Raw genomic sequence first — 57,671 nt, 5'->3', positions numbered from 1 at the left:
CAGCGTGCGGAACGGCGGCGACAGGTCGGACCGCCCGGCCGGTGGGCTGAAGGACCAGGGACGCAGGCCGGACAGGGCGAGCCCGAGGATGTCGAACAACGAGTAGGCGAGCTGGAAACCGCAGGCCGCGTCGACGTAGCGGGGGCGCTGACGCCGGAGCAGATCGCGGGCGGCGCCGACGAACCGTCGGACCGGCGGCATGTGCCGGTAGAACGGATTGAGCCGGTAGACGACACCGTGGCGGCGGGCGGCCCGGAGACAGTTGGCCAGCTCGTCGTGGTGCAGCGGGTGCTCCTGGAGGACGTGCACCCCGCGCGCCATGAGCCGGCCGGCGAGCTCGGTGCCGGGGCCGCCCAGCAGCCCGCCACGGATCACCACGCAGGCGATGCGGATGTCGTCGGGCAGTTCCTCCGGGTCGTGGTAGAGCGGCACGCCGTACCGCGCGGCGCACGCGCGGGACCGTTCGCTGCCTCGGGCCAGCACCCCGGCCAGCCGGATCGGCGCTTCGGTGGCCCGGAACGCCTCCAGGTAGACCTGCCCGAACCGGGTGCCGGCCACGACCACCGGGGTGCGACTGTCACCTGTCACAGCGTTCCCTCCCGTACGCGTAGCCCGCCAGTACTGTCGACCTCGACGATCCGGGTGACCGCTTCGGCGTGCCGCATCGCGGTCACTGTGGCGACCGGGTCGAGCAGGTCGGCGGCGTGATGGGTGCCCGGCGGGCCGCCCTCGTCGCGCAGCCGCGAGGCGCAGTGGGCGACCATCGCCCCGGTCAGCTCGCTCGCCCCCCGGCCCCACAGCGCCACCGCACGTGCCGATCCGTCGTCACCGCCGGCCTCGACCACGATCACCTGGTACGGGGAGCGGCCGAACAGGTCGAGCCGGGCGGCCCGGCGCAGCGCCTCGCTCGTCGGCTGGTCCGGTGACGCCGCCCCGCGCAGCAGGGCCGCCAGGTGGCCGTCGGCGTAGACCGAGTGCCATCGGACCTCGGTCAGCCCGGTGGCCGCCGCGATGCGGACGGCCTCGGTGCTGAGGAACGGCGTCGACAGTACGGGTTCGGGAAAGAACGGCACGCTGGCTGCGCGGCCGGTGGGTGCCGACGGCACCAGGTGACCGGCGTGCCAGACCGCGTGCACGGTGCCGAACTCGTCGGCCCGCAGGTAGTCGGCGGCACCGGCCGGGCTGAAGTGGTCCCGGCCGCCGACGTGGCCGGTCAGCCACCGGGCCGGCGTCGGCAGGGTTCCGATCAGGTAGCGCGGCAGGACGCCGCTGAGCCCGGGCATCATGCCGGCCGAGAGCACGGCGCACCGGTCCGAGCCGGCGGTCAGCGGCGCGACCAGGGCGGCCAGCCGGTCATCGCCGGCCGGGTCGACGTAGTGCGCCCCGACCGCGAGCGCGACCCGGGCGACCCGGTCGCCTACCACCCCCGACGGCCCGGCGCAGTTGGCGACCACAGCAGCGCCGGAACAGAAGTCGTGCAGGGCGGCCGGGTCCTCGACGTCGACACGCGTCACAGTTGTCGAGGTCTGCTTCTCGATCGGCCGGCGGGCTCCCAACCGCAACGCGCCGCCGCTGGCACCCAGGTGGCGGACGGTGGCGCGGCCGACGGCACCCGAGGCGCCGACGACGGCGATGACACCGCCGTCCCCGGTTGCGCGCCGCACGCCGATCACGCTCTCGTCCCGCTGTCGGGCAGGGCCGCCGCGAGGGTCTCCGGTGCGGCGGGAAGGTCGCGGCGGGGCGACGCCACCTCGACGACCTGCGCCGGATCGAGGCACAGGTCCGCCCAGAACTCGTCGGCGTCATCGTCGTCGACGGAGCGGACGAGGGTGACGTCACCGGCGTAGAGGGTGGGTCGGTGGGCGGCGAGGGCTGTGTAGAGCGCGGTGAAGGCGGACAGCTCGTCGGTCGACGGTGCTCGGCCGGTCTCCTCGGTGAACGCGGCCCGCATCTGCGCCGGACCCACAGCTCCACGGGCGGGTCGACCGCCGACGATGACCACCCGGTCGACGATGGTGCCGCCGTCGGCAAGTGCTCGGCCGATCTCCAGGGCGAGCAGCGCGGCGTACCCGTAGCCGACCAGCCGCACCGTTCCCGGGCCGACGGCGGCGATCGCTCGGGCCTGCTCGGCGGCGAGTCGGTCCAGGCCGAAGCCGGCGTCGAGGGCGCGTACGGTGGTCGCGTCCACCCCCTGGACGTACGCCCCGTCGGCGGATGCCGCGAAGGTCCGCCACAACTCCAGGGAGCCGGCGCAGTCGTGCACAACTGTCAGCGTCGGACCGTCGTCCGCCCGGCCACGCAGCGGCACCACCGGGGAACCCTCGTCGGTCACCGGTTCTGACCCGGCCGCCGGGGTGACAGGTGCGGTCCGGCCGGCGGCGACCCACCGGGCCAGTTCCCGTACGGTCGGGCGTTCCAGCAACTCGCGCAGCAGTTCGTCGAAGTACAGGTCCCCGGCTTCCGGAATCTCGGCCTGGACCTGGCTGGCGATCCGGGCCGAGACGAGCGAGTCGCCACCGAGCGCGAACAGGTTGGCGGTCGGCTCGACAGTGGAGAGGCCGAGCGCGGCGGCCCAGATGGCGGCGAGTCGACGCTCCAGGTCACTTGCGGACGTGGCGGTGGTCGATCCTGTGGCGTCAGCCGCCGGGCCCTGGACGGCGGGCCCAGGCGCCAGCTGCCGCAGCGCCGCCCGGTCGACCTTGCCGTTGCCGGTCAGCGGCAGCGTGTCGAGCACCTGGAACGCGGCCGGCAGCAGGTAGGCCGGGAGCCGCTCGGCCAGGTGCGCGGTCAGCTCGTCAGGCGTGGCGGCGGCCCGGTGGTCCTTGAACCGGGCGGCGAACAGGCCCATCCCCAGCGTGCCGGCGGGTTCGTCGCCCTCGGGCAGGCTGACCCGGCTCGCGCCGCCGGCCCCGGCCAGCGCGCGGAGCCAGGACCCCGGGTCGAGGAAGGTACCGCCGGTGGCGGCGCGGGCGTCGGTGAAGTCGCCGGCTTCGTTGTCGGGCGAGAGCAGGAGTTCGAGCGAGGTCATGATCTGGTAGTGGTCGCGGGTCATCTCCAGCGCCACCAACCAGCCGCCGGGGACCAGCAGCTCAGCCAGGCTGCGCAGGGTGCTGTCGATGTCGGTGCACGCGTGCAGGACGTCACCGGCGACGACGAGGTCGAAGGTGTTGGGCGACAGTCCCTGGTCCCGCGCGGGTGAGTTGAGGTCGACTGTGGCCCAGCGCATCCCGGGGTGCCCGGCGAACCGTTCCCGGCTGTGCGCGAGGAAGAACGGGGACAGATCGGTGCACAGGTAGTCGACCTCGACGCCGTCGAGGGCGGCGAGAACCGCAGCAGTGGTGCCGCCCGCGCCGGCACCCACCTCCAGCACCCGCAGCGAGCCGGCCGGCCGGCCCGCCGCGATTCGACGTACGGCCCCGGCTGCGGCGGCGTTGGCCCAGCGATTGAACGGCGCGTCCTCGTAGAGCTTGCGGGAGATGTCGATCCGCCCTTCCGGGAAGAGCAGGTCGCGTGCTGCGGCATGGTCGAGGAGCAGGTCCGGCAGCCGGTCCAGGCTGGCCCGGAAGTAGCCGACCAGGCTTGCGTCGTCGGGGTGGGTGAACCTGTCGACCTCCTGCCAGGCCCGGTCCGCGTCGGACTGGTCGACCGGCCGGACCAGCCGCAGGCCGGCGGCGGGCGCGAGGTAACCCTCGGTGGTGAGCGCCCGTAGCCAGCGGCGCACCAGGCGGCGTCGTGGGCCGGTTACCGCGGCGATCTCGTCGGGTGTGTGCACCGCGTCCTGGGCCCCGAACAGCCCGAGTCGGCGCAGGGCCAGCACCATGCCGGGCAGCGCGGCCCGGTCGAGCGCCGACGTGAACCGTCGGTACGCCCCGAGGTCCACGCCATCGAGCGCTTCGGCACCGGCGTGGCGGGCACTGTCGGCGACCGGACGGGCGACGGCGGTGCGCTCGGCCGGCGTGGGTTCCGGGTGGTGGGCGGGTTCGACGAAGGACACCAGCCGACGCCCGAGGGGTGGTTCGCCGACGGCGATCGTCACGGCCCGACCGACGGCGGGATGGGTGGCCAGAGCGGTGTCCACCTCGGCCGGCTCGATCCGGTAGCCCCGGATCTTGACCTGGTGGTCCTCGCGGCCGAGGAACTCGATGTCACCGTTCGGCAGGTACCGCCCCAGATCGCCGGTGCGGTAGAGCCGCTGCCCGGTCTCCGGATGGATCGGGAAACGCTCGGCGGTGCGGTCGGCGTCATCGAGATACCCGTCGGCCACGCCGAGACCGCCGATGAAGAGTTCACCCACCACGAGGTCGGGCCGGGGGCGCATGGCCTGGTCGAGCACGTACCAGGACTGGTTGGTCAACGGCTGCCCGTAGGGGATGCTCGGCCAGGCCGGGTCCACCTGGTCCACCGGGTGGAAGATCGACCAGATCGCGGCCTCGGTGGCCCCGCCGAGACTCACGACGCGGGCGGCGGGCAGGTGCCGGCGCACCGCGTCCGGGAGGGGCACCGGGATCCAGTCGCCGGAGAGCAGCACCAGTCGGAGGTTGTCGAGGCCGGGGGTCGGCGTCGCGGTCAGGTAGTCGACGAGCATCTGCATCTGGGCCGGGACCGAGTTCCAGATCGTCACACCGTGGGCGGCGGCCAGCGCGGCGAGGTGCGACGGATCGTTGCGCCGGTCGGTGGCCGGCACGATGAGGCAGCCACCGCGGCTGAGCGGACCGAACATGTCGTAGACCGACAGGTCGAAACCGAGCTGGGAGAGGCCGAGGACACGGTCGTCTGGCCCGACTCCGAAGCGGGCGTTGACGTCGGCGACGGTGTTGAGGGCGGCGCGATGGCTGATCATGACGCCTTTGGGTACTCCGGTCGAGCCAGAGGTGTGGATGACGTAGGCGAGTTCGTCGGGGCGGGTGGGTGGAATCTCAGGGGGCCGGGCGGCGGGAGCACAGGTGGCGACGACGATCGCGGTCGTCCCGGTCGGTCCGGCGGCGGACGCCGCGTCGGTGAGGACGATCCGGATGCCGGAGCGCGCGACGATCTCGGCCCGGCGCCGGGGCGGGTGGGCGGGGTCGACAGGTACGTACACCGCGCCGGCCAGCAGCGTTCCCAGCACCGCGACCACCTGGTGACAGCTGCGGCCGAGGGTGATCCCGACCAGTTCCCCCGGGCGGCAACCGGCGCCGAGAAGCGCGTTCGCGACGCCGTTGGCGTGCACCAGCAACTCGCCGTAGGTCATGGTGCGGGCGGCGTCGATCACCGCCGTCCGGTCGGGGTGCCGGATCGCCTGCGCGACGACGCCGTCGTGCAGCAGGCCGGCCGGCACCGGCCCGGCCGTGGCGTTGACGCCGGCCCGCCGCCGGGCCTGGGCGGCCGGCAGTCCGACCGGGTACGCGGCCGACCAGGCCGAACCGTCGACGAGTCGGGCCAGCAGGTCCTCGTAGGCGGCGAAGGCATCGTCGAGCAGGACGTCGGGAAGCACTCCCTCACGTGCGTCCCAGGTGGTCGACAGGCCACCGTCCCGCTCGATGTTCTGACAGTCGATCCAGACCTGCGGGGTCTGGCTGATGCCGTGGCCGAGGGTCGGCGCGTCCGGCGGAGAGGGGGTGTCCAGCCCGATCGCACTTGTGAACACGATGGGAAAGATGGCGGCACCGGCGCCGCTGCGACGGGTGATCTCACGCATCACCTCGACTCCGCTGAACGCGCGGTGGTCGATGTCCTGCCACAGCCGTAGCTGCGTCTCGCGGGCGCGGTCGGCGAAGGTGGCCCCGACGCCGTCCCGGGCCAGCAGCGAGACCGAGGTGAAGTCGCCGACGAGGGCCGGCACCTGCGGATGCAGCGGCAGCCGGTTGAGCAGCGTGACGTTGATCGTGAAGGCCGGACTCCGGCTCCACGCCGCGATGATCTCCTGGTACGCCGTGAGCACGGCGGTCGACGGGCTCACCCCGTGACGGCGGGCCTGGTCGCGTAGCCGCCGCCAGTTCTCCGGCGACACGACGGCGGCCCGGCGGCGGAACCGTGGCTCGGGTGGCGACGTGAGCACAGGCAGCGCCGGTGCCGGGGGCAGGTCGGGTAGCCGGTCGAGCCAGTAGCGGCGGGCCGTCTCGTGGTGCGCTTCCCGCCAGCGGCGTTCGGCGGCGAGATAGTCGCGGAACGTCAACTCCAGCGCGGGCAGTTCCGCCTCGGGTTCCAGGTAGAGCCGGTGCACCTCGTCGAGGATCACCTGCACGCTTACGAAGTCGGCGACCAGGAAATCGATCGAGGCATGTACGACGGTGGCCTCGTCGTGCAGGGTGAGGCGTACCTCCACGAGCGGCCACCGGGTCGGGTCGGCCACTCGGTGGTCCAGTTCGGCGCGGTTGCGCAGCACCGCGGCCTCGTACTCCTCGACCGGCCTGCCGCGCCTGTCGGATATCGCGACCGGCAGCGGTGGGGGGTCGGGCAGCACCCGCTGGGTGCCGGCCAAGTCGACGACGGCACGGAGCATGTCGTGCCGGCGGACGACCTCCTGCCAGGCCCGGACCATGCGCACCTCGTCGATCCGCCTGTACGTCAGCTCGCCGTAACCGTGGCAGGCCACCCCGCCGTACGCGAACGAACCGGTCCGGCCGAGCAGATAGGCCGACTGGACGTCGGTGACCGGGAACGGCTCGTGCCGGGCCTCCGGGTCGGCCACGACCTCGGGCGTACCCCGCTCAAGGTAGGCGATGATCTCCTTGCGTACCGCGCGTACCGCGTCGCGGGAACTGTCGTCGAGTACGCCCTGCGGCGCTCGGAACCGTAGCTGTCCGCCGTCGACCCAGAGCCGTACGCCCTGCTCGGCCAACGATTGCACCAGCCGCGCCGCCGTCGTGTTCACAGCACCCCCTCGTCCACCGGCCCACTGGTCAGCCTCAACTGCTGGTCCACGGCGGCCGCCATCTCCGCCAGCGTCGGTGCGGCCAGCACATCGCGTAGCGCCAGCTCGACGCCGTGCTCGCGGCGCAGCAACTCGACAAGCCGGGTGGCCAGCAGGCTGTCGCCACCGAGTTCGAGGAAGTTGTGGCGGCGGCCGATGTGCGAGGTGTCCAACAGTTGCCGCCACGCCGCAGCCAACAGGGTCTCCGCCGGTCCGTCGGGCGGCTCGCCATCGCCGGCCGGCTGATCGTCGAAGAGTCGCGCCACGCGCGCCCGGTCGACCTTGCCGTTCGCGGTCACCGGGAAGCGGTTCACCGCCACGATCCGCTCCGGGACCATGTACCCGGGCAGCCGCTCGGCGAGTTGCCGCCGGATGTCCTCGGGGTGCGGTTCGTGACCCGGCTCCGCCTGTACCGCCAGGACGAGCCGCCGGCCCCGCGCGGCCGGTACGGCGAGCGCCACCGCGCCGGTGACCGAGGGCTGCCGCACGGTCATCGCTTCGACCTCGCCCAGTTCGACCCGGTATCCACCGATCTTGACCTGCAGGTCGGTGCGGCCGAGCAGTTCCAGCGTGCCGTCCGGCCAGTACCGGCCCAGGTCGCCGGTGCGGTACCAGCGCCCATCGGGACCGTCCACGAAGGAGGCCGCGGTGAGGTCGGGTGCGTCGTGATAGCCGACCGCCAGGCCGACCCCACCGATGCGCAGCTCTCCGGCGACCCAGTCGGGACAGTCGAAACCACGCGGATCGACCACCCGGAAGCGTTGGTTGCGCAGCGGCCGACCGTACGGAATCGAACGCCAGCCTTCCTCGACGGTGTTGACCTCATGAAAGTTGGACCAGATCGCGGCCTCGGTGGCACCGCCGAGCGAGACGAACCGGGCCGCGGGCGCGGCGGCGGCGACGAACCGGTCCGGCAGATCCAGGGAGATCCAGTCGCCGGAGGCCAGGCCCAGCCGCAGGGTCCGCAGCGCGCCGGGATCGGCCGCGGTCAGCAGCATGTCGAGCAGTGCCGGCGCGGAGTTCCACACGGTCACGCCTCTGGCCGCGACAAGCGCCGCCCACTTCCGGGGCTCGTGCCGGTCCTCGTCGGCCACCAGCACGACAGTGCCGCCCGCGCCCAGGATGCCGAACAGGTCGTAGACCGACAGGTCGAAGTCGAGCGCGGACACCGCCAGCACCCGGTCGTCGGCATCGACCGCGAACCGCCTGTTGACGTCGGCGATCGTGTTCAACGCGGCCCGGTGGGTGATCTCGACACCCTTCGGCGTGCCGGTGGAGCCCGAGGTGAAGATGGTGTACGCAAGCGCGTCCGGGTCGACAGCCGCCGGAGCGGGCAGCGGGTCGACCGCCAGGTCGAGCGTGACCACAGGCACCACCTCGGTAGTGCCGGACAAACCGACGACCAGCCGGACACCGGCGGCCCGCAGGATCCGGTCGCGGCGATCGGCCGGCTGGTCGACACCGAGCGGGAGGTAGCTCGCCCCGGCGGCCAGCACCCCCAGCACGGCCACCACCTGCGCCGGTCCCCGGGGCAGGCTCACCGCTACCCGGTCACCGGTGGCCACCCCGGCATCGCGCAGTCGCCGCGCCGCCCGCAACGCCGAGTCGGCAAGCGCGCCGTAGCTCATGCCGCCGACGCCGGTACCCCAGGCCAGGGCCGGCGCGTGGGGGCGGCGGGCCGCCTGGTCGAGGAACCCGTCGAGCAGACCGCTGTCCGGCACCGGGCCTGCGGTGTCGTTCACCGCGTCGCGGACCCGGCGCTGCGCGGCCGGTACGAGGTCGGGCGCGGACTGCTCCCACGACGCGCCGGCAAGCCACTCCAGCAGCCGTCGGTAGGCGTCGAAGGCATCGTCGAGCAGGCCCGGCGGGAACAGCTCGTCGACGCCGTCCCAGGTCACCACGAGCCCACCGGCGCGTTCCATGACCTGGTTGTCGAGCCACACCTGCGGGGTCTGGGACAGGCCGTGCACCAGCTCGCCGAACGGGAACCGCAGACCGGTCAGCTCGTCCGCGACGCCGAGCGCGCTGGTGAAGACCACAGGCATTGTCGGACCGGCGTCGCGGTCCCGGCGTAGGCGCTCGCGCAGCACCCACAGGGCCGACACCGCGCCGTGCTCGACGCTCTCCCACATGGCCTGCTGCACCTGGCGGACGGTCGCCGTCCACGGCTGGCCGGGTGCGAGCCGGGCCGGTACGAGGGCCAGCGACGTGAAGTCGCCGAGTACCCGGTCGACGTGCGGGTGCACGTCCCGCCGGTTGAACATCGTGACGTTGAGGGTGAGGTCGGTGCTGGCCGACCACCGTCCGAGTACGTCCGCGTACGCGGCCAGCAGCACGCCGGCCGGGGTGACCCCCGCCTGCCGGGCCCGGTCCCGCAGGCCCTGCCACTGGCGGGGGGACAGCCGTGCCTCCCGCCGACGGAACCGGGGCCGTCGCACGGTGTTCGGATCGCGGGCCAGTGGCAGCGCCGGAGCCGGGGGCAGGTCGGCCATCCGCTCGTACCACCAGGTCTCGGCGGTGGCGCGCACCGTCGGGGGCGGGGCCGCCTGGACGACGTAGTCGCGGAACGTCACGTCGACGGGCGGAAGTTCGGCGGCCGGGTCGCGATAGAGCGTGGACAGTTCGGCGAAGAACCGCACGATGCTCAGCGCGTCCAGCACGATGTAGTCGAAGCTGAACCCGATGGCGGTCCGGTCGCCGCCGTAACACACCGCGCGGACCTCGAGCAGCGGCCACCGGTGTGGGTCGGGCACCCGCTCGGCGAGCGTGCCCCTCATCCGGGTGACGGCGTCGGCGTCGGCGTAGGTCACCGCGATCCGGAAGGTCGGCACCCGGGCCAGTACGCGCTGCCGCCCGTCCTCGTCGAAGATCGCGCGCAGCATGTCGTGTCGTTCGATGAGCCGACCGATTGCCGTTTCCAGCCGAGCGATGTCGACGCCGCTGCCGTCGAACTCCCAGTACCAGTGCGAGCCGACGCCGCCGAGCGCGAAGTCGTCGCGACGGCCCAGCCAGTAGGCCCGTTGCACGTCGGTGGCGGGGAACGGGTCGTACCGGTGCGCCGGATCGGGCACGATCGGCGTCGACGCGGACGGGCCCGCCGGCAGCTCGGACAGGCCGGCGGCGAAGTCCGCGAGCACCGGCGTGGCGTACAGCCGGCTCAGCTCGGCACCGGCGAAGCCGTCGGCGGCCAGCCGGGCCAGCATCCGGGTGGCAACCAGGCTGTCGCCGCCGATGGCGAAGAAGCTGTCGTCGCGGCCGACGACGTCGAGTCCGATCAACCCGGCCCACAGCTCCGCCAACCGCTGCTCCCGGGCGCCTACCGGGTCGCGGTGAACCGGGCGCGTCGGGGCGGCCGCGAGCAGGTCGGCGATCCGGCGGCGATCGACCTTGCCGTTGGCCGAGGAGGGGAGCGCGGCGAGCACCACGAACGACTGGGGTGCCATGGCTGCCGGCAGCCGGTCACGGACCCACTCGTGCAGCGCCTGCGGATCCACAGTCTCGGTACCGTCGGACGGCACCACTGCTGCCGCGAGCCGCCGGTGCGCCGCCGCGCCGACGGCCACTACCACGGCGTCGTTGACCTCCGGACAGGCCCGCAGGACGGCCTCGATCTCGCCCGGCTCGATGCGGTGACCGCGAAGCTTGATCTGGTGGTCGGCGCGGCCGAGGAACTCCACTGTGCCGTCCGGCCACCAGCGAGCCAGGTCGCCGGTGCGGTACCAGCGCAGACCGGCACCGGTGACGAAGCGGTCGGCGGTCAGGGCGGGATCACCACGGTAACCACAGGCCACCGAGGCGCCGCCGATCCACAGCTCCCCCGGAACCCAATCGGGGCGGTCGTCGCCCCGCCTGTCGACCACCCGTAGCCGTTGGTTGGCCAGCGGTCGGCCGTAGGGCACCGCCGACCAGTGTGCCGGCGGTACGGGCGGGACCTCCTGGATCGTGGAGTGGATAGCGGTCTCGGTGGTGCCACCCAGCGCGATGAGGCGGGCCTCCGGCGCGACCCGGGCCAGCCGCGCCGACAGTTCCGGCCCCACCCAGTCCCCGCCGACAAGAGCCAGCCGCAGCGGCACCAGCCCGCCGCGCTCGGCCACTGTGGACAAAAGTGCGTCGAGCAGCAACGGCACCGACTGCCAGACAGTGACCCGCCAGTCGGTGACGAGCCGGCACCAGGCGGCGACGTCGCGTCGCTCCTGCTCCCCGAGAACCGCGAGGGACGCCCCGGTGCCGAGCGCGCCGAAGATGTCGAACACGGACAGGTCGAAGTCGAGGGCCGACACGGAGATCAGTCGATCGTCCGGGCCGACGGCGAACCGCCGGGTCAGGTCGTCGATCGTGTTCAGGGCAGCCCGATGGCCGACCTCGACGCCCTTGGGCTCACCTGTCGACCCGGAGGTGAACAGCACGTAGGCCGGGGGGTCGGTACGTGCTGCCGCGGTGTGGGTGGCGGTCGGCCCGGCCTGCGGAACCGTTTCGACGACCGGCTCGGTGTCGGCGTCGGCGGTGATCGCCAACCGCGCTCCGGCCCGCGCCAGGATGGCGGCCCGGCGCGGGGCTGGCTGGTCCGGGCCGACAGGCACGTACACCCCGCCGGCCCGGAGCACGGCGAGCACGGCTGCCACCTGCCAGAAACCCTTCGGGAGGGTGACGGCCACACTGTCACCGTCGGCCAGGCCCCGGCTGGTGAGCGTCGCGGCCAGGGCATCGGCCCGCCGCGCCAGTTCCCCGTAGTGCCAGCAGCCGTCGGTACCGCAGAGTGCCACCCGGTCGGGATGCCGGTCGGCGTACGCGAAGAAGTCGTCGTGCAGCCGTCGCTCCCGTACCGGCGTGTCGGTCGCGTTGACAGCCGCCCGGCGGGCGGCGACCGCCGGATCGAGCACCACCGGCAGTGTCCGTTCCCAGTCCGGCTCGGTGACGAGCCGATCGACAAGGTGGCTGTAGGCCTGGAACATCGCGTCGACGAGCCCGGGCGGGAACAGTTCCTCGACCACGTCCCAGTTCAGCAACAGCCCACCCTCGCGCTCGGTGACCTGAAAATCGAGCCAGACCTGGGGCGTCTGCGACGTCGTCCAGCCGGGCGTCCCGAAACAGCGCCGGACCTCCGGTGCGAAGAGGTCGCCGAGGCTGAGCGCGCTGGTGAACACCACCGGCGCCCCGACCGCCCCGGTTCCCCGGAGCCGGGCCAGTTGCCTGAGCACCTCGACGCCGCTGACTCCGCCGTGGGCCAGATCGCGGCGTAGCTGCTCCTGCAGAGCTGCGGCCCGGCCGGCGAATGTCACGCAGCCGGCCACGTCCACTTCGAGGAGGACAAGGTTCGTGAAATCACCGACGACCGCGCCGACGTCGGGGTGCACCGGGCGTCGGTCGTAGCGCGGCAGGCCGAGCACGAACCTGTCGTCGGCGCTGAACGTGGCCAACACGTCGGCGAAGGCGTTGAGAAACGCGACAGCCGGCGTGAGCCCGTGCCGGTGCGCGGTTTCCCGCACCGCCGTGGCCGCGGCCGGGTCCAGGCTCCGGTGCCGGCGTCCGACGCGGTGCCCGTGGACGGCGGCGGGTGCAGTGGCCAGCGGCAGTTGCGGCGGGCCGGGCAGGCTGTCCTGCCGGTCGCGCCAGTAGGCCACGTCGTCGGCCGGCGGCTGATCGGCGCCGGTTGACGCCAGGTACCCGGGAAAGGTCAGGCCGAGCGGGGCGAGCCGGTCGTCGCGACCCAGGTAGAGAGCTGCCAGGTCGGCGAGGAGCACCCGGAAGCTGTGGGCGTCGGCGACGAGCATCTCGATCTGCACGTGTACCCGGGTGGCGCCGTCGGGCAGCAGCGAAAGCTGCACGTCGAAGACCTCGCCCACCTCCACCCGCAGGCGACGGTGTGACATGTGGTCGCGTACCCGCAGCAACGCCTCGTCGCGCTGTGCCGGCGAGAGGTCGCGCAGGTCGTGGACGGTCAGCCGCCAGGTGGAGTCGGGCAGCACCCGCTGCTGGGCGTCCGCGAAAGCGGCCCGCAGCATCGGGTGGCGGCGGATCAGCGCGTGCACCGCCCGCTCCAGGCGCCCGGGTTCGACGCCTTCGCCGTCGAACTCGTTGCAGAAGTGGGCGCCGACCCCACCCAGCGGCACGCCGTCGGACCGGCCTACCCAGTAGGCGTGCTGCATCGTGGCGAGCGGGAACGCCCCTGTGGCATCGACCGGATCGACAGGCGGCGGTGCGGCAGGTACGGCGCTCCCGGGCAACGCCGACATCAGGTCCCACCACTGCCGCACGGTGCGCCACTGGAAGAGGTCGCCGTACGTGACCGGCACCCCGGCGGCCTGCCAGCCCGCCGCCAACCGCATCACACTTATCGAGTCGAGACCCAGATGCAGCAGGTCGCTGTCGTCGTCGAGCTGCGTCGGCGGGCAGCCGAGCAGGTCGGCGACATCGCGCCGGATGTCCGCGAGGGTCACTGCGCTCGCGTCGGTGGGGTTCTGCACCGCGCCTCCCAGCATGACCGGAACGGGCGCTAGCTAATCAAAGGGGGTGGGTGCCGTCGAGCGGATCGACCACACGCGGGCCAGCACAGGGGAGCACGCTTGGCCCGTATGGACGGTCCGCCGAGACTGGGCCGATGTCGAGCAGCCTGCCCCGCAGGGTCGAGCCCCTGGAGATCCTGGACGACCCGTATCCCACCTACGCCGACCTGCGGGTGGCCGGCCCACTGTGCCGGTTCGGTCCGGGCGTCTGGGGGGTCACCCGCCATGCCGACGTGACCGCGCTGCTACGCGATCCCCGGCTGGGCAGCGAGTTTCCCGCCGACTACCACCGGGTCTCCGGCGGCGGTGGACCGGCCACCCAGCTGCTGCGGCGGATCCTGCTCTACCGCGACCCGCCCGCGCACACGCGGCTGCGCCGGCTGGTCGGCAAGGCGTTGACCCCGGCCGTGGTCCGGGCGATGCGGGCCGACATCGGCGCGATCGCCGACGAACTGCTCAGCGCGGCCTGGGAGCGGGGCGAGTTCGACGGGGTGGCCGAGGTGGCTTACCCGCTGCCGGTGCAGGTGATCTGCCGACTGTTGGACCTGCCGGTCACGGCGGGCGAGGAACTACGGCAGCGGGCCACCGACCTGGGCCGCGCCTTCAACCAGATCGTGCCGCAGGAGGCCGGCCCGCGGGCCGACAGCGCCGCCACCTGGCTTCGGGAGTACGTGTCCGACCAGTTGGCCGGTCGGCGTGCCGACCCGGGCGGTGACCTGCTGTCCCAGCTGTTGGCGGCTGAGGACCACGGTGACGCGTTGACCAGGGACGAGGTCGTCGACAACGCGGTGTTCGCGTTCTTCGCCGGGTTCGAGACGACCGTCCACCTGATCGCGACCGGGCTCGCCGCGCTGGCGGCCGACGAGTCGCAGCAGCGGCGGCTACGCGAGGATCCGTCGCTGATCCCGGCCGCTGTCGAGGAGTTCCTCCGTTACGACAGCCCGATCCAGGGCGTCGCCCGGCTCGTGCGGGAGCCTGTCGAACTCGGTGGCCGCACCATCCGGCCGGGTCGGGTGCTGGTGCTGATGCTCGGCAGTGCCAACCACGACGAGGCGGCCTTCGCCGACCCGGGGCGGCTCGACATCACGCGTCACCCGAACCCGCACGTGGCCTTCGGTGGCGGTGCCCACCTGTGCCTCGGTGCCTACCTCGCCCGGGAGGAGGCGTCAGCGGTCCTCGGCTGGCTGGTGCGCCGGGGCGCGACGTTGCGGTCGGCGGGCGCGGCGGCACGCGAGCCGGGCAGCCCGTTCCGGGGGTACGCGCGACTGCCGTTGCGGTTCACGACCGTCTGACCGCAGGTCCGGCCGGGGACACCTCGAGGACGGACACGGTCGCGGTCGGTATCACCCGCACCAGCCGCAGTCCGGCGTCAGTGAGCAGCCGTTCCATGTGCTCGGACGTGCGGTGGCACCCGCCGGTCAGCACCAGGGTGTGTACGTCGAAGAGCTTGGCGACGTCGAACGCGTCGCCGGGCGGCAGCACCGCCTCGATCAGCACCAGCAGCGAGTCGTCGCGCATCGCCTCGCGGACCCGGCTCAGAATCGACCCGGCGGCGTCGTCGTCGAAGCCGGGCAGCACGGTCTTGAGCAGGTAGCCGTCGGCGCCGCCCGGCAGGGCCTCGAAGAAGCTGCCGGGAACGACCTGACAGCGATCCGCCACCCCGGCGGCGGCCAACACGTCAGGGGCGGCGTCGACGACGTGCGGCAGGTCGACAAGCACGCCGCGCATCCTCGGGTTGCGGGCCAGCAGGCCGGCGAGAAACGCGCCGGTGCCACCGCCGACGTCGACGACGGTGCCGAACCGGGCGAATGCGTAGGCCGGCAGCACGGTCCGGAGGTGCAACCGGTTCACGCTCTGCATCCAGCGGTCGGTCCTCGCGCTCTGCTCGGGCTCGGCCGCGAGGTAGGTCCAGTAGTCGACGCCGTGGGCGAGCGGAAACCCCGGCTCACCGGTCCGCAGCGTCTCCGCGAAGTAGGCCCATGCCTGCAGGTCGGCCGGAAGCAGTGGATAGGCGTCGCGCAGCGACAGCGGATGCGCGGCGCGTAGCGGGCGGGCCAGTGGGGTCAGACCGAACGTCCCGGGCTCGACCTCGGTGAAGACACCTCGTGCGGCAAGTGCCCGCAGGGTTCGCAGCAGCGTCGGCGCATGTACGCCGAGCCGGTCGGCGAGCGTGTCGACAGGCAGCGGCCCGTCGGCCAGGAGATCGGCGACGCCGAGTTCGGCGACCGCCCGCAGCGCCAGCGGCGTCACGTAGTCGGCCAGGTCGGCGAGCTTCGCGACGGCGGGCAGGTCGAGGGGTATCCGTTCGGTGCTCATCGGTCAGCGCCCCGTGGTGGGCAGCAGATCGAGCCCGATCAGACCACCGACGACCCGGTCGGTGAGCAGATCGACCTGCCGCAGCGCTCGGCACACCCGGGAGAAGACCGCCTGCCGGTAACGGACCATCAGCGGGTCGGTGGCGGCGAACTCGGCTCCGACCCGGGGATCGACGTCCAGCCGTTCCCAGATGTCGACGAGCAGGAACCGACGCCTGATGAGTTCGGCCGCGTCGAGCACGAGCCCCTCCCGCTCCGCCCGCTCGGCGGTGGTGAGCTGCTGGTAGAGCCCTTCCAGCGAGAGCACGCCGAAGGAGACGTGGCGGGCCTCGTCGCGGCCGACCCGGCGGGTGAGGTCCTTAATCAGGTCGTCGTGGAACGTCGACTCGGCCAGCCGGAACGCGGCCATCGCGACGGCCTCGACCATGATCTGCATGCCGAGCGCCGTGACGTCCCAACGCGACTCGAGGAGGACATCGTCGAGCAGCTCACGCAGCGGCGGTGAGACCGGGTAGGAATCGCCCACCTTCTCCCGCAGGTAGCGGGAGAAGACGTCGAGGTGCCGGGCCTCGTCGATCGCCTGACTCGCGGCGCAGAGCTTGCTGTCCAGGTCGGGAAGGCTGCCGACGAGCCGCCCGGCGACCACCATCGCCGCCTGCTCGCCGTGCAGGAACTGGCTGACCATCCACACCTGCAACTCCCAACGGAAAGCGTCCCACATCGGCCGGCCCCGTGCGGCCAGCGGCGAAGCCCGGAACGCCGACATCGCGAACGCCGAGTCGTCGGGGAGCGGCGCCCCATACGGCACGGGCACGCTCCAGTCGACGTCGTCGGCGCTCCACTGCGCTCGGACGCCCCGCTCGTACAGGGTGCGGAAGGTCGACCCGACGCGGTCGTCGTAGTTCCAGTCAAGGTGTGTGTCGATGGATGACGAGACGGAATGCCTGGACACCCTGGCGACGCTAGCGGAGACGGGGCCGGCAGGGTACGCGTGTGGGATGGCACCCATTCCTGCTCCGGGCCCCGACCACGGGGAGGCACCGGCATCGGTTTCCCAGCGTCTGCTGTGGATGATCCAGCACTACCGCGCCGACTTCGGGGCACTGAGTTGCCCACTGCTGTGCCGGATCCGTGGTCCGGTCGAACTCGACCGGCTGCGGGACGCGCTCGACGCGGTTGCCCGCCGGCACGCCTCGCTGCGCACCACCTTCCGTGGCCGGGGCGCCCGGCTGACGCAGGTGATCCACCCACCCCGGCCGATGCCCTTCGAGGTGCGTGACCTCTCAACGGCCGTCGACCCGGATCGGCTGCTGTCGCAGGAGATGGTCGAGGAACTCGCCCGGCCGGTGCTCGTCGACGAGTGGCCGGCCCGGGCGACGGTGTGGCGGCTGGCCGCCGACCAGCACACGCTCTGCCTCAACCTGCATCACCTGGTGACCGACGCCTACTCGACGGGTGTGCTGCTGGCCGATCTGGCGGCCTGCTACGACGACCCGGACAGGCCGACCGGCGACAGTTGGTCCTACGCCCGCTTCGCCAGGTGGCAGCACGACCGGCTGCGCGGGGCTGAGCTGGACCGCCAGCGGGCCTACTGGCGTGACCAGTTGGCCGGTGGCCAGTCGCCGCGGCTCGGCCAACCGAAGGGTGCGCGCCCCGGCGGACCGGCGGTTGCGGAGGCGGGCTTTCCGCCAGACGTCCTGCCGGCGGTGCGGGAGTTGGCGGCACGGATCGGCACGACGCCCTTCGTGGTCCTGCTGGCGGCGTTCTGCACCAACCTGCACCGGCACACCGGACAGACAGACGTGTCCGTGGCATCGATGTTCGCCAACCGGTCCCGGCCCGAGGTCCGCGAGACCGTGGGACTGATCGCCAACATGGTGCTGCTGCGCACCCCGGTCGACCCCACGGCGAGCTTTCTGGACCTGGTGCGCGTCGCTCACCGCACCGCCGTCGGCGCGCTTGTCAACCAGGACCTGCCGGTGCAGATGCTGCCGGCCGGGGCCGCCCCGGCGGGGCCGGGGCGGCCGGACGACGTGGTCTTCAACGTGATGGCCGACCTGGCGCGTACCGCGACCGTCCGCGACGTGACGTTCGAGCTGCAACTTCCGGTGCAACTGGGCAGTCGTTTCCCGCTGGAGCAGACGGTGGTCCCGATCGGCGTCGAGCCTCGTGCGGTGCTGTTCCGGGCCGACGACCGGATGAGCGACGACGTCGCCGCCGACTTCCTCCAGGGGTACGTGCGGATCGTCGGCGAGGGGGCGAACGATCCGGCCCGGCGAGTCGCCGATCTCGCCTGTCGGTCAACTGGCCACGCTGTGTGACGTCGACACGGTGTCGTCGATGGCGGCCTGCAACTCCTCGGCGAGCTGCTGCCATGCCTGGGCGCAGCCGACCGCGAGCTCGGCGATCGTGTACCCGCAGTGGGGCGGGATGTGGGTGATGATCCGATTCCAGTCCGGTGTGTCGACCACGTGCGAGTCGAGCCAGCGCAGGATGAAGCGTCCGGCGTCGGTGTAGCGCAGCGACGGATCCTTGCGCAGGACGTCCAGCACGACCGACGTCCGTCGGGGGTGGGTGATCGCCGTCGTCCGTGGTCGGGAGGTGCGTCGCCGCGTCGACCTGTCGCCCTCGTCGGTCTCCGGACCGTCGCTCGCCGGCCGCATACTCGCCGGGAGCGGGTTCTCGCCGGAGCTGAGTCGTAGTCGCACGTCCCGGGCGGTGCTCACCGAGACCCCGGCGGAGCTGGCGATGTCACGCAGCGACGCCTCCGGCCGGCGGGCGATCACCTCGGCGGCACGCAGCCGACCCTCGGCCGGCTCCAGCGGCCGGGTCCGGCCGTCCCGGCCGATCCGCGTGTTCGACTGCGCAATCGGATCAGTCGAACTGCGGATCGCGCCGACAGTGCGCGGCGCCAACTTGGTCACCTCGGCGACCGCCCGGTCCGACCACTCCGGGAACAGGGCGATGATGCGCCGGGCCGCCTCGCGCCGGTCCTCGAGCGTGAGCGGCAGGCCGTGCGAGGTGTTCGCCTCGACAGCCCGTACGAACGCCTCGCGGACCTCCCCGGTGAAGAAGGTGACGGCGATGTGCTGCTGCCCGTTGAGCCGTGCCACCTGTACGCGGTGCAGACCGTCGACCACCCGCATGGTCTCCCGGTGGACCAGGATCGGCGGCAGCTCGGTGCTGGCCTCGGCGAGCGTCTGGATGTGTCCGGGGTCCTCTCCGGCGAGCCGGGGGGAGTCGCCGAGAACGAGCGCCGAGATGGGGACGGTGGTCGGGTGGTCGGTCGGTCGGCTCGATGCGTCAACAGAAGTGATCACGTCTGGCTCGCTTTCGCTCTGGCCTGGTGGCACCCTCAGCCGAGCCTGCGACCGTTCGACATCTGTCACTTATCGTCGCGCTATCGATCACAATCAGATCAGTAGGCGGCGATGCATACCGAATAGGCGGCCGGGGCCAGGACGACTTCCAGGTGGTAGCTCTCCACCTCGTCGGCCACCCGGAAGACGGCGACCACTGCCGGATAGCTGGCGATCAGCCCGAGCCCCACGAAGTAGTGGTCGCAGTCGAGCACCAGTCGGTAGGCGCCGGCCCGGGGCCCGGATGCCGGCCAGACCAGGACGAAACCGTCGCTGTCGGTCTCGTCCCAGGCGATCGGGCGCCAGCCGTTGTCGTCACGTTCGAACCGGATACGCAGGCCGGCGGCGGGCCGGCCGAGAACGCCGTCGAGCGCGCGTGCCGAGACGGCCATCGCGTCACACCGGGACGGCCGTGCGGCGCAAAGCCGGCGACTCGGGCGGTTCGAGGGCCTCGCGACCGGCGATCGGCCGTTCGCGCTCACCCCTCGGCGCACCCATGGACGTCATCCACCTCCCCGGACAGCTCCATCGCCCGAAGCAGTTCGCGGACCGCGTCGGCGGTTCGCAGCTGTGCCATCGACAGCGTGGCAGAGGCGTACAGTACGGCAGCCTCGCCGCACTGGTCACCAGCGCGGCGGGCGGCGGAGAGGGCGATCCGATGTGCCTCCCGAACATGGTCGGCGTAGGGCAGCGCCTCGGTCGCGCGGCCCACCGCGGCGGCCAGCTCGACGCTCGTACCGACAAGACCGGCCTGTGCGGCCTGGCGGACGGCCGCGAGGACCATGTGGTGCTCCAACTCGTACCACTGCTCGACAGGCGTCACGATCCGGTCGGCCGTCTGGTCGGAGAACTGGCGGATGGGGGCCGCGCCGCGCGGGCGTCGGGAGACCCGTCGGTTGCCCCGCTCCACCGCCGCCAGCAAGGTCAGTACGGCGTCCAGATACCGTTCCAGTGCGGCGTGCCGCTCCGCCGGGCTCTCCTCCGCTGCCAGCCGCTCCCGGGCGAACACCCGCACCAGTTCGTGCAGGCGGTAGCGGGCATACCCGCCGGGCTCCTGTGTCGTTTCGAGGAACTGCGCGTCGGACAGCTTGTCCAGCACGTCCTGGGCCCGGTCCGGTGCCACGTCGAGCAGTGCGGCGCCCACCCAGGGCGACACCCACGACCGGCTGACCAGTACCAGCAGCCGCAGTAGCCGGCGGGCGTCCCCACAGAGGGACTCGTACGCGAAGGTCAGGCTGCTGCGGACGCAGATGCCCGCGTGGGCGAGTTCGTCGAGCCGGCGTCGCTCGTCGGCGAGGCGGTCGACCAGGTCCGCGACGTACCAGTGCGGTCGTGACGCGAGACGGGCGCCCGCGACGCGAAGCGCGAGCGGTAGGTGGCCGCAGAGCCGGGCCAGGTCGAGCACGTAGCCCGGTTCCCGGTCGACCCGGTCCGGTCCCACGATGTGCCTTAGGAGTGCGACCGCGTGTTGGGGCGGTAGCGGACCGACAGGCGCGTTCGTGGCTCCGGGGATCGCTGCGAGCGGAGATCGGCTGGTGACGATCACGGCCGACCGGCAGTCGCCGGGCAGGAGGGACACCACCTGGGACTCCCCGGCGGCGTCGTCCAGCACGATGAGCAGCCGACGATGGGCGATGCGGTCGCGGAACACCTCGGCCCGCTCGTCCACGCCGTCAGGTATGGCCCCGGGCGGCACACCGAGGGCGCGCAGGAACCGTTGCAGCGCCTCAGCCGCGGACACCCGCTCGGTCCGGCGTCCGTGCAGGTCCACGAAGAGCTGACCGTCGGGGAACCGGTCGCGGAGCCGGTGGGCGACGTGCACGGCGAGGGCGCTCTTGCCCGTCCCGGGCCCGCCGGTGAGCACCACCACCGGCACCGCCGTGCGCTGCGGCCCACCGCCGGTCAGCTGCTCCTCGATGAGCCGCACCTCATCGTCGCGGCCGGTGAAGTCGCTGATGTCGGTGGGCAGCAGCCGGGGCGCGGGTTCTGCTTCCGCCGGCTGTCCCGTCACGACCGGCGGAGCCGGTGTGGACGGTTGCGCCAGCGTCGGATCCCCGGTCAGAATTCCGTGCTCCAACCGGCGTAGCCAGTCACCGGGCTCCAACCCCAGCTCGTCGATGAGGGTGCGGCGGGCATCGCGGTAGGTGTCCAGCGCGTCGGCCTGCCGCTCCGATCGGTGCAGGGCGATCATCAGCAGGCCCCGGAGGCGTTCACGAAGCGGGTACGCCATGGTCAACTCGGTCAGCTCGGGGATCACCTCCCGGTGCCGGCCCAGACCCAGGTCCACCTCGATGCACTCCTCGGTGGCAGCCAGGCGGCGCTCGTCCAGCCCGTGCGCGATGGCACGGATGGCGGCGCTCTCGACGTCGCGCAGGGCCGGTCCCCGCCACTTCCCCAGGGCGGTGCGGTAACCGCGTCCGGCGTCGGTGAGCCGCCGGGCGTCGCGGGCCTGGCGGGCCTCGGCGATCAGGGCTTCGTACTGGTGCAGGTCGAGGTTGCCCGCCTCGACGCGGAGCCGGTAGCCGGTTGGGTAGGTCTGGATGGCGTCGGGGTGCCCGTGTCCGGCCAGCAGGCGGCGCAGCGCGGACACGCAGATCTGGATCTGAACGCGCGACGTGGGCGGGGCGTTGTCGCCGTAGATCGCCTCGACGAGGTGCCCGAACGAGACGACCCGGTTGGCCTGTAGGACCAGGCTTGCCAGCACGATGCGTTGGCGCGGCGCGCCCAGGTCGATGCCTCCGTTCGGCGCCAACACCTCAAGCGGCCCGAGGATGCGGAACTCCATGGACGCCCCCGGTGCGTCGGCACCGTTCCCGGTGTCATGCAAGTCCTCGACCTGAGACATCGACCTGCTATCCATCCCGCTCACCGCCAGCCGGTGTGGCCGGCTGGACTGACGATGTACTTAACCGAGACTGGGGTGGACGAACCGTAACTGCTGGACGGGCGGGGAGACAGGAACCGGACGGCAGATACCCAACAGCAACATCGATCACAGCTGTTGCACTGGCATGTCGGTATCCGGCCACCCGCCACCCGGCGTCGGACTGTGGAAGTACGCGCCTCCGGTGTCCGAGTTGCCCCGTCACGCGGGGCGGATCTCCAGGATCGGCAGGGTGAGGGTGCCGATGGTGCGCACCAGGCGCAGGCTGGCGGTGCGCACCAGCTTCTCGATCGCGGTCACCTCACGTGCGCCGCCACCGGCCATGGCCAGCAGCAGCATGTCGTAGCGCAGGCCGGTGACGTACGACTCGCCGTCCACGACGGGGTCGACCACGGGTTCGATGACGAGTAGCCGGCTGTCCGGGCGCATCGCCGCACGGACCTTGCGCAACAGCACCGTGGCGCTTTCGTCATCCCAGTGGTAGAGCACCCGCTTGAACAGGTAGGCGTCGGCGCCGGTAGGCACCTGTTGGCCGTCCGGGTCGAGGAAGCTGCCGCCAACCGCCTCGGCCCGGTCGGAGACACCGGCGTCGGCGAACACCTTCGCCGCGCCGGACGCCACGTGCGGCAGGTCGAACAGGGTGCCCCGCAGGTGCCGGAACCGAGCCAGAATGCCGGCCAGAAACCCGCCGTCACCGCCACCTACGTCCACCACCGAGTGCAGGTCAGCCCAGGGGTACGCGCCCAGAACGCTGCGTAGCTCCAGCCGTGTCGCGGCGCGCTGCGAGGCGTCGAAGCGGCGGCTCTCGTCCGGATGAGTCGCCATGTACTGCCAGTAACCGGTGCCGTGCACGAGATCGAACGCCGCCTGCCCAGTGCGGATGCTGTGGTCGAGACGCCCCCAGGCGGCCACGTCGCAGCTCAGGAGCGGGTAGGCGGTGGCCAGAGACAGCGGGTGGTCACTGCGCAACGGCTGGGCGAGATCGGTGAGCGCGAAGACCGTCGGCGTGGTCTCGACGAACACCTCGCGGCTCGCCAGCGTTCTCAGCAGACGCAGCAACGGGCCCGCCCGGGTGCCGGTGACCTCGGCGAGTTCCTCCACACCTCGGGGCCCGGCGGCGAGGTGGTCGGCCACACGTAGGTCGCAGGCGACCCGGAGACAGAACGGCACGACGTAGTCGGCCAGCTCGGTCAGTCGGACCATTGCCCGCAGATCGACCCGATGTCGTGGAAGCTCCATATCGGCAATCCTCCGCTCGCCGCTGGCTGAGCCAGACGTTAGACCGGGCATCCGGTGTGTGTCATGGTGCTCGTCACGACAGACCGACGCGCCGCGATCACGAGGAGGTGCGGGCTCACCGTGACACGTGTTCCTCCTGGAGCGGGCGTCGACGCGGTCGCCATGGATCTGATGCCGGCCGTGGTCCCGCTCGGCGGCTCGCTCTGGGGCGCCTCGTTCAAGCTGATGAAGATGCTGCCCGCGCATCACATCATCGACACGGCCCTCGCCTCCGGTGAGATCGGGCCCGACACGATGATCGTGGAGTCGACGAGTGGCACCTTCGGCGTGGCGCTCGCGGTGAAGGCCGCGCTGATCCGTCGCCCGTTGACCCTGGTCACCGACCCGGTCATGGACCGGCGGCTCTGCCGTCGCCTGGCCGACCTGGGCGTCGTCATCGAGATGTGTGCGACGCCGTCACCACGCGGGGAATTCCAGACGATGCGGTTGGCCCGGCTGGCTGAGATCCGCGAGCGCCACCCCGACCACTTCTGGCCGCGGCAGTACGACAACCCGCGCAATCCGGCCTCCTACGAGGTGCTCGTCGACCACCTCGCCGGTCAGCTCGGTCGGATCGACGCCCTGATCGGTCCGGTCGGCTCGGGCGGCTCGATGTGCGGCACGGCGACCGCGCTGCGGGCGTACTTTCCCCACCTGGTCGCCATCGGTGTCGACACACCCGGCAGCGTGCTGTTCGGCCAGCCCGACCAGGTACGCGAGCTGCGCGGGCTCGGCAACAGCGTGCTGCCGCGCAATCTCGACCACACCGTCTTCGACGAGGTGCACTGGTGCCCACCAGGTGTCGCCTACCGGGAGACCCGCCGGTTGCACCGCCGGCACGCGCTGTTCCACGGGCCGACCTCGGGGGCGGCCCTGGCGGTGGCCCGTTGGTGGGCGGCTCGTTATCCCGGCAGGGTCGCCGTGGTGATGCTGCCCGACCAGGGGGATCGCTACATCGACACCGTCTACGACGAGGCCTGGCTCGACGCCGATCCCCGGCGTCGGGTGTCCGCCGACGTCCGGCCGCGGGAGGTGCCGATGCCGTCAGGCGATCCCGACTGGACCTGGATGCGGTGGGGACGCCGCACGCTGGTCGAGGTCTGCGACGAACAGGCTCTCGCCGGATGAACGGACCGCTCTCGTCGCCGGGCACGGGCCGGATCGCCAGTCCCCTCGCCGGCAAGGCGCAGCGGCTCTGCTACGAGGCGTCGGATCCGGTCGCCGACCGGGCGATCCTGCGTCTGATCGCCCAGGTCGACCGGGCCCATCTGGTGATGCTCGCCGAGCGCGGGATCATCGCGGGTGGGAAGGCAGCCCGACTGTTGCGTACCGTGCGCGACATCGAGGCCGAAGGCTTCGCCCCGGTGCTGTCGCTTCCCCGACCGCGGGGAATCTACCTCGCCTACGAGGAGGCGGTCACCCGGCGCTGCGGACCCGACGTGGGCGGCCTGTTGCACACCGGCAGGTCCCGCAACGACCTGAACGCCACCACGACGCTACTCGGGCTGCGTGACCGCGGATCCGATGTGGTCGCCGAGGGCGGCAGGCTGGTCACGGCGCTGCTCGCCTCGGCGGGCCGGCACCTCGACGACGTGATGGCGATCCACACCCACTACCAGCCGGCGATGCCGATCACCTACGGGTACTACCTCACCGGAGTCGCGCTCGCGCTGCTCCGGGGGCTCGACCGGATGATGGCCTGTCTCCGCGCGATCCGCAGGTGTCCGTTGGGCGCACACGCGGTGGCCGGCACCGACCTCGAACTCGACACCGAGCGTACGGCGGCGCTGCTCGGCTTCGAGTCCGGCCCACTGCACGCCGTGGACGCGATCGCCTCCCGCGACGCCTCCCTCGACGCGCTGGGAGTCGCCGCGAACCTGGCCGTCACGGTGTCCCGGCTCGCCGCCGACCTGCAACTGTGGAGCTCGTCCGAGGTGCATTACGTGCACTTCCCCGACTGGCTCGTCGGCGGCTCGTCGGCCCTGCCCCAGAAGCGGAACGCATTCGTCCTGGAACATCTGAAGGCCCGTCCCACCCGGGTGCTGGGCGCCTGGGTGACCGCGACGAGCGCGATCCGATCGGCACCCTTCACCAACTCGATCGAGGTCGGCACCGAAGCGATGGCGCCGGTCGCGCCGGCGCTGCGGACCACACGGGATGTGCTGGCCCTCGCCGCCCTCGTGGTCGCGGGGGCTCGCCCACGACCGGCCACCATGGAGCCGGCCGCCGCTCGCGGCTTCGTCGAGGCCACGGCTGTGACGAACGACCTGGTCCGTCAGGGGGTGCCGTTCCGCGAGGCGCACCGGCGGGTCGGTGCGGCGGTGCTGCGGGCGGTCGACGACGGCGCGGCCTGGCCACCCGAGGGGCTGGCGCGGATCGATCCGCGTACCGCCGCCGACCGGGCCCGCTTCGGTGGCGGGCCGGGCAGCCGGGCAGAAACCCTGGCCGCCGCCTGGGCGCTGCGTCACCGGCTCCGGGCGGATCTGCACGACCTGCGCCGGCGATGGGCTGAGGCGGCCGTCGCGCTCGGAGCGGCAAGTGAGGCGGTCTGCCGTGGCTGAGCTGCTGATCCTGGTGGAGAGCAACACGACAGGTAGCGGTCGGCTCTTCGCGGAGCGGGCCCGCGACCTGGGTCTCGTTCCGCACCTGGTCACCGCCGATCCAAGCCGCTATCCGTACGCCGCCGAGCTGGACCTGCCGGTCCACGGGTGTGACACCGGCTCACCGCCTGCGGTGCTGGCCTGCTGCCGTGGGCTGGCGCAGGCACACCAGGTCGCCGGGGTGACCTCCAGTTCCGAGTACTTCATCGCCACCGCCGCTGCCGTGGCCCGCGCCCTCGACGTGCCGGGGGAGGAGCCGGAGCGGCTGGCCGCCGCCCGGAGCAAGGGCGTCCAGCGTGAGCGGTTCGCGGCGGCCGGCGTCGCCTCGCCCGGATTCCAGGTGGTGACATCGGTGCCGGCCGCGGTCGCGGCTGCGGAGCGGTTGGGGGCGCCGGTGGTGGTCAAGCCGGTCAGCCGTTCCGGCTCGATCGGGGTACGCCGCTGTGACGACCTGCGCACGGTGGCGACGCACGCCGCTGAACTGCTCGCCACCAGGACCGACGAGCGCGGCCTGCCGCTGCCGGCGGCCGTGCTCGTCGAGTCCTACCTGCCAGGTCCCGAGTTCTCCGTGGAACTGCTGGCCGGCGAGGTACGGACGGTGGTGGCCAAGCACGTCGACGAGTCTCGAGGGTTCCTGGAGGTCGGGCACGATGTCCCGGCCGCGGTGGACCCCGGCACCGCCGCGCTGCTCGCCGAGAGCGCCCGAGCAGCGTCCGCCGCGCTCGGGCTGGGTTGGGGTGCGGCACACGTCGAGCTACGGATGACCAACGGCCGGGCGGTCGTGGTGGAGCTGAACCCCAGGCTGGCCGGCGGCATGATCCCGCAGGCGATCCGGGTGGCCACCGGGCAGGATCTGATCGCGGAGCTGGTGGCCCGCAGCGCGGGCCGTGTCCCACCGCGGAACGCGGTGCGGACCGGGTACGCCAGCGTGCGATTCCTGCTGCCGGCGGCTGACGGTGTCGTCCGGACGCTGCCCGACCCGGCATCGGCGCTGACGCTTCCCGGTGTGGTCGACGCGGTGGTCACCGCCCGGCCCGGCCAGCGGATCGTCCGCCTCGGTTCGTTCCTGGACCGGCTCGGATACGTGATCGCCCAGGGTCGATCGCCAGCGGAGGCCGGCGCACGAGCCGACCGGGCGGTCGCCGCGTTGCCGGTGGCGATCGACTGAGGGTTCGTCGAAACGGACGACCAGGTGGCGGCGGCTATCCGGCAGCGGGATCGCTGTCGACGCTGCCCAGCCGTAGGGCGACCTCGCGCAACGTCGGACCAGCCAGCAGGTCGGCCAGCGACAGCCGGTGCTTCAGGCGGGTCAACAGGTCGACCGCCGACAGCGACGTGCCGCCCGACTCGAAGAAGTCGTCGTGCCGGCCCACCCGCTCGGTCGGCAGCCCCAGCACCTCGGACCACACCATCGCCAGGCGCCGCTCGGCCGCCGTGCCGGGCGGCTCGAACGCGACAGCGCCGCAGGTCGCCTCCTGCGCCAGCCGCGTGAGCCGCACCATGTCGACCTTGCTGTTGTCGTTGAGCGGCAGCGCGTCGAGTCGGAGGTGGTGCGCCGGGATCATGTAGTCCGGCAGTCGCGCGGCGAGCTGCTTGTCGAGGTCGTCCGGTGTGATCTCGTCGGTGGCGACGTGGAAGCCCACCAGCCGGGCCCGGTTGCCGTCTCCGACGGCGACGACAGCGGCGTCGATGACCGCCGGTACCGCCGCGATCGCCGCCCGCACCTCGCCGATCTCCACCCGCAGCCCCCGGATCTTGACCTGGTGGTCGCGGCGGCCCAGAAACTCCAGCCGCCCTTCCGGCAGCCAGCGGCCCAGATCGCCGGACCGGTACAGGCGTTCGCCCGGGTGGTAGGGGTCGGTGGTGAACACCTCGGCGGTCCGCTGCGGGTCATTGAGGTAGCCCAGTCCCACGCACACGCCGGCGAACACGATCTCGCCGCGGGCGCCCTCCGGCATCAGACGCAGCCGCTCGTCGACGACGTAGACCCGCATGTTCCGTAGCGCCCGGCCGACGCTCACCACGGGCAGATCCCGCTCCGGAGGTCCGTCGAGCACCTCGTGCATGGCGTCGTCGGAGGTCTCCGTGGCGCCGTAGGCGTTGAGCAGCCGGACTCCCGGCAGCACCGCGAACCAGCGACGGACCAGGTCGGAGCGGAGCGCCTCACCGGTCACCGACACCGACCGGAGCCGGGGCAGCCGTACGGTGCCGGTCTCCAGGTGGGTGAGCAGCACCTCCAGGTAGGAGGGCACGACCTGGATCGTGGTCACCTCGTGCCGGACCAGCAGCGCGGTGAACGCTGCCACATCGAGTTGCTTATCGACGTCGACCACCAGACAGGTGCCGCCGACCAGTAGGGGTGCGCAGACCTGCCACAGCGAGATGTCGAAGCACTGCGAGGCGGTCTGGGTCACCACGTCGTCGGGCCGGAGGCCGTGGTCGTCGACCTTGGCCCACAAGTGGTTGATCATGCCAGCGTGGGCGCAGAGGGCACCCTTTGGCTGCCCGGTCGAGCCCGAGGTGAAGTAGACGTACGCAGGTTGCTCACCGGCCGGCGGTGGCAGGTCGACCGCGACCGGCTCGGCGCCGGGCTCGGCGATCGGCACCACCGTTCCGGACCAGCCGTCGGTCCCCGCGACGACCGACATGAGGGTGCTGCCGGGGCCGTCGGTCAGCGCCAGCCGGCAGTCGGCCCGGTCGAGTTGGCCGCGCACCCGCGACGGCGGGAAGTCGGGCCGGATCGGCAGATACACAGCGCCCGCCCGGAGGACTCCCAGCATCGCGACAACCCAGTCGAGGTGCCGGTCGCTGACCACGGCGACAGCGTCCCCGCCGGAGACGCCGAGCCCGCGCAGACGGTGGGCCAGCCGCCGCGAGGCGCTGTCGAGTTCGCCGTAGGTCAACACGTCCTCGCGGTGCCGGACCGCGGGCCGGTCGGGAACCGCCGCTGCGCGCGACTGGAACGCCGCGACGAACCCGTCGGGACCGTTGTCCACCCGGGCACCACACAGCTCGACGAGCTGACGCCGACGCTCCTCGGTGCCCAACATGTCGCCGAGGTCCACTGTCGCATCCGGCGCGGTGCGGGCCCGGCCGAGAGCGTGGAGCAGGTAGCCGAGCACCCGCTGGGCGGCGTGGTGCGAGACGTGCGCGAGGTCGTAGGCCAGTTCCAACCCGGCACAGCCGGGCCCGAGCCGCACCACCAGGTCGGCGGTGTCGTCGGCGAGCGTCCCCCGCGCGTCGACGGCGCTGTGCGGTCGGCCGTCCAGCGGTACCCGCCGCAGCGCGTCGCCGAGGCCGGCCCAGGTGACGTCGGCGACGACAGCGCTGATCCGGTCGAGGCCACCGGCTTCGCCGGCCACCGCCGTGCTCGCCTCGGGCTCGCCGACACACCGCGACAGCACCGCGAGCCAGCTGACCAGCAACGTCCGCTCCCGGGCGGCCGTGTCGTCCGGCCCGACGGCCAGCGCGTCGCGCAACCCCGCCGGCACCTCACATGTCAGGCGGACCCGACCCGGCTGGGAACCGGGGAGGGCCCACGGGGGCAGGGCGGTCGTCCCAGGTGGACCAGGTGCCATGACTCGACGGTACGGGGCGGTCCCGGCCGGTACGTGTCACATAAACCGGGGCGGCAGGGCGCCTAATCCTCGTAGCCTGCGGGGAAGTCGTCACGGGTGGGTTGCCAGGTGCCCGCCCGAGCGGACTCAAGTTGCTCGCGGGTGAGCACGGTGCCGCGGGGCATCGTGATCCGGGTCAGGCGTTGCAGACCGACGGGGGCTCCGTTGACGCTGTCGGCGGCTCGGGCGTTGATGTCGTCGAGCAGCCGGTGAATCAGCAGGGCGAGACAGTTCGGTCCGAAACCCGGGTAGCCCCAACCGATCCCCCAGTAGGAGCCCTGCGGAGCGGGGTACAGCGTGCCGTCGGCGGTGCGAACCCAGATCGGATGATCCAGGATGATCTCGGCCAACGGGGATGTCGCCCGGAGCCGTTGCGGCGCGGCGGCACGCAGCTCGATCTCGTCGCCGTCGCGGCGGCGGACCACAGGCGCGTCGGTGGCCGGGTCGCGCAGGGTCTCCTCGTCGACGTCGACCTCACCCAGCAGCCGGAACGCCGCGCTACGGGTGGTCGGCTCCAGCCGTGCGATCCACTCGTCGACGGTCGGGCTCGCCGCTCTGACCGTGAAGCGGTGGCCGAACGGGCAGTCCGCGCCGTTGTCCCACTTCAGCATCTGTAGCAGGCAGTGCTCAGCGAGGGTGTCCTGCCGACAGAGGATCTCCCACCAACCCGCTCGGCGGGTGCCCTCGTCCACGTCGTCCAGGTCGACCGCCGGCACGGGCATCGGCCGGGCGGCGACGACGGTGGTGCCAGCACCCACCGCACGCGCCACGGCGTCGATCTCCCCTCCGGCGGACTCGGCCTCTTGGCGGAAGACGGTGCGGGCAAGCTCGACCAGGAGGCGCGCCGCCGGATGGTCCGCCTTGTAGAGGCTGGCCATGCGAAGGAGTGCGTCGGTGTCCAGCTCCGGATCTCCGGCCAGCGCCTCGACAGTGGCCTGGCCCGGCCGCCAGCGGGTGAGCAGAACCTCCCTACGGAGGGGCAGCGGCCAGTACGGTAACGGCTGGCCGATCAGCGCCGACAGCTCCGTCCAGCTCAACGGGGAGCCCGCATCCTGTGCCGGAGTCATCGGCAGCGATTCGACAACGGGACCACCGACGTCGAGGCCGGGGGCCACCGTCGCCGCGCCCACCACGCCCCACGCACGCAGCAAGGGGGACAGATAACCGCGCGGCGCGGGACGCCGTCCCGAGACCGGCCAGACGACGGCCATCGTTCCCACGGGTGTGGCCCACATGAGCGCGACACTGTCGGCGATCAGCCGGGCGCCGAGGTAGGGGCGGGGACCCGTCGCGGCCGGCCAGTGGCTCAGCGGGACCCGGTCGGCCAGGTGCAGCGGGGAGGTCACCGCCCACCTGTAGAGATCGGTACGCCACCACCGGCGGTGTCTGCCCTGCCCGGTGCGGGGTGCGGCGAACTGCCCGGTGGAGTCCCACAGTTGCACCTGCGGCCCGCTCACCCCGAGGACCGCAGCACACCCGGCGAGGTCCAGGCCCAGCATCTCCGAACCGATCGATGAGTGACTCTCAGCATGCGGGTAACCACACATGGTTCCGACGATGCCAGAGTTCGCCGACACTTTTCTCACCCACGGCAGCCACCCCTTCGAGATCCTGTTGTCGGTGGGGTGGACGCGCGGCGGTCACTGCGCGGTCGTCGTGCCTTGAGACCACTTCGGACCGGCGTGACTGAGGGCCACAGCGTAGCGGCTGTCGCGGAGGTCGGTGGTCCCCCGGCGCGGGTGCGGCTGCGGTTTCCTGCTGTCGATCGGTGCGGGGTGACGTCACCGGTTCGGTCGGGGTGCTTCGTGGGTGGCGCTGTCGGCGCATGTCCACAATCCGACTCGACCGAACCAGGATCGATTCGAAAAGCGATCATCACTGCGTCGTATCTTGCAGCTGCGACCAGGCGCCGATTCCGTTCAGGTGATGGTTAGCTCCGTTGATCTCGTGGCCGCGTCGAGGGGTTGAGAGTGGTCCTCCGCAAGAAACACGTGGGGAAGAGGGCGAGGGCTGGCGGGTCGGGCGGAAGTCCAGGCCTTGGCCAGGGTCGCGGAAAACGCCATGCTCGGGACCGGGATTATCCGCCCGTGGAAATCAGGCCGGATCCCTGGCAGCGCCTGATCGCCGTCGGTAGCATCCTGTCGGTCTTCGTGGTCGCGGTCGGACTGTATCTCAGTAGTGAGGCGGACCGTGCGCAGCTCGATGTGGCGCTCAAGGGGCAGGCCAGCGACAGGTACAACGACGCGGTTCGGCAACTCAACGAACCTGGGCGTGAGAAGCTCCTGCTCCGGGTGGGTGCCATCTATGCGCTTGAGCAGTTGATGCGGAACTCGCCATCCGACCAGCCGGCGACGATCGAGATAATTGCCGGATTCGTCAGGTTGAATTCTCCGCTGCCGGCCGTCCCTGGGCCCGATGCGGCGCTGGCGTCGACCAGCCGAGCTGTGAACCGATCGGACCGCGTCCGGTTGCCGATCGACATCCAGGCTGCGTTGACAGTTCTCGCCAGGAGAAACTCCGAAGAGGACGACCGGGCGGTGTTGACGTCGGAAGGGCTGGCGAACAACCAGCGCAGTGGAGACGGTTTGGAGCTTCCGGACACCTATCTCCGGGGGGCCCGGATCGACGGCATCACTCTCGATGGGGCTGACCTGCGGGGTGTGGATCTACGCGAGGCGCGGGTGGCGAGCGCCAGTCTGCGGGGCACGAAGCTGGAGTGGGCCAAGCTTGACAACGCCAATCTTTCCCATTCCATCCTCCACGTCACCGATCTCTCGGGAGCAAGTATGCGTAACGCTGCTCTGTTCGGAGCATCACTCTGGCAGGCGGATCTTTCGGGTGCCGATCTGCGCGGCGTGACAGACCTTTCATCAAGCCAGCTGCAGTGCGCCGTCACCGATGCCGAAACGAAACTCCCCGCAGGCGTCGAACCGCCGCCCGCTGGTGCATGGCGCCTTGCGGAGTGTTCGACAATCACCTGGAACTAGCCCGGATTTGACCCACCGGCGGTGGCGGCGTCGTTGCCGTCCGTTGCCCGCCGGTGCGGCAAGCTCGGGTCTGCGGAATCGAGCGACCCTGCTCACCCGACGAGGTTGCCCCGCTCCCGCGGGCCGGGCTGTGATCCGGGCTGCCTGCGCTGGGCGGTGGAGTGTTGCGGCCAGGCGTCCGATAGATGTCGGTCTCTTGACGGGGAGTGAATGTTAACGCTATCAATGAGGTAGCGGGCACGGCGGGCACGGTCGGACGGGGACCGTGCCCGCCCCCGGATGGCCGGCTCGCAGTTGGCGAAAGGGCGAAGGCGATGGCGCGTCGGCAGCTCAGGTGTCGCGGCTGGGTGGCGGCGACCGCCGTCCTGCTGACCACTGCGGCAGGTGTCCTGGTGGGACCGGCCGCCCCAGCGCAGGCCGCCGCCGTCACCTTCACCAACCCGCTGGCCGAGCAGCGCGCCGACCCGCACATCCACCGGCACACCGACGGCTACTACTACTTCACCGCCACGGTGCCCGAGTACGACCGGATCGTGCTGCGTCGCGCCACCACCCTCCAGGGCCTCGCCACCGCACCCGAGCGGGTGATCTGGCGCCGGCACAGCAGCGGTGAGATGGGCGCGCACATCTGGGCTCCGGAGATCCACTTCATCGACGGCCGGTGGTACGTCTACTTCGCCGCCGGCCGTACCGACGACATCTGGGCCATCCGGCCGTACGTGCTGGAGAGCAGCGCCGCCAACCCGCTCGACGGCCCGTGGGTGGAGCGGGGCCAGCTCCAGCCGGCGCGCAACAGTTTCTCCCTCGACGCCACCACATTCATGCACCAGGGCCAGCGCTACCTGGCCTGGGCGGAGTACGCCGGCAGCAACTCGAACATCTACCTCGCCCGTGCCGTCAACCCCTGGACGTACGCGGGCACGCCGACCTTCATCGCCACCCCGACGTACCCCTGGGAGACCCGCGGTTACCGGGTGAACGAGGGACCGGCGGTGCTCATCCGCAACGGCCGGGTCTTCATGACCTACTCGGCCAGCGCCACCGACGCCAGTTACGCGGTCGGCCTGCTCACCGCCGCTGCCGGCAGCGATCTGCTGAACCCGGCATCGTGGAGCAAGCGCGCGACGCCGGTGCTGGCCAGTGACAGCCGGACCGGTCAGTACGGACCGGGGCACAACTCGTTCACCGTCGCCGAGGACGGCAGCGACGTGATCGTCTACCACTCCCGCAACTACGAGCGGTACCTCGGCAACGGATACGACCCGCTGAGCGACCCGAACCGGCGGACCCGGGTCCAGCGGGTCTACTGGAACGCCGACGGTACGCCGAACTTCGGCGTACCGGTGCCGGACGGCCTGACGCCGGTCCGGCTGCGCGCCCACGACCTGCCCGACCGCTACCTGCGGCACTGGGAGTTCCGGGTCCGGCTGGAGCCGAACGTGACGAACCTGGCCGACTCGCAGTTCCGGATCGTCGCCGGCCTGTCGAACTCCTCGGCGATCTCGCTGGAGTCGACGAACTACCCCGGCTACTTCCTGCGGCACCGCAACCATCAGGTCTGGGTGGAACGCAACGATGGCTCGAACCTCTTCCGGCAGGACGCCACGTTCACCCGGCGGGCCGGGCTCGCGGACGCGGCGAAGGTGTCGCTGGAGTCGGTGAACTTCCCCGGCCAGTACGTCCGCCACCGCGACGGCCTGCTCTACCTGGAGGCGGTACCGGACGCGGCCGGACGGGCCTCGGCCACCTTCGCCCTGGACTGAGCGGCAGCCCGGGCCGGCAGCGGGTCGGATGTCGGGGGGCGTACCTAGACTTCCGCGCCATGGCGACGGTGACCTTTGTGGATGAGAGCACTGCGGGTACGCGGACTCCCGCGTGGGCCTTGCAGATCTTCGAGGAGCGGTTGACGCTCCGCGAACTGATCCGGCGGCGGATCCACCAGGAGGTGGTCGAGCACAACGCGGCCAGCCCGGAGCCACGTCGGTCACTTGTGCAGCCCACCTCGACCGAGCGTGCCCTCAACGGCGAGCAGGGCGAGCGGCCCCGCCGTCGGGTCGACCCGCAGCGGCAGGTCGCCCTCGCCGAGAAGGCGTTCGGCAGCAACGGGTTCGTGGTGCTTGTCGGCGACCGGCAGATCGAGGAGCTGGACGACGAGGTCGACCTGCGCCGCGACACGGCTGTCACCTTCCTCAAGCTCGTCCCGCTGGTCGGTGGCTGATGACCACCACCACCGACACCGTCTGGTACGCGGACCGGGCCCGCGACCTGGTCGCCGCGAAAGACCCGGCCAGCCTGGCCGTCCATCTGTACACGCACGCCCGGCTCTGCCGCGACAACCCGGAGGTACGCGCCGCGCTGCGCGCGCTGTCCCGTTCGGACGTGGCGCGTCTCGTGCAGGCGATGGCCGCCCTCGTCCGGCAGGACCAGGTTCGTGCCTGGCCGCCGCGCGACCTGATCGGGCAGCTGGCTCGCCGGCTCCCCACCGATCTGGCGCCGGAGCAGCTTCAGGATCTCGCCGCGTTCGCCGTCGAGGAGCCGTACGCGTTGTCGCCGACCGCGTTGGAGACAGTGGCCCGGGGCCTGGCCGCCACCGGCCCGATCTCCGCCGACCTGATGGAGGTGCTGGTCGACAGGTCCGACGAGAGCCAGCGGCTGCGGCAGTTCATCGCCGAACTGGCCGGGCCGCGTCTTGACCCGGAGGACCCCTGGGCCCGGCAGATCCTCACCGAGCTGCCCACACTCGATCGGGCGTGGCGACAGTTGGTCGCCCACGCCAGCACCGCCACCACACCTCGCCCGACGGCCGGCTGGTCGACCGAGGCGACCCGGCTGCTCGCCGAGGTCGACCCGAGCGAGGCCGGGCAGCTCTTCGACGGGTGGCTCACCACCGCCACCCGCGCCCCGCACCAGCAGCCGAGTTCGATGAACGCCGACCTGCTGCGCGGCCTGCTCTGGTTGGTCGAGCGGACCGGCCCGACCCCGGAGCAGGTGCGCCGCATCGGCGGTCTGGTCGAGGCGATGCTGCGTCGCCTGCCCGGCGTCGGTCCGGCCTGCCCGAAGGTCGCCAACGCCGCGGTCGGGGTGCTCGGGCGGCTCGACGGCGAGCCAGCGCTGGCGCAGCTGGCCCGGCTGTCGGCCCGGGTCACCTACAAGGGCACCCGCAAGGAGATCGACAAGGCGCTCGACGCTCGCGCCGCCACCCTCGGCATCAGCCGGGACGAGATCGAGGAACTGGCAGTTCCGGACTACGGTCTGACCGGGGTGGGCCGGCACGAGGTGTCCCTGGGCGGCTGCCGGGTCGAGCTGTCGCTGGTGTCCACAAGCGTCGCGCTTACCTGGTTCACGGAGTCTGGCCGGCAGGTGAAGAGCCCGCCAGCGGCGGTACGCCGGGAGCACGCGGCGGAGCTGGCCGACCTGAAGAGCCTGGCCAAGGAGATCACCGGCATGCTGGCCGCCCAGGTGGCCCGGCTGGACCGGCTCTTCCTGGCCCAGCGCACCTGGACCTTTGCCGCCTGGCGGCAGCGTTACCTGGATCACCCGGTGGTCGGCGCGCTGGCCCGCCGGCTGCTGTGGCTTGTCGACGGGGTGCCCTGCGGTTGGGCCGACGACGCACTGTGCACAGTCGACGACACCCCCGTGGCCGCTGGCGACGATGCCGAGGTGCGCATCTGGCACCCGATCGGTCGGCCGGTGCCGGAGGTGGTCGGTTGGCGGGACTGGTTGGAGCGGCACCGGATCGTCCAGCCGTTCAAGCAGGCACATCGAGAGGTCTACCTGCTCACGCCGGCTGAGGAGAACACCGGTACGTACTCCAACCGGTTCGCCGGGCACATCCTGCGGCAGCACCAGTTCCACGCCCTGAGCGCGATCCGGGGCTGGACGGACCGGCTTCGGCTGATGGTCGACGACTCCTATCCGCCGACCTTCCGGGAACTGCCCGGGTGGGGGCTGCGGGCCGAGTACTGGGTGGAAGGGGTCGGCGACGAGTGGGACACCGACACCACCGACAGCGGCTCCTACCTGCGGCTCGTCACCGACCAGGTGCGCTTCTACCCGATCGCCGCCGCGCAGAACTGGTCGCACGCCTCCGGGGGCGGCTATTCGGCATCGCCGTGGTCGGACGCCCGACCGGGCGACCCGTTGCCGCTCGACCGGATCCCGCCACTGGTGTTCAGCGAGATCATGCGGGACGTCGATCTCTTCGTCGGGGTGGACAGCGTCGGCAACGACCCGACCTGGTCGGACGGCGGGCCACAGGGCCGGTTCCGGGACTACTGGTCGTCGTACAGCTTCGGGGAGTTGTCCGCGACCGCCGAGACCCGGCGGGAACTGCTGGCCCGGCTGCTGCCCCGGCTGGCGGTGGGGCAGCGGGCCCGCCTCGACGGCCGCTTCCTGGTGGTCGACGGTGACCTGCGCACGTACCGGATCCACCTGGGGTCGGGGAACATCCTGATGAGCCCGAACGACGAATACCTCTGCATCGTGCCGGACCGCAGCACCGGCCGGGCGGGCGAACAGCAGTTCCTGCCGTTCGAGGGGGACGGCATGCTCGCGGTCATCCTCAGCAAGGCGTTGCTGCTGGCGAAGGACGCCGAGATCACCGACGCGTCGATCACCCGCCAGCTCAGATCCGGCGGATAGCTGGCGGATGGGATCGCGGCCCTGGGTGGTCTGCCCCGCGATACCGTGGTCGGGTGCGAGGCGAAGCGGCCACCACCGGGCGATGGCTCCGGTTCGTGCTGCTGGCCTGCACCCTGTTCGGGTTGGCCGCGATGCACAGCCTGGGTCATGATCCCGTCCTCGGCACGGCCGGCCACGGCGGCCATGCCGCACCGATCTCGTCAGCTCACCTGGACGGCTGCCACGACGAGCGGTGTGTGGCACCGGCCGCCCAGACCACGGAGGAGCCGGGGCACGGTCATCCCTCAGGCTGGTCGGTCTGCCTGGCCATCGCCGCCGGCCTGGCACTCGCCGCCGTGCTCGCCGCCCATCACCTCAGGCGTACGCGCAGCGTGCGACCGCCGGATCGCCGGCTCACCCGGGCCCGGGGCGGCCGTGCCCCGCCGGCGTTTCCCATGATCGGTCTGACCACGGCCTCGGTGTCGGTGCTGCGGACATAGGAGCGACACGCGGGCACCCGGATGGGTGACCGCGCCGACTCGTTTCCGGTCCACCGAATCTGGAAAGGCCCTGTCAACCATGAATCGCACCTGTCCACGCCGTGCCGTCTGGGTCGGCGTGAGCCTCACCGTGGCGATCGGTCTCGCCGGCTGTGCCGCCGACAATTCGACGAGCGCCGGCCACAACATGCCGGGCAGCCCGTCGGCCAGCGCGTTCAGCGGAGATGCCGCCACCAGCAACGCGGCCGACGTGATGTTCGCGCAGATGATGATCCCGCACCACGAGCAGGCGGTCGAGATGTCCGACCTCGCCGCCACCCGTGCCTCCGACCCGGAGGTGAAGCAGCTCGCCACGCAGATCAAGGACGCCCAGGCGCCGGAGATCGCCCAGATGCGGGGCTGGCTCACGTCGTGGGGCGCACCGATGCCGATGGCCAGCGGTGGCCGGCACGGCATGCCGGAGATGGACCACGAGATGCCGGGCATGATGTCCGAGGCCGACATGGCCAAGCTCGCGGCTGCCTCCGGCACGGAGTTCGACAGGCAGTTCCTCACCATGATGATCGCCCATCACGAGGGGGCCATCACGATGGCTGAGGAGGAAGCCGCCCAGGGCGTCAACCCGGACGCCACAGCGCTGGCGCAGCGGATCGCCACCACGCAGCAGGCCGAGATCGACACGATGAGGAAGGTTCTCACCCGGCTGTGACGCCGTCCGGTGCCCGGGCGGTCCGCCGCCCGGGCACCACCTCACCCACCACTCGTTTCCAGCGATGGCTCGACGGCAGGACCGCCGGCAGGTCGGGTGGGCACCTCGACACGACCTGCCGGCGGGGCTCACCTGGTGGAGGGGCGCCGGGTGAGGGCGAATCCGACAACGCCCGCGACCGCGGCCAGCATCCCGCCGGCCGTGGTCCAGATCCAACGGGAACCGGCCTCGGGCAGCCAGCCGGTGAGGCTCAGATTCCAGCCGTCGTCGTCGCCCTGTGGCGCGACTGTCGGTTCGGCGGCCAGGATCGAGCCGGCGCTCGTCGGGGGCACCAGCGCCGCCTCCAACCTGCCGTCGTCAGCCGAGCTGCCGGCGTCGTCGGTGGTCGAGACCAGCAGGTCCACGTCGATCGGCAGGCCGAGGTCGGTCTCCGGCACGTCGACCACGGCCAGGCGTACGTAGTAGGTGCCGGGCAGCGGGTCACCGGACCATGGTTCGGCCCACGGACGTACCCGCCGCAGGGTGCAGCCGATGCCGACGGTACGCGCCGAGGCGTCGGCGGTGGGCGTCTGCGCGCCGGCCGTGCACGCCTGCCGGCGACGCAGCCCGTCGAAGACCTCCACGGTCCAGGTGGAGCGACCGCTGCGGTTCTGCGCGAGGGTGACCGTCGCGGTGATCTCGTGGATCTCGCCTGCGGCGGCCGGGAAGGACCAGTAGAGGAATTCACCTGTCGAGGCGGCGACCCGGACGGGCTGTCCGGCGGCGACCGGGGTGGCACTCAGGTACGAGGTGCCGGCCTTGGTGACAGTGACGGCTCCGGGGGTGGGGGTGGGGGTGGGGGTGGGGGTTGGCGCGGCGAGCACCGGGCCGGGGGTCAGTGCGACACCAGCGGCGATCAGTGCGGCGGCGGTTGCCGAGCGGGTGAGCATCTCTCAGTTCCTCCAGGTGGCTACCCACCAGCGGGTGAGCAGGCCGGTGACGAGCCCGGCGAGCAGGCCGGCCAGGGTCAACAGGAGCAGCAGCACCCAGCCCCGGCCCAGGTCCGGTCCGTCCGGGGCGGACGACGCGGCGACCACGTCGACTGTCAGCTCGACGGGCATGCCCGGGTCCGCGGCGGTGCCCGCCCGGGGCGAGAACATGTTGCTGACCACCAGGCAGACGGTGGTGCCGGCCGGGGGCGCGCCGGCCGTCGGAGTCGCGTCGGTGTCCTCGTCACGCTCGGCGTCGTCTCCGGCCGACCAACGCAGCCCGGTGGAGATCACGTCGGTACGTCCACTGCCGGCGTCCACTCCGCGGACAAGTTCCCGGCCGTCCGCAGCGGTGGCCCGCAGCAGCACTCCGTAGTCGGGGTTGACCGGCCGGTCGAGCGCGACGCTCACCGAAGCCCGCAGTTCCTGGCCCGGTCGCACCGGCACCCGGTACCACCGATGCTCGGAGAAGGTCTCCCGGTCGGTGTAGACCCCCGGGGAGAGCAGCGGCGCGCCCTGGCAGGCGTCCGTCCCGTCGACAGCCGCCGGGATGGTGGCGTACGTGTCGCGGGCCCGGTCCACAAGTTGCTTCAGCCGGTCGGTCAGCTCCTCGGCGCTCTGCGCGGCGGTGTAGGTACCGCCGGTGGCGGCGGCGATGCAGAGCAACTGCCGGCGTACCTTCTCGTCCGGTGCGAGACCGAGGGTGTCCACCACGAGGGTTGTGCCCTTGGCGGCCAACTCCCGCGCCACCTGGCAGGGGTCCGGCGGTGCGCAGGTGTCCTCCCCGTCGGTGATCAGCACGATCCGCCGGGCGGTCGTGCCGGCACCGAGGTCCTTCGCGGCTTCGCGCAGGGCGAGTCCGACCGGGGTGAAGCCGGTCGGGCGCAGGGTCGCCACTGCCGCCTTCGCCTGCGTCCGGTCGACCGGGCCGACCGGCACGATCTGCTGGGTGTCGCGGCACCCCTGCTGCTTGTTCTCGCCCTGGTAGGTGGCGCCCAGCACCCGGATGCCCAGCTGTGTCCCGTCGGGCAGAGCGTCCACCACCTCGCCGAACGCCTGCTGGGCCACCGAGATCCGGCTGCGTCCGTCGATGTCGGTGGCGCGCATCGAGCCGCTCACATCCAGTACGAGCTGGACCCGTGGTGGTTCGGCGGGCGGTTCCGTCCGGTCGTCGGCGAACGCCGGCACCGGGCCGGCCAGCGTGGTCGCCGTCAGCAGCCCGAGCAGGACGGCTGACGACCATCTCTTGTTGATCACCGGGCGGAGTGTAGACAAGTCCACTCAGGACAGATCATCCGGCCGCCAGCCGCTAGCGCGCGGTCAACGCCGCGGCGGTACGGACGAGGTCCGCCTCGACCGCGAAGCGACCGGTGATCAGTGCGGGCGGGTGGTCGACCGGCACGTCGGTGACCCGGGCGGATGAGATCCGCGCGGTGAATGTCCCGGTGTCGGGATCGAGGTGCACGAGCGCGTCGTGGAAGTCGAGCCAGCTGCCGACGACCGGATGCCACACCTTGTAGACGGTCTCCTTGGCGCTGAAGATCACTGCCGGCCAGTGGACGCCGGGCGGCAGTCGCTTGACCTGCTCGTCCTCCTCAGGCAGGCAGATCAGTCGGCGTACCCCGGCGCTGAGCTCGCGGTGCTGCTCGGCGTCCATGCCTACCGCCCGGATCTCGTCGCTGCGGGCGACGGCGGCGGCGCAGTAGCCGCGGGTGTGGGTGATGGTGCCGACCGTGCCCGCAGGCCAGACCGGTGAGCGGTCGGCGGCGGCCGGTATGGCGACAGGTGGTAGGCCGAGCGCCGCCATGGCGCGTCGGGCGCACACCCGGCCGGCGGTGAAGTCGCGGCGGCGGCTGTCCACCGCGCGATCACCGAGACAGGCCGCCTCGGCTGCGTGCAACCGCCCGGACCAGTCGTCCGGACCCGCCACGGCCACCGCCACGGCGGGTGGTAGCAGGTCACGCATCTGCGGCTCCGGAGTAGTGCTTTCGGCCAATGGTGCTGGTACGAGTGGCCGGGGACGATGGGTGCTCCCGGTTGATGCAATGCCTACGGCGGGTCGCGGCGGCCATGGTTGGCCAACGTACCGCAACGTTGTAACGCCTCAGTGTTCCCGAACGCTGTAGGTGCGCACGGGCATGTTCGACCCGGCGGTGGGCGGGCACGCCCGCTGTCCCCGGTGGAGGCGGAAGGGAGCGCGATGACGGGTGTTACGGATCGCTCGGGAGTCACGGTGGCGGAGGCGGGCGGGATCACGCCTCCCAGGCGGGCGGGCGAGCACGCTCCGGTGACCCCCGAATGGACATGTGGCACCTGTGGCGGCGAGTGGCCGTGTGAGCCCAAACGGAAGCGGCTGCTCACCGAGTACGGCGTGGATCGGGCGATGCTCAGTGTCTACCTGGGCGCCTGTCTCGCCGCTGCCGCGGAGGATCTGCACGCCGCCGGGTCGACGTCGTTGCAGGACCGGTTCTTCGGCTGGTTGCCACCCCGCCCCAAAACGGCAGTGAGTCCCCGTCCGGACGACGTCCAGTCCGGAGGACGATTCGATGCGCGGTGATGTCACAGGATGCTGAGTGGCTGGACGAAACGGTTCAGCCCCGCGTCGGGTGGTCACTCCTGGGCGGCGCAGAGTCCGTGGGGAGTCACGCAGCGACAACGACGACCCTGACTTCTTGTCGCATTCAGCATTCGTCGGAAATCTGACCCGCGCCGCCCCGTTGTGCCCCCGGTCGCCTGTGGTTAAGCTGCTGGTGCGCGCCCCAATCGCCCGCTTCCCCCGTGGCAGGCGATCGGGGCGCGTCCTATTTCCCGACGAAGGGCCCGTACGCCGAGGCGTACGGGCCCTTCGTCGGGTTCAGATCCAGCGCCCGCCCAGCCACATCCGGGCAGACCAGTCCTCGTACGGCAGCACCGTGCCCACGAAGATCGGATAGAAGTACGCGAAACAGAGGACGACAAGCGCCACGTACGCCCCGGCGACCACACCTCCGACCAGCCGGCGGTCCCGGCTCGCCTCCTCGTCCGCACCGGTCACGGGTCGGGTACCGCTCGGCCCCGCCGGCGAGGCGATGGCCCCCAGCACGTAGACCACGGCGAGCACCAGGAACGGCAGCGCGGGCGCGGCGTAGAAGGAGAACATCGTCCGGCCGTCGAGAGCGAACCAGAACCAGGGCAGCAGCCCGGCCGCCACGGTGAGCAGGATCGCGCCGGCCCGCCAGTCCCGGCGGGCCAGGCCGAGCCAGACCAGTGCCACAAGCGCGGGCAGGAACGACCACCACAGCAGCGGGGTGCCCAGCAGCAGGACCTCTTCGGCGCAGCTCGCCGCACCGCAGGGCCCCTCGCCGGTCCAGTGGAACGCCACCGGCCGGCCCAGCAGCAGCCACTGCCACGGCCACGACTGGTACTTGTGTGGATCGTCGAGCTGGCTGTGGAAGCCGAGCGCGGCCTGGTGGTACTGCACCAGATTCCACAGCGGGCCGACGATGGGCGTGTCGCTGAGCCCGGCGTCCGGGTACCGCTCGGCCAGCCGGTAGTAGCCCTCCTGGCTGAACAGCCAACCGGACCACGTCGTGACGTAGGTGACAGCCATCAGCAGGCCGGCGAGCACCATCCAGGGCACGCCGTCGAGCAGGGTGTCCCGCCACGGCCGGCGTACCCCGGCCGACCGCCGGGCGCCGACGTCCCACAGGAACATCAACAGCGCGAAGACGGGTACGAAGAACAGCGCACTCCACTTCACCGCGAAGGCGCAGCCGAGCAGCACCCCGGTCGCCAGCCGCCACCAGGGCCAGTTCCGCCAGCCGCCGGCCGGCCGGCCGGCCCGCCCCCGGGCGGTCGGATCCAGCCCGGACTCCAGGGCCCGAGCCCAACGGCGGCGGGTCGCGTCCCGGTCCAGCACCAGCGCGCCGAAGGCGGCCAGGATGAAGAAGAGCAGGAAGATGTCGAGCAGCGCGGTGCGGGAGAGCACCAGGTGGAAACCGTCGACCGCGAGCAGTAGACCGGCGGCGCAGCCGAGCACCGTGGAGCGGAACATCCGGCGGCCGATCCGGACCAGCAGCAGCACCGACAGGGCACCCACAAGCGCCGCCGAGAAGCGCCAGCCGAACTCCGGCGCGGTGGTGAACAGGTGGCCGGGAACCGAGATGCCGTGCTCCGCGTCGCTGTAGCCGAAGGCCCACTCGCCGAAGCCGATCAACCACTTGCCCAGCGGTGGGTGGACCACGTACGACGCGACGCCGTTCGTGTAGTTCCACTCCACGCCCTTGTCGACGAGCCCCCAGGCGTCCCGGGCGTAGTAGACCTCGTCGAAGATCTTGCCGGGCGGGTGGCTGAGATTCGCGAACCGGAGAACCGCGGCGATAACCACCACCACCGCCGTGGCCAACCACGAACGGTCGTCCAGCCCGGCCTCGACCGTGGCCAACCGGCGGCGGATCGTCGCCGGTACCCCGCCCGCCACCGGATCGGTGGCGGTGGTTGTGGTCGCTGCCGGCTCCGAGGGCTGGTCGGGGCTCGCGCTCTGTGCTGTCGACGCACTCGTCACCCGGCGATCGTAGGCTGCGGAAGGGGTCGGTGGTGCCTGTCGTCCCCATATGCGGTACGACCATCGATGAAAGAGAGCGCTGTTGTGGGTGGAATGTCCGAAACGGGCCGCCTGATTCTGCTCGGCGCGCCGCTCGGCAACTCCGCCGACGCCTCCACCCGACTGCGGGAGGTGCTCGCCGCGGCAGACGTGGTCGCCGCCGAGGACACCCGCCGGCTGCACCGGCTCGCCCGCGATCTCGACGTGACCATCCCGGGCCGGATCGTCTCGTACTTCGAGGGCAACGAGGAGCGGCGTACCCCGGAACTTGTCGAGGTGCTCACCGAGGGATACGTGGTCGCGCTGGTCACCGACGGCGGGATGCCGAGCGTCTCCGACCCCGGCTACCGGCTGGTCCGCGCCGCCCTGGACGCCGGGGTGCCGGTCACCGCCGCGCCGGGTCCGAGTGCCGTCACTACCGCTCTCGCCCTGTCCGGGCTGCCCAGCGACAGGTTCTGCTTCGAGGGCTTCCTGCCCCGTGCCCCCGGCGCCCGGCGGGCCCGGCTGCGGGCACTCGCCGCCGAGGAACGGACGCTCGTCCTCTTCGAAGCGCCGCACCGGATCGCCGCCGCGCTCGCCGATCTGGCCGACGCGTTCGGCGTCGACCGGCCCGCCGCCCTCTGCCGCGAACTCACCAAGACGTACGAGGAGGTGCTGCGTCGCCCGCTCGGCGAGTTGGCCCGGTGGGCCGCCGACGGCGATCCGCGCGGCGAGATCACCCTCGTGGTGGGCGGTGCTCCCGCCACACCCGCGGTCCGTCCCGACGACGACGTGCTGCGCGCGGCGGTGGCCGAGCGGGAGGCGGCCGGCCGGAGCCGCCGGGACGCCATCACCGACGTCGCGACCGCGCACGGGTTGCGCCGCCGGGACGTCTACGCCCTCGTGCACCAGTGAGTCCGGGTGCTACCAGGCGGCGATCAGGAAGCCGAGCGCGGTCAGCAGCGGCCCGGCCAGCGACGCGGTGATCGCCAACCGTCGTTCGGTCGGGTCGGGCAACCGGGTCGCGCCGGTCCAGCGGGCGATGCCCACCGCGCAGCCCACCACCCCTAGCATTCCGAGCAGCCAGCGCAGGTGGGCGCCCACCCCACCGTCGGCGTACGCGACGTGACCGTCCGGGCCGGTCACCCGGGCGGGCAGCGCCGAACCGGGCACCGCCCGGTCCCGGGGCACCCCGCTGACCCGTACGCCGTGCGTCCGGAACTCCTCGTCCGCCGCGGTGAAGATGCCCCGGCACCGCTGGGTCAGACCGTCGCCGGTGCACCTGGTGACCGTCACCGTGCCGGAGGTGGCGTGCCCGACGGCGAGCCAGAGCGGGCCGGCGCTGACCCAGGCGAAGAAGGCTGCCGCGAGGCTCAACCCGATAAGCGCCGCCAGCCCCGCCAGCGGATCGGGCGGATGGTTGCTCCGCTCCCGGTGCCGGCGCACCGGCCGCAACCGCCGCCACCACTGACCGCCGTCACCGGGCGACTCCTGCCGCACCGGCGTGCCGTCCCAGTGCACCTCCTCGATCGGCGCCCAGAAGGTCTCCTCGTCAGGCGTACCGTCGTCGCGCGACAGGTGTCGGCGGCCCCGACGCCCGGCCGGCCGGACCGGAACCCGGCGCGGCAGCAGGTCCACCGGAGCGCCGGTGGTCGGCTCCACCTCGACAGCGTGCCGTAACTCGACGGTGGCGGGATCCGGCCCGGCGACGCCGGCCTCTCCCTCGGATGTCGCCGAGGACACCGCGCGGGGCTGGGGCGCGACCACCTGGGTACGCGGCGGCCCGGCGGACTCCGGCCCGGCGTCGGGGAGAGGGCCGTCGGAGTGGTCTCGGGCGGCTCGGCTGCCAGTCACACGTCCCATTGGACACCTGCGAAGGTGGCTGATCCGCCAGCTCAGGCAGCGTGTCGGCGACAATTCGGACGATTTGCCGGAGCCGGTCGGGCCAGCAGGCCGGGCGGGGAGCCCTATTGGTTCGCGGCCACCGCGCGGGGGTCACTAGGCTTTCTGTCCATGAGTCACGTTCTCGCGGCAGTGGCCTGGCCGTACGCCAACGGCCCGCGCCACATCGGCCACGTCTCCGGTTTCGGCGTTCCCTCCGACGTGTTCGCCAGGTACATGCGGATGGCCGGTCACGACGTGCTCATGGTCTCGGGCACCGACGAGCACGGCACGCCCATCCAGGTGCAGGCCGACGCCGAGGGGCTCAAGCCGCGCGAGCTGGCCGACAGGTACAACCGGGTGATCGTCGAGGACCTGCACGGCCTCGGCCTCTCCTACGACCTGTTCACCCGCACCACCACCGGCAACCACTACGCGGTGGTGCAGGAACTGTTCGAGGGGATGTACCGCAACGGCTACATCGTGCCGAAGACCACGATGGGGGCGATCTCGCCGTCCACCGGCCGGACCCTGCCCGACCGTTACATCGAGGGCACCTGCCCGATCTGCGGCTACGACAGCGCCCGCGGCGACCAGTGCGACAACTGCGGCAACCAGCTCGACCCGATCGACCTGATCAACCCACGGTCGAAGATCAACGGGGAGGCGCCGGAGTTCGTCGAGACCGAACACTTCTTCCTCGACCTGCCCGCCCTGGCCGACGTCCTGCGGCAGTGGCTGGACACCCGGGAGGGCTGGCGGCCGAACGTCCTGCGCTTCTCGAAGAACCTGCTGGACGACCTGCACCCCCGGGCCATCACCCGCGACCTGGAGTGGGGCGTACCGATCCCGCTCGACGGTTGGCGTGAGCGCACCGACAAGCGGATCTACGTGTGGTTCGACGCCGTCATCGGCTACCTGTCCGCCTCCATCGAGTGGGCCCGCCGCACCGGCGACCCGGAAGCCTGGCGGAAGTGGTGGTCCACCGATGGCGAGGGCAAGGACTCGCAGGCCTACTACTTCATGGGCAAGGACAACATCGTCTTCCACTCGGTGATCTGGCCCGCGTTGCTCGCCGGCTACTCGGGTGAGGGCGACCGCGGCGGTGAGCCGGGTCGGCTCGGCCGGCTCAACCTGCCCACCGAGGTGGTCTCCAGCGAGTTCCTGACCATGGAGGGACGCAAGTTCTCGTCCTCCCGCCGGGTGGTCATTTACGTCCGCGACTTCCTCCAGCGGTACGACGCCGACGCGTTGCGCTACTTCATCGCGGTGGCCGGGCCGGAGAACAACGACACCGACTTCACCTGGGCCGAGTTTCTGCGCCGCAACAACGACGAACTGGTCGCCGGCTGGGGCAACCTGGTCAACCGGTCCGTCTCGATGGCGGCGAAGAACTTCGGCGAGATCCCGCCGATCGACCCCGCCGGGCTGACCGAGGCCGACGAGGCGCTGCTGGCGGTGGCCCGCGCCGGCTTCGCGACGGTAGGTGACCTGATCGCCCGGCACCGGCAGAAGCAGGCAATCGGTGAGGCGATGAAGGTGGTCGCCGAAGCCAACAAGTACCTCTCCGAGCAGGCGCCGTGGAAGCTGAAGGACGCCGCGGACAAGCCCCGGATGGGCACCATCCTGCACGTCGCCCTCCAGGTGGTGAGCGACGCCAACACGCTGCTCACCCCGTTCCTGCCGCACTCCGCGCAGAAGATCCACGAGCTGCTCGGCGGCACCGGCGTGCACGCCCCGATGCCGGTCATCGAGGAGGTCGCCGACCTCGACGCCGGGCCCGCGTACCCGGTGCTGACCGGGGACTACACCCAGGGCACGCGGTGGGAGTCCGTACCGCTCGTGGTGGGCCGGCCGCTCGCGGCCCCCAAGCCGGTGTTCCGCAAGCTCGACCCCTCGATCGTGGACGAGGAACTGGCCCGGCTCGAGAGCTGACCGCGCAAGGAGCAGACCGCGCAGTGATGGGCGCGTCCCGTACCGGGTCGCGCCCATCGTGCCGTCCGGGTGGCCCGGCGCGGCGCGGTCCGCGCGACGCCGGCCCGGACCGGATCAGGCGCGGGCCATGGCCGGCGAGCCGATGAACTCCATGATCGCCTGGTTCACCTCGGTGGCGTTGGTCCACGGGGTGCCGTGCGGCGCGCCCTTGAGGGTGACCAACCGGCTGTCGGCGAGCATCGGCTGCAACCGCTGGCCGGTCTTCGGGTACGGCAGCACGTTGTCCTTGTCACCCTGCACGATCAGCACCGGCACGTCGATCCGGGACACGTCGGCCCGGAAGTCGGTGCCCCACGCGTCGACGGAGTTCAGGGTGGCGATCGCCGAGGCCCGCGCGCCGATCTCCCAGTGCGCCCGGTGCGCCTCCTCGCTTACCAGCTTGCCCTTGTTCTCCTTGTAGTTGAAGAAGGCTTCGCAGAACTGCGTGAGGTAGGCGAACCGGTCCTGAATGATCGCCTGCTTGAACCCCTCGAAGAGGCTCGCCTCGACGCCCTCCGGGTTGTCCGGCGCCTGCCGCAGGTACGGCGCCAGCGGTGCCAGCAGCACCGCCCGGTCCACCCGGTCCGAGCCGTACGCGCCCAGGTAGCGGGTCACCTCGCCGGTACCCATCGAGTGGCCGACCAGGATCGTGTTGCGCAGATCCAGCTCGGTCATCAGCACGTCGAGGTCGGCGGCGAAGGTGTCGTAGTCGTACCCGAACGCCGGCTGTGCCGAGTTGCCGAAGCCACGCCGGTCGTACGTGATCACCCGGTATCCCGCGTCGAGCAGCGGTCCCGAGACCTTCTCCCAGGTCGCCCCGTTGAAGGGGAACCCGTGGATCAGGACGATCGGCTGACCCGACCCATGGTCCTCGTAGTACAGGTCGATGGGCGCGGAGTTCTCCGTGCCGACGGTGATGAAGGGCATCTCGTCCTCCTGTTCAGGTGGGAAACCGAGCCTTCCCCGGCGGGCATCCGATATTCCTGCGCCACCCGACCCGCACCGACCAGGTCAGAGGAGGTACGGGTGATCCACCACCTGATCGTCGGTGACCTCACCGCCCGGGGCCCATGTCTCGTAGACACCCCGTTCGTGACACTGTGCTCCGGTCGCGGCGACCGCGTCCGGATCCGGTCGTCGCAGCCGTAACCGCAGCCAGCCCGACTCCTCCCGCAGCACCAGGCACGGCACCCCCCGCCAGGCGGCCAGGCGTAGCCGTCGGCCCGCCCCGTCGACCGGGTACCTGGCGGCCCGGGTCAGCGCCAGGACCCGGAAGCCGCCGGGCAGGTCGGCGACCGCCTCGTACTCGCCGCCCGCGTACGTACCCACAAGTCGGGTCGAGCGCGGCGCCTCCCCGGTCGGCACATACTCCTGGTCCGGCGACAGACCCGGCACCGCGGCGAGCAGGTGTCGCCACTGTGGCCCGACCATCCGTAGCCAGCCCCGCTGCTCCGCCTGGTAGGCGTAGAGCACCACCTCCACACCCTCCGCCGGGTAGGCCAGCAGGGTGGCGTTGGCCGGCATCGGCAGGTCGGCGAAGTCCCGGGTGACGAACTCCGGAATCAGATGATGGCTGCTCGGCGTGAAGCCGGTACCGAGCACCGCCGGACCCAACCGGTCCCGCGCCCCCAGGGCCGCCAGGCCGCGGTACGCCGCACCCGCCGGCACGTCGTAGTCACCCTGGTCGGCGGCACGCCACCGCAGCGCGTACGTCACGTCCGCGCCGTCCCGGCCATCCCCGCCGTCGGCACGCAGCACGCTCGTCGTCGTCGGGGTACGCAGGTGCGCCACGTCGTGTTCCCGGTAGCAGAACCCGTGCGGCAACCAGCCCCGGACGTAGCCGGAGAGCTGCCGGGCGGAGAGGATCTTCATCATCCGGGTACCCCGCCGGACAACGGCCGAGGCGCGTACCGCGGTGATCAGCGGATCGTCAGCGGCGGCCGGCTGCTGGGCGAGCCGGTGCACCTCCGACCAGCCCCGCTCCCGGTGCAGCGGCACCAGCAGCGGCGTCTCCGGCTCCTCGGCCTGTTCGGTCGCCCCGTGCACCGCGGTGACCTCGGTGACGTGTACGAACCGTCGCCAGGGCAGCGCCGAGTTCGGTCGGGGCGACCACTCGAAACCTGTCGCCTCGTCGGCGCTGAACAACTCGTACGCCGCGCCCCGTGCGATCTCCTCCGCCGGATAGACCGCGCCGCCGAACGCCACCCGCAGACCGGTCCGCTCCGGCACCGTACCGCCGGCCCGGGAAAGCTCGCTTCGCGCGTCCACTCCGCGACGGTAGGGGTGCGGGGCGTAGCCGAGGTGAACTCCGGGTGGCGTGCGGATGGACTCGGTCGGTGTGTGATGCTGTCGACGAGATGAGCGAGCCGACCGAGTCCCGTAGCCAGCGCGCCGCCCGCCGTGCCGGAGAGTTCCCACCCGCACCCGAGCCGTTGCCCCTACCGGTCCTGGACAGCCACACCCACCTCGACATCACCGTCAGCGAGGCCGGGGTGCCCGGCGGTGTCGACGCCACCGACCCGGTCGCCGCGGCCATCGATGTCGCCGCCGCCGTGGGGGTCGACCGGCTGGTGCAGGTCGGGGTGGACGTCGCCTCCTCCCGCTGGGGTGTCGAGGCGGCGGGCAGCTACCCGGCGGTGGTGGCCACTGTCGCGCTGCACCCCAACGAGGCCCCCCGGCTGGCCGACCTCGACGGTGCCCTGCGCGAGATCGAGGCACTGGCGGCCCAGGACCGGGTGCGTGGTGTCGGCGAGACCGGAATGGACCGCTACCGCACCGGTGACGAGGGCCGCGCCGCGCAGGAGGAAAGCTTCCGCGCGCACATCGCCATCGCCAAACGGTACGGCCGCACGCTTGTGATCCACGACCGGGACGCGCACGCTGACGTGCTGCGCATCCTCGACGACGAGGGCGCACCGGACACGGTGGTGATGCACTGCTTCTCCGGCGACGCCGAGTTCGCCACCGAATGCGTCCGCCGGGGCTACCTGCTCAGCTTCGCCGGCACCGTCACCTTCGCCAGCGCCGGGGCACTGCGCGAGGCCGCCGCGCTGACTCCGCTCGACCAGATCCTGGTGGAGACCGACGCGCCCTACCTCACTCCCGTGCCGCACCGGGGCCGGCCCAACGCCTCGTACCTGATCCCGTTGACCGTCCGGGCGCTGGCCGCCACCACCGGCACCGACCTCGACGCACTCTGCGCCGCCATCTCGGCCACCGGGGAACGGGCCTTCGGTCCCTGGCACCCGGCTGGCGTCCCAGGCTGACCCGTACGCTGTCGGGTTATGGCCGCAGACCTGCTCGGCCCGGCGGAGATCCGGGACCTCGCCGCCCGGCTCGGCGTCGCGCCCACCAAGAAGCTCGGCCAGAACTTCGTGCACGACCCCAACACGGTGCGCCGGATCGTCGCCACCGCCGGACTCACCGCCGACGACGTGGCGCTCGAGGTAGGCCCCGGGTTGGGCTCGCTCACCCTCGCCCTGCTGCCCGCCGCCGCCCACGTGCACGCCGTCGAGATCGACTCCACGCTTGCCGGCGCGCTCACCGACACCGCCGCCCGGCACGCCGGCCCGGCCGCTGACCGGCTCACCGTGCACCACGCGGACGCCCTGCGGATCACCGCCGCCGACCTGGCCGACCCGGCGCCCACCGCGCTGGTGGCGAACCTGCCCTACAACGTCGCCGTGCCCGTGGTGCTGCACCTGCTCGCCGAGCTGCCCAGCCTCCGGCAGGGGCTGGTGATGGTGCAGAAGGAGGTGGCCGACCGGCTCGTCGCCGGTCCCGGCTCCAAGGTGTACGGCATACCGTCGGTCAAGCTCGCCTGGTACGCGTACGCCCGGGCCGCCGGGAAGGTGCCGCCCAACGTGTTCTGGCCGGTGCCCAACGTCGACTCCGGTCTGGTCGCGTTCACCCGCCGCGAGCCACCCCGCGCCGACGTGCCCCGGGCGCAGGTCTTCTCGGTGGTGGACGCCGCCTTCGCGCAGCGGCGCAAGACGTTGCGGGCCGCGCTGGCCGGCTGGGCCGGCAGCGCCGACCGGGCCGCCGCCGCGCTCACCGCCGCTGGTGTCGACCCCGGCGCACGCGGTGAGTCACTCACCGTCGAGCAGTTCGCCGCCGTCGCCGCGTCGGCCCCGAGCCGTACGCCGGCAGCCCAGTAGGCTGAGGCCGTGCCCGCCGAGGAGGTGTACCAGTGAGCGCCCAGCCGATCGATCCCGACGTGTCCGGCATGTGGGGCCCGGACCCGCTTCGGCAACGCCTGGCCAACTACACCATCGAGGACGTGCTGGCCTTCCCCGACGACGCCCCCCGCGTCGAGTTGCGTGACGGAGTCCTGGTCTTGGTCCCCTCCCCTACCTACGGTCACCAGACCATCAGCAACCTGCTGTGGATGTGGTTCCGGCGAAACGCCCCGTTCGATGTCTCCCCGGCCACTGCGGTGGGGGTGGTGATGAGTCACCGCAACACGTTCGAACCGGACGTGGTGCTGCTCAGGCGGCCGGTCGTGGCCGAGAATCATTACTTCGACGCCGAGCAGGTGGTGCTCGCCGTCGAGGTCGTGTCGCCCGGCACCCGGCGTCGGGACCGGTTGGAGAAGCCCGCCGACTACGCCGACGCCGGCATCCCGCACTACTGGCGGATCGAGCAGAATCCCGTGCACGTGTACGCGTACGACCTTGTCGACGGCCGCTACGAGCTGGTCGCCGACTCCGCCGAGGAGCTGATCGTGACCAAGCCGTTCGACGTGCGGCTGCCCGTCCGGGACATCACCCCGTGACCGAGGCCTGGCGACCGGACGACGACGAGCCGCGCGGGGCGACCGGTCCGGTCCGGGTACGGGTGCCCGCCAAAGTCAACCTGCACCTGGGGGTCGGCCCGCTGCGCCGGGACGGCTACCACGAGCTGAACACGGTTTACCACGCGATCTCGATCTACGACGAGCTGACCGCGCGGCGCGGCGACACGCTGACCCTCACCATGGAGGGCGAGGGCACCGGGGAACTCGCCCTCGACGACTCCAACCTGATCATCCGGGCGGCGCACGCTCTCGCCGGGTACGCCGGGGTGATGCCGCACGCCCGGCTGCACCTGCGCAAGCAGATCCCACTGGCCGGTGGGCTCGCCGGTGGCAGCGCCGACGCGGCTGCCGCCCTGGTCGCCTGCGACGCGCTGTGGGGCACCGGTCTGTCCCGTGACGAGTTGGCGAGCATCGCCGCCGACCTCGGCTCGGACGTGCCCTTCCTGATCCACGGCGGCACCGCGTTGGGCACCGGCCGGGGCGAGGCGGTGAGTCCGGTGCTGGCCCGGCCCACCTCCTGGCACTGGGTGGTGGCCATCGCCGACGGTGGTCTGTCCACCCCGGAGGCGTACCGGGAACTCGACAGGCTCCGCGAGACCGGTGCCGCCGGGCCGCCCCTGGGCCCCACCGACGGACTGCTGGCCGCGCTGCGGCAGCGCGACCCCCGGGTGCTCGCACCGACCCTCGGCAACGACCTCCAGGACGCCGCCCTGGCCATGCGACCGTCGCTGGCGAGCACCCTGAAGGCCGGCGAGGCGGCCGGGGCGCTGGCCGGCATCGTCTCCGGGTCAGGGCCCACCTGCGTGTTCCTCACCGCCGACGCCGCCGACGCCGAACGTGTCGCCGCCGAGCTGGAGGCCGCCGGGGTGTGCCGGCAGGCCCGCGTCGCCCACGGTCCGGTGCACGGCGCCCGGATCACCTGAGTCGACCCGCCGATCCGGCGCGGGTCAGGTGGTGCTCGGTCTGGTCGGCCGGGACCCGGTGCCGGGGACACCGCCGAGCAGCGCGGCCGTTTCACGCAGCGCCGCGTCCAGCGGCTGCGGACGCCTGCCGAAGGTGGCGGTGGCAGCGGTGGAGTCCATGACGAACGGTCGGGCGAACTGGTACGCCGTGGTCTGGAACTCACGCAGCATCGGGGAGAACACGCCACCGGCGCGGAAGAGCGCGCGGGGAATTGTGGTGAGTTTCGGGGCGGGCGCGCCGGCCACCTCGGTGAAGCGGGTGGCGAGTTCCCGAACCGTCAGCGGTGACGCGCTCGGCACGTGCCAGGGCCGGTTCCAGGCCCGCTCGTCGGTTGCGGCGGTGACAAGCATCGCCGCCATGTCGTTCACCGACGTCCAGGTGTGCGGCACGTCCAGCGGAGCCGGGACGAAGGTGCGCCGGCCGGCGAGCAGCGGCTTCCCGATGAAGAAGCTGAAGATCGACTGCGCCTGGAGGTAGTCGCTGCCGCGTACCTCCGTCACGGCGCGGATCCGGCCGGCACGCTGGGCGGCGAGGGCGGCGCGCCAGATGTCGGCACGCATCTTGAGCTTCGGGTGGGTGGCGGCGAGCGGGTTCTCCTCGGTCATCGGGCCGGTGATCTCGCCGTAGCCGTAGAGGCAGCCGGCGATCACCAGCGGGGCACCGGAGCGTTCGGCGGCGGTGAGCAGCGCGGCGGCCATCGGCGGCCAGTCGGTGAGCCATCGGTGATAGGCCGGGTTGAGGCAGTTGTAGATGGCGGTCACGCCGTCGGCGAGCCTGCTGAGCCGGTCGGCGTCGCCGGCGTCGGTGGCGACCCGCTCGATGTGCGGGTGGGTCGGGCCACGGCCGGACCGGCTGACGATCACCGCCCGCTCACCGCGCTCGGCGAGCTGTCGCGCGGTGGTCGAACCGACCATCCCGGCGCCGACGATCAGGTGCACGGCCATGAGGGATCCCCCTAAATGAGAGCGGCGCTCTCTGTCGAGACCAATGCTCACCCAGATGAGTGCCGGCCGTCAAGAGCAGTGCTCTCGAATGTGTGCGACACTCACTGGCATGCCCGCTGCCGCCATCCGGGCCCGGGCCCGGGCCGAAATGATCAACGAGATAAAGACGATCGCCCGCCGGCACCTCGCCGCTGAGGGGGCGAACCTGTCCCTGCGCGCGGTCGCCCGGGACATGGGCATGGTCTCCTCGGCGATCTACCGATACTTCCCCAGCCGGGACGACCTGCTCACCGCGTTGATCATCGACGGCTACCACGCCCTCGGCGATGCCACCGAAACCGCCGACACCGAGGTGACCGACCGCGCCGACCTCCGCGGCCGGTGGCTCGCCGCCTGCCACGCGATCCGCCGCTGGGCGCTGTCCAACCCCGCCGAGTACGCCCTGCTCTTCGGCAGCCCGGTGCCCGGCTACGCGGCCCCGCAGGAAACCACCGAGGCGGCGGCCCGGACCCCCGCCGTCCTGATCGGCATCCTCGCCGACGGCCGCGCCACCGGCGCGCTTGCCGATCCCGACCCGGAAGAACTGCCCGGGCCGGTCCGATCCGACCTCGCCGCCGTCCGCGACCGACTCTTCCCAGGACTACCCGAAGCCCTGCTGGCCCGGGGCGCCACCGCCTGGATCCACTGCTTCGGAGCCGTCAGTTTCGAAGTCTTCGGCCAGCTCAACGGCGTGATCGAGGCCCGGGAGGAGTACTTCGACCACCAGACCCGCCAGATGGCCGACCTGATCGGCCTGCCCGACGCGGGATAGCCGACCCGCAGGAACGGTTACCCGCCCGCGTACCCTGGAACGACAGGCGTCCCCAGGTGCCCCCGGCACCGGGACGCCTTGATCATGGAAGGTGGTACGTGGCCAACATCGTCAACCTGGACCGGGTGTCCAAGGGCTACGGCGCGGCCGGGCCGCTGCTCACCGATGTCTCGCTCGGCCTGGAGGACGCCGACCGGATCGGCGTCGTCGGGCTCAACGGCGCCGGCAAGTCCACCCTGCTACGACTGCTGACCCGGACCGAGCAGCCCGACGACGGCCGGGTCACCCACCGCCGCGACCTGCGGGTCGCCTGGCTGCCACAGAATCTCACCCTCAGCCCCGAGGCCACCGTCCGCGACGTCGTCCTGGGCACCGAGTGGCTCGCCGAGAGCATGGGCGCCGAGCACGAATGGGCCGGCGACGCCGGCGTACGCGCCATTCTCGACGGGCTCGGCATGCCCCACCTGGGTCTGGACGCCCCGGTCGGGCCGATGTCCGGCGGCGAACGCCGCCGGGTCGCACTCGCCGCGCTGCTGGTCCGCGACGCCGACCTGCTCATCCTCGACGAGCCCACGAACCACCTCGACGTCAGTGGCGTCGACTGGCTGGCCCGGCACCTGCTCAACCGCAAGGGCGCCCTGGTCGTCGTCACCCACGACCGCTGGTTCCTCGACGCCGTCTGCACCACCACCTGGGAAGTCGCCGACCAGAGCGTGCGGGCCTACGAGGGTGGCTACGCGGCCTGGATCCTTGCCCGCGCCGAGCGGGAACGCATCGCCGCCGCCACCGAGGCGCGCCGGCAGAACCTGCTCCGCAAGGAGATCGCCTGGCTGCGCCGTGGTCCCCCGGCCCGCACCTCGAAGCCGAAGTTCCGCATCGACGCCGCGAACGCGCTCATCGCCGACGTGCCGCCACCACGCGACACCATGTCGCTGCAACGGCTGGCCACCGCCCGGCTCGGCAAGCAGGTGTACGACCTGGAACACGTTCGGCTGCACGCCGGCCCCAAGACCATCCTCGGCGACGCCACCTGGCAGGTCGGCCCCGGCGACCGGGTCGCCATCCTCGGCGCCAACGGCGCGGGCAAGACCACCCTGCTGCGGATGCTCGCCGGTGTCACCCACCCCGAGAGCGGGCGGCTGACCACCGGCAGCACCGTACGGGCCGCCTTCCTCTCCCAGGAACTCGCCGAACTGCCAAGTGAGCTGCGCGTCCTCGAAGCCGTCGAGGAGGTCGCCCGGCGGGTCCGCCTCGGCGACCGGGAGATCTCCGCCGCCCAGCTCGCCGAGGTTTTCGGCTTCGACGACAGGCGTCTCTGGACCCCGGTCGGAGACCTCTCCGGCGGCGAACGGCGTCGACTCCAGATGCTGCGGCTGCTCGCCGGTGAGCCGAACGTGCTGCTGCTCGACGAGCCCACGAACGACCTCGACACCGACACGCTGGCCGCCTTGGAGGACCTGCTCGACTCCTGGCCCGGCACCATCGTGGTGGCCAGCCACGACCGCTACCTCATCGAGCGGGTGACCGACTCGGCGTACGGCATGTTCGGCGACGGCCGGCTGGTGCACCTGCCCGGCGGTGTCGACGAGTACCTCGCCCGCGCCAACGACCGACCGGGGCCCGGCCGTACCCCGGCACCCACAGCACCGGCCACCGCCCCGGCCGGCGGCGGCATGAGTGCCGCCGAGGCCCGGCAGGCCCGCAAGGAACTGGCCCGCCTCGAACGACAGGTCGGCAAGCTCGAACAGAAGGAAGCGGCGCTGCTGGACCAACTCGCTGCGAACGCCACCGACTACACCCGGGTGGCCGAGCTGGACGCCCAGCTCACCCAGGTGCGCGGTGAGCGGGAGGAGGCCGAGCAGGCCTGGCTCACCCTGGCCGACGACATCCCCGCGAGCTGAGCCGCTCCACCCGACGGCGACGCGCCCGGACGCGGCGTCCCCGGTACCCGTGTGCGGCGTCACACCGCCGGATGCGGGAGAATCGCCGTCGACCCTCACCCAACGGCGTTGGAGACACAGACATGGCCCACACTCCCGTCAACCACCCCGCGCGGCCGATCTACCGGGCGATCGGCGGGCTGATCGGTCTGTACCTGGTGGCCTTCGGTGTGATCGGCCTCCTGACCAGCACCGGCGAACCCTTCTTCAGCCAGGGCGACACCCAGGCCCTGGGGCAGGGCACGAACCTCGGCTTCTCCCTGTTCAACATCGTGGTCGGCGCGATCGTGCTGGCCGGCACCGCCATCGGCCGCAACCTCGACGTGCTGATCAACCAGTGGTCGGCGTACCTGATCATGGCGGTCAGCCTGGCGGGTCTCGCCTTCATCCGGACCGAGGCCAACATCTTCAACCTGAGCGTCGCCACGGTGATCGTCCACATGGTGCTCAGCCTGGTACTGCTGATGGCCGGCATGTACGGCAAGGTCGGCACCGACGACGAGCACGAGGCGTGGCAGAAGGCTCGGCTCGTGCTCTGAGGTTTCGCTTCTGGTTCCGGTTGGGGTTTTC

The 57,671-nt window shown here is 71.9% G+C and carries 41 protein-coding genes (1 of these 41 running past the window's edge); 21 read left to right on the top strand and 20 right to left on the bottom strand.

The genetic code is table 11. The annotated features are described in order from the left end of the window. The 4 genes in view from Van01_RS10695 to Van01_RS10680 are tightly spaced (at most 5 nt apart) and all read right to left on the bottom strand, a layout consistent with a single transcriptional unit that may run on beyond the window. Positions 1 to 588, bottom strand: the 5' portion of a protein-coding gene (locus tag Van01_RS10695; RefSeq protein ID WP_204005194.1) for a Gfo/Idh/MocA family oxidoreductase. The gene continues 531 nt to the left of window position 1, outside the view; only the first 588 of its 1,119 coding nucleotides appear in the window; it begins with the start codon at positions 586 to 588; its stop codon lies off the left edge, out of view. Then, positions 585 to 1,664 (bottom strand): NAD-dependent epimerase/dehydratase family protein, encoded by a 1,080-nt coding sequence (locus Van01_RS10690; protein WP_204005188.1) that lies wholly within the window; start codon positions 1,662 to 1,664, stop codon positions 585 to 587. The genes Van01_RS10695 and Van01_RS10690 overlap by 4 nt, the downstream gene beginning before the upstream one ends. Before the next feature lie 5 nt (positions 1,665 to 1,669). Continuing rightward, entirely contained in the window at positions 1,670 to 6,853 is a 5,184-nt protein-coding gene (locus Van01_RS10685; protein WP_204005181.1) for a non-ribosomal peptide synthetase, read from the bottom strand. Beyond that, positions 6,850 to 13,356 (bottom strand): non-ribosomal peptide synthetase, encoded by a 6,507-nt coding sequence (locus tag Van01_RS10680; RefSeq protein WP_239098987.1) that lies wholly within the window; start codon positions 13,354 to 13,356, stop codon positions 6,850 to 6,852. The genes Van01_RS10685 and Van01_RS10680 overlap by 4 nt, the downstream gene beginning before the upstream one ends. A gap of 134 nt (positions 13,357 to 13,490) precedes the next feature. Here Van01_RS10680 and Van01_RS10675 point away from each other — a divergent pair, with 134 nt between their 5' ends. Further along, a complete protein-coding gene (locus Van01_RS10675) occupies positions 13,491 to 14,687 on the top strand; it encodes a cytochrome P450 (protein ID WP_204005171.1) in 1,197 nt (398 codons plus the stop codon). Here Van01_RS10675 and Van01_RS10670 read toward each other — a convergent pair. Continuing rightward, on the bottom strand, positions 14,674 to 15,711 hold the full coding sequence (locus Van01_RS10670; protein WP_204005169.1) for a methyltransferase: 1,038 nt from the start codon (positions 15,709 to 15,711) through the stop codon (positions 14,674 to 14,676). The two genes, Van01_RS10675 and Van01_RS10670, sit on opposite strands and share 14 nt — an antisense overlap. A 3-nt stretch (positions 15,712 to 15,714) precedes the next feature. After that, positions 15,715 to 16,662, bottom strand: a complete 948-nt coding sequence (locus Van01_RS10665) for a ferritin-like domain-containing protein (RefSeq protein ID WP_204005167.1) — start codon at positions 16,660 to 16,662, stop codon at positions 15,715 to 15,717. Between Van01_RS10665 and Van01_RS10660 the strand changes: the two genes are divergently transcribed. Beyond that, the gene (locus Van01_RS10660; RefSeq protein WP_308442375.1) at positions 16,634 to 18,031 is read left to right on the top strand and encodes a condensation domain-containing protein; all 1,398 of its coding nucleotides are present in this window, start codon (positions 16,634 to 16,636) and stop codon (positions 18,029 to 18,031) included. The two genes, Van01_RS10665 and Van01_RS10660, sit on opposite strands and share 29 nt — an antisense overlap. Here Van01_RS10660 and Van01_RS10655 read toward each other — a convergent pair. The 4 genes from Van01_RS10655 to Van01_RS10640 form a co-directional block, all read right to left on the bottom strand. Further along, positions 18,011 to 19,030: a ParB N-terminal domain-containing protein gene (locus Van01_RS10655; protein WP_204005163.1), complete on the bottom strand. Its 1,020-nt coding sequence runs from the start codon at positions 19,028 to 19,030 to the stop codon at positions 18,011 to 18,013. The two genes, Van01_RS10660 and Van01_RS10655, sit on opposite strands and share 21 nt — an antisense overlap. A gap of 98 nt (positions 19,031 to 19,128) precedes the next feature. Further along, complete coding sequence (locus tag Van01_RS10650) at positions 19,129 to 19,461, bottom strand: hydroxyisourate hydrolase (protein WP_204005161.1); 333 nt, start codon at positions 19,459 to 19,461, stop codon at positions 19,129 to 19,131. Positions 19,462 to 19,547: 86 nt separating this feature from the next. After that, a complete protein-coding gene (locus Van01_RS10645) occupies positions 19,548 to 21,914 on the bottom strand; it encodes an AfsR/SARP family transcriptional regulator (protein WP_204005153.1) in 2,367 nt (788 codons plus the stop codon). Positions 21,915 to 22,154: 240 nt separating this feature from the next. Beyond that, the gene (locus tag Van01_RS10640; protein WP_204005145.1) at positions 22,155 to 23,192 is read right to left on the bottom strand and encodes a methyltransferase; all 1,038 of its coding nucleotides are present in this window, start codon (positions 23,190 to 23,192) and stop codon (positions 22,155 to 22,157) included. 120 nt (positions 23,193 to 23,312) lie between these two features. On the opposite strand from Van01_RS10640, the gene Van01_RS10635 reads away from it, so the two are divergent. The 3 genes from Van01_RS10635 to Van01_RS10625 are packed head-to-tail and all read left to right on the top strand — an operon-like array spanning position 23,313 to position 26,999. Beyond that, positions 23,313 to 24,359, top strand: a complete 1,047-nt coding sequence (locus tag Van01_RS10635; protein ID WP_239098986.1) for a pyridoxal-phosphate dependent enzyme — start codon at positions 23,313 to 23,315, stop codon at positions 24,357 to 24,359. Then, positions 24,356 to 25,792, top strand: a complete 1,437-nt coding sequence (locus tag Van01_RS10630) for a lyase family protein (RefSeq protein ID WP_204005143.1) — start codon at positions 24,356 to 24,358, stop codon at positions 25,790 to 25,792. The genes Van01_RS10635 and Van01_RS10630 overlap by 4 nt, the downstream gene beginning before the upstream one ends. Further along, the gene (locus tag Van01_RS10625; protein WP_204005141.1) at positions 25,785 to 26,999 is read left to right on the top strand and encodes an ATP-grasp domain-containing protein; all 1,215 of its coding nucleotides are present in this window, start codon (positions 25,785 to 25,787) and stop codon (positions 26,997 to 26,999) included. The genes Van01_RS10630 and Van01_RS10625 overlap by 8 nt, the downstream gene beginning before the upstream one ends. A 34-nt stretch (positions 27,000 to 27,033) precedes the next feature. Here Van01_RS10625 and Van01_RS10620 read toward each other — a convergent pair whose 3' ends face one another. Both Van01_RS10620 and Van01_RS10615 read right to left on the bottom strand, forming a co-directional pair. After that, on the bottom strand, positions 27,034 to 29,409 hold the full coding sequence (locus Van01_RS10620) for a non-ribosomal peptide synthetase (protein WP_204005139.1): 2,376 nt from the start codon (positions 29,407 to 29,409) through the stop codon (positions 27,034 to 27,036). Positions 29,410 to 29,471: 62 nt separating this feature from the next. After that, a complete protein-coding gene (locus Van01_RS10615; RefSeq protein WP_204005137.1) occupies positions 29,472 to 30,947 on the bottom strand; it encodes a hypothetical protein in 1,476 nt (491 codons plus the stop codon). A gap of 588 nt (positions 30,948 to 31,535) precedes the next feature. On the opposite strand from Van01_RS10615, the gene Van01_RS10610 reads away from it, so the two are divergent. From Van01_RS10610 to Van01_RS10585, 6 genes are all read left to right on the top strand, one after another. Next, positions 31,536 to 32,435, top strand: a complete 900-nt coding sequence (locus Van01_RS10610; RefSeq protein ID WP_204005135.1) for a pentapeptide repeat-containing protein — start codon at positions 31,536 to 31,538, stop codon at positions 32,433 to 32,435. 314 nt (positions 32,436 to 32,749) lie between these two features. Beyond that, entirely contained in the window at positions 32,750 to 34,198 is a 1,449-nt protein-coding gene (locus Van01_RS10605; protein ID WP_239098985.1) for a family 43 glycosylhydrolase, read from the top strand. A gap of 59 nt (positions 34,199 to 34,257) precedes the next feature. Next, positions 34,258 to 34,653, top strand: a complete 396-nt coding sequence (locus Van01_RS10600; protein ID WP_239098984.1) for a hypothetical protein — start codon at positions 34,258 to 34,260, stop codon at positions 34,651 to 34,653. Continuing rightward, entirely contained in the window at positions 34,653 to 37,076 is a 2,424-nt protein-coding gene (locus Van01_RS10595) for a DUF4132 domain-containing protein (protein WP_204005133.1), read from the top strand. Before Van01_RS10600 ends, Van01_RS10595 begins: the two co-directional genes overlap by 1 nt. A 53-nt stretch (positions 37,077 to 37,129) precedes the next feature. After that, a complete protein-coding gene (locus Van01_RS10590; RefSeq protein ID WP_204005131.1) occupies positions 37,130 to 37,555 on the top strand; it encodes a DUF6153 family protein in 426 nt (141 codons plus the stop codon). A 79-nt stretch (positions 37,556 to 37,634) separates the two neighbouring features. Then, a complete protein-coding gene (locus tag Van01_RS10585) occupies positions 37,635 to 38,264 on the top strand; it encodes a DUF305 domain-containing protein (RefSeq protein ID WP_204005129.1) in 630 nt (209 codons plus the stop codon). 128 nt (positions 38,265 to 38,392) lie between these two features. On the opposite strand, the gene Van01_RS10580 is transcribed toward Van01_RS10585, so the two are convergent. The 3 genes from Van01_RS10580 to Van01_RS10570 are packed head-to-tail and all read right to left on the bottom strand — an operon-like array spanning position 38,393 to position 41,198. Continuing rightward, positions 38,393 to 39,193, bottom strand: coding sequence for a peptidase (locus tag Van01_RS10580; protein WP_204005127.1), 801 nt, complete (start codon positions 39,191 to 39,193; stop codon positions 38,393 to 38,395). A gap of 3 nt (positions 39,194 to 39,196) precedes the next feature. Beyond that, on the bottom strand, positions 39,197 to 40,489 hold the full coding sequence (locus Van01_RS10575; RefSeq protein ID WP_204005125.1) for a VWA domain-containing protein: 1,293 nt from the start codon (positions 40,487 to 40,489) through the stop codon (positions 39,197 to 39,199). A 52-nt stretch (positions 40,490 to 40,541) separates the two neighbouring features. After that, entirely contained in the window at positions 40,542 to 41,198 is a 657-nt protein-coding gene (locus Van01_RS10570; protein WP_204005123.1) for a 4'-phosphopantetheinyl transferase family protein, read from the bottom strand. A 234-nt stretch (positions 41,199 to 41,432) separates the two neighbouring features. Between Van01_RS10570 and Van01_RS10565 the strand changes: the two genes are divergently transcribed. After that, positions 41,433 to 41,789, top strand: coding sequence for a hypothetical protein (locus Van01_RS10565; RefSeq protein ID WP_239098983.1), 357 nt, complete (start codon positions 41,433 to 41,435; stop codon positions 41,787 to 41,789). Between the two features lie 297 nt (positions 41,790 to 42,086). Here Van01_RS10565 and Van01_RS10560 read toward each other — a convergent pair whose 3' ends face one another. Next, the gene (locus Van01_RS10560) at positions 42,087 to 43,775 is read right to left on the bottom strand and encodes a dolichyl-phosphate-mannose--protein mannosyltransferase (RefSeq protein ID WP_204005114.1); all 1,689 of its coding nucleotides are present in this window, start codon (positions 43,773 to 43,775) and stop codon (positions 42,087 to 42,089) included. A gap of 66 nt (positions 43,776 to 43,841) precedes the next feature. On the opposite strand from Van01_RS10560, the gene rsmI reads away from it, so the two are divergent. Further along, positions 43,842 to 44,708, top strand: a complete 867-nt coding sequence (gene rsmI / locus Van01_RS10555; RefSeq protein WP_373306231.1) for a 16S rRNA (cytidine(1402)-2'-O)-methyltransferase — start codon at positions 43,842 to 43,844, stop codon at positions 44,706 to 44,708. Positions 44,709 to 44,717: 9 nt separating this feature from the next. On the opposite strand, the gene Van01_RS10550 is transcribed toward rsmI, so the two are convergent. Further along, entirely contained in the window at positions 44,718 to 45,656 is a 939-nt protein-coding gene (locus tag Van01_RS10550; protein ID WP_239098982.1) for a hypothetical protein, read from the bottom strand. 150 nt (positions 45,657 to 45,806) lie between these two features. Between Van01_RS10550 and metG the strand changes: the two genes are divergently transcribed. After that, on the top strand, positions 45,807 to 47,609 hold the full coding sequence (metG, locus tag Van01_RS10545) for a methionine--tRNA ligase (RefSeq protein WP_204005104.1): 1,803 nt from the start codon (positions 45,807 to 45,809) through the stop codon (positions 47,607 to 47,609). Positions 47,610 to 47,723: 114 nt separating this feature from the next. Here metG and Van01_RS10540 read toward each other — a convergent pair whose 3' ends face one another. Beyond that, positions 47,724 to 48,575, bottom strand: a complete 852-nt coding sequence (locus Van01_RS10540; RefSeq protein WP_204005102.1) for an alpha/beta fold hydrolase — start codon at positions 48,573 to 48,575, stop codon at positions 47,724 to 47,726. A gap of 84 nt (positions 48,576 to 48,659) precedes the next feature. Next, positions 48,660 to 49,916, bottom strand: coding sequence for a hypothetical protein (locus tag Van01_RS10535; RefSeq protein WP_204005100.1), 1,257 nt, complete (start codon positions 49,914 to 49,916; stop codon positions 48,660 to 48,662). 89 nt (positions 49,917 to 50,005) lie between these two features. Here Van01_RS10535 and Van01_RS10530 point away from each other — a divergent pair, with 89 nt between their 5' ends. The 4 genes from Van01_RS10530 to Van01_RS10515 are packed head-to-tail and all read left to right on the top strand — an operon-like array spanning position 50,006 to position 53,366. After that, positions 50,006 to 50,914 carry a TatD family hydrolase gene (locus tag Van01_RS10530; protein WP_204005098.1) on the top strand — a complete coding sequence of 303 codons (909 nt, stop codon included), beginning with the start codon at positions 50,006 to 50,008 and terminating at the stop codon, positions 50,912 to 50,914. A gap of 18 nt (positions 50,915 to 50,932) precedes the next feature. Continuing rightward, entirely contained in the window at positions 50,933 to 51,805 is an 873-nt protein-coding gene (gene rsmA, locus Van01_RS10525; RefSeq protein ID WP_204005096.1) for a 16S rRNA (adenine(1518)-N(6)/adenine(1519)-N(6))-dimethyltransferase RsmA, read from the top strand. 32 nt (positions 51,806 to 51,837) lie between these two features. Then, on the top strand, positions 51,838 to 52,422 hold the full coding sequence (locus Van01_RS10520; RefSeq protein ID WP_239098981.1) for a Uma2 family endonuclease: 585 nt from the start codon (positions 51,838 to 51,840) through the stop codon (positions 52,420 to 52,422). After that, positions 52,419 to 53,366 (top strand): 4-(cytidine 5'-diphospho)-2-C-methyl-D-erythritol kinase, encoded by a 948-nt coding sequence (locus Van01_RS10515; protein WP_204005094.1) that lies wholly within the window; start codon positions 52,419 to 52,421, stop codon positions 53,364 to 53,366. The genes Van01_RS10520 and Van01_RS10515 overlap by 4 nt, the downstream gene beginning before the upstream one ends. Before the next feature lie 24 nt (positions 53,367 to 53,390). Here Van01_RS10515 and Van01_RS10510 read toward each other — a convergent pair whose 3' ends face one another. Next, positions 53,391 to 54,350, bottom strand: a complete 960-nt coding sequence (locus Van01_RS10510) for an NAD-dependent epimerase/dehydratase family protein (RefSeq protein WP_204005092.1) — start codon at positions 54,348 to 54,350, stop codon at positions 53,391 to 53,393. A gap of 109 nt (positions 54,351 to 54,459) precedes the next feature. Here Van01_RS10510 and Van01_RS10505 point away from each other — a divergent pair, with 109 nt between their 5' ends. The 3 genes from Van01_RS10505 (at position 54,460) to Van01_RS10495 (ending at position 57,640) form a co-directional block, all read left to right on the top strand. Beyond that, on the top strand, positions 54,460 to 55,161 hold the full coding sequence (locus Van01_RS10505) for a TetR/AcrR family transcriptional regulator (RefSeq protein ID WP_204005067.1): 702 nt from the start codon (positions 54,460 to 54,462) through the stop codon (positions 55,159 to 55,161). Positions 55,162 to 55,259: 98 nt separating this feature from the next. After that, positions 55,260 to 57,062 (top strand): ABC-F family ATP-binding cassette domain-containing protein, encoded by a 1,803-nt coding sequence (locus Van01_RS10500; protein WP_204005065.1) that lies wholly within the window; start codon positions 55,260 to 55,262, stop codon positions 57,060 to 57,062. 122 nt (positions 57,063 to 57,184) lie between these two features. Further along, positions 57,185 to 57,640 carry a DUF4383 domain-containing protein gene (locus tag Van01_RS10495; RefSeq protein WP_099847635.1) on the top strand — a complete coding sequence of 152 codons (456 nt, stop codon included), beginning with the start codon at positions 57,185 to 57,187 and terminating at the stop codon, positions 57,638 to 57,640. Positions 57,641 to 57,671 lie beyond the last annotated feature (31 nt).

The organism is Micromonospora andamanensis, assembly GCF_016863495.1.
GTDB classification, from domain to species: Bacteria; Actinomycetota; Actinomycetes; order Mycobacteriales; family Micromonosporaceae; genus Micromonospora; species Micromonospora andamanensis.
Note: the sequence above shows the minus strand (reverse complement) of the source record. Positions and strands in the feature narration are given on the sequence as shown.

Bases quoted from the DNA above. Each gene is read 5' to 3' on its own strand.
- Van01_RS10620 (WP_204005139.1), bottom strand. From the start codon at position 29,409: ATGGCACCTGGTCCACCTGGGACGACCGCCCTGCCCCCGTGGGCCCTC.
- Van01_RS10675 (WP_204005171.1), top strand. From the start codon at position 13,491: ATGTCGAGCAGCCTGCCCCGCAGGGTCGAGCCCCTGGAGATCCTGGAC.
- Van01_RS10670 (WP_204005169.1), bottom strand. From the start codon at position 15,711: ATGAGCACCGAACGGATACCCCTCGACCTGCCCGCCGTCGCGAAGCTC.
- Van01_RS10505 (WP_204005067.1), top strand. From the start codon at position 54,460: ATGCCCGCTGCCGCCATCCGGGCCCGGGCCCGGGCCGAAATGATCAAC.
- Van01_RS10580 (WP_204005127.1), bottom strand. From the start codon at position 39,193: ATGCTCACCCGCTCGGCAACCGCCGCCGCACTGATCGCCGCTGGTGTC.
- metG (WP_204005104.1), top strand. From the start codon at position 45,807: ATGAGTCACGTTCTCGCGGCAGTGGCCTGGCCGTACGCCAACGGCCCG.
- rsmI (WP_373306231.1), top strand. From the start codon at position 43,842: ATGAAAGAGAGCGCTGTTGTGGGTGGAATGTCCGAAACGGGCCGCCTG.
- Van01_RS10585 (WP_204005129.1), top strand. From the start codon at position 37,635: ATGAATCGCACCTGTCCACGCCGTGCCGTCTGGGTCGGCGTGAGCCTC.
- Van01_RS10640 (WP_204005145.1), bottom strand. From the start codon at position 23,192: ATGGAGCTTCCACGACATCGGGTCGATCTGCGGGCAATGGTCCGACTG.
- Van01_RS10660 (WP_308442375.1), top strand. From the start codon at position 16,634: ATGGATGACGAGACGGAATGCCTGGACACCCTGGCGACGCTAGCGGAG.
- Van01_RS10595 (WP_204005133.1), top strand. From the start codon at position 34,653: ATGACCACCACCACCGACACCGTCTGGTACGCGGACCGGGCCCGCGAC.
- Van01_RS10550 (WP_239098982.1), bottom strand. From the start codon at position 45,656: ATGGGACGTGTGACTGGCAGCCGAGCCGCCCGAGACCACTCCGACGGC.
- Van01_RS10605 (WP_239098985.1), top strand. From the start codon at position 32,750: ATGGCGCGTCGGCAGCTCAGGTGTCGCGGCTGGGTGGCGGCGACCGCC.
- Van01_RS10645 (WP_204005153.1), bottom strand. From the start codon at position 21,914: ATGTCTCAGGTCGAGGACTTGCATGACACCGGGAACGGTGCCGACGCA.
- Van01_RS10530 (WP_204005098.1), top strand. From the start codon at position 50,006: ATGAGCGAGCCGACCGAGTCCCGTAGCCAGCGCGCCGCCCGCCGTGCC.
- Van01_RS10565 (WP_239098983.1), top strand. From the start codon at position 41,433: ATGACGGGTGTTACGGATCGCTCGGGAGTCACGGTGGCGGAGGCGGGC.
- Van01_RS10600 (WP_239098984.1), top strand. From the start codon at position 34,258: ATGGCGACGGTGACCTTTGTGGATGAGAGCACTGCGGGTACGCGGACT.
- Van01_RS10650 (WP_204005161.1), bottom strand. From the start codon at position 19,461: ATGGCCGTCTCGGCACGCGCGCTCGACGGCGTTCTCGGCCGGCCCGCC.
- Van01_RS10630 (WP_204005143.1), top strand. From the start codon at position 24,356: ATGAACGGACCGCTCTCGTCGCCGGGCACGGGCCGGATCGCCAGTCCC.
- Van01_RS10615 (WP_204005137.1), bottom strand. From the start codon at position 30,947: ATGCTGGGCCTGGACCTCGCCGGGTGTGCTGCGGTCCTCGGGGTGAGC.
- Van01_RS10540 (WP_204005102.1), bottom strand. From the start codon at position 48,575: ATGCCCTTCATCACCGTCGGCACGGAGAACTCCGCGCCCATCGACCTG.
- Van01_RS10510 (WP_204005092.1), bottom strand. From the start codon at position 54,350: ATGGCCGTGCACCTGATCGTCGGCGCCGGGATGGTCGGTTCGACCACC.
- Van01_RS10570 (WP_204005123.1), bottom strand. From the start codon at position 41,198: ATGCGTGACCTGCTACCACCCGCCGTGGCGGTGGCCGTGGCGGGTCCG.
- rsmA (WP_204005096.1), top strand. From the start codon at position 50,933: ATGGCCGCAGACCTGCTCGGCCCGGCGGAGATCCGGGACCTCGCCGCC.
- Van01_RS10495 (WP_099847635.1), top strand. From the start codon at position 57,185: ATGGCCCACACTCCCGTCAACCACCCCGCGCGGCCGATCTACCGGGCG.